General features: G+C 60.8%; 51 protein-coding genes and 1 tRNA gene (1 of these 52 running past the window's edge). 37 read left to right on the top strand and 15 right to left on the bottom strand.

Annotated features, from left to right (window positions below):
- The 5 genes in view from ACZZ0B_RS25420 to ACZZ0B_RS25400 are tightly spaced (at most 46 nt apart) and all read left to right on the top strand, a layout consistent with a single transcriptional unit that may run on beyond the window.
- Positions 1–1,956: the final stretch of an Ig-like domain-containing protein gene (locus tag ACZZ0B_RS25420; protein WP_463546499.1), read on the top strand. 4,470 nt of this gene lie to the left of the window's left edge; the window shows 1,956 of its 6,426 coding nt (coding positions 4,471–6,426); its start codon lies off the left edge, out of view; it ends in the stop codon at positions 1,954–1,956.
- A gap of 46 nt (positions 1,957–2,002) precedes the next feature.
- Positions 2,003–3,520, top strand: a complete 1,518-nt coding sequence (locus tag ACZZ0B_RS25415; RefSeq protein WP_158830274.1) for a TolC family protein — start codon at positions 2,003–2,005, stop codon at positions 3,518–3,520.
- Positions 3,504–4,109 (top strand): adenylyl-sulfate kinase, encoded by a 606-nt coding sequence (gene cysC / locus ACZZ0B_RS25410; RefSeq protein ID WP_463546498.1) that lies wholly within the window; start codon positions 3,504–3,506, stop codon positions 4,107–4,109. The genes ACZZ0B_RS25415 and cysC overlap by 17 nt, the downstream gene beginning before the upstream one ends.
- Entirely contained in the window at positions 4,106–4,891 is a 786-nt protein-coding gene (locus ACZZ0B_RS25405) for an aspartyl/asparaginyl beta-hydroxylase domain-containing protein (protein ID WP_463546973.1), read from the top strand. Before cysC ends, ACZZ0B_RS25405 begins: the two co-directional genes overlap by 4 nt.
- Positions 4,879–5,823, top strand: a complete 945-nt coding sequence (locus tag ACZZ0B_RS25400; protein ID WP_463546972.1) for a sulfotransferase family protein — start codon at positions 4,879–4,881, stop codon at positions 5,821–5,823. Before ACZZ0B_RS25405 ends, ACZZ0B_RS25400 begins: the two co-directional genes overlap by 13 nt.
- Before the next feature lie 80 nt (positions 5,824–5,903).
- On the opposite strand, the gene ACZZ0B_RS25395 is transcribed toward ACZZ0B_RS25400, so the two are convergent.
- A complete protein-coding gene (locus ACZZ0B_RS25395) occupies positions 5,904–6,662 on the bottom strand; it encodes a slipin family protein (protein WP_127648438.1) in 759 nt (252 codons plus the stop codon).
- Positions 6,663–6,664: 2 nt separating this feature from the next.
- Positions 6,665–7,195 carry an NfeD family protein gene (locus ACZZ0B_RS25390; protein WP_463546497.1) on the bottom strand — a complete coding sequence of 177 codons (531 nt, stop codon included), beginning with the start codon at positions 7,193–7,195 and terminating at the stop codon, positions 6,665–6,667.
- Positions 7,196–7,368: 173 nt separating this feature from the next.
- On the opposite strand from ACZZ0B_RS25390, the gene ACZZ0B_RS25385 reads away from it, so the two are divergent.
- The 15 genes from ACZZ0B_RS25385 to pgaD all read left to right on the top strand — a co-directional run bounded on the left by ACZZ0B_RS25385 (position 7,369) and on the right by pgaD (position 23,173).
- Positions 7,369–7,830 (top strand): aminoacyl-tRNA deacylase, encoded by a 462-nt coding sequence (locus ACZZ0B_RS25385; RefSeq protein ID WP_008080313.1) that lies wholly within the window; start codon positions 7,369–7,371, stop codon positions 7,828–7,830.
- Between the two features lie 156 nt (positions 7,831–7,986).
- Positions 7,987–8,232: a DUF2789 domain-containing protein gene (locus ACZZ0B_RS25380; protein WP_463546496.1), complete on the top strand. Its 246-nt coding sequence runs from the start codon at positions 7,987–7,989 to the stop codon at positions 8,230–8,232.
- Between the two features lie 92 nt (positions 8,233–8,324).
- Positions 8,325–8,570, top strand: coding sequence for a type II toxin-antitoxin system Phd/YefM family antitoxin (locus ACZZ0B_RS25375; protein ID WP_008080310.1), 246 nt, complete (start codon positions 8,325–8,327; stop codon positions 8,568–8,570).
- Positions 8,560–8,841 (top strand): type II toxin-antitoxin system RelE family toxin, encoded by a 282-nt coding sequence (locus ACZZ0B_RS25370; RefSeq protein ID WP_008080308.1) that lies wholly within the window; start codon positions 8,560–8,562, stop codon positions 8,839–8,841. The genes ACZZ0B_RS25375 and ACZZ0B_RS25370 overlap by 11 nt, the downstream gene beginning before the upstream one ends.
- A 141-nt stretch (positions 8,842–8,982) precedes the next feature.
- Complete coding sequence (locus ACZZ0B_RS25365) at positions 8,983–9,411, top strand: MarR family winged helix-turn-helix transcriptional regulator (protein WP_008080307.1); 429 nt, start codon at positions 8,983–8,985, stop codon at positions 9,409–9,411.
- On the top strand, positions 9,408–11,471 hold the full coding sequence (locus ACZZ0B_RS25360) for an FUSC family protein (protein WP_463546495.1): 2,064 nt from the start codon (positions 9,408–9,410) through the stop codon (positions 11,469–11,471). The genes ACZZ0B_RS25365 and ACZZ0B_RS25360 overlap by 4 nt, the downstream gene beginning before the upstream one ends.
- A complete protein-coding gene (locus ACZZ0B_RS25355; protein ID WP_007917703.1) occupies positions 11,468–11,677 on the top strand; it encodes a DUF1656 domain-containing protein in 210 nt (69 codons plus the stop codon). The genes ACZZ0B_RS25360 and ACZZ0B_RS25355 overlap by 4 nt, the downstream gene beginning before the upstream one ends.
- Positions 11,674–12,576, top strand: coding sequence for an efflux RND transporter periplasmic adaptor subunit (locus tag ACZZ0B_RS25350; RefSeq protein WP_440096756.1), 903 nt, complete (start codon positions 11,674–11,676; stop codon positions 12,574–12,576). The genes ACZZ0B_RS25355 and ACZZ0B_RS25350 overlap by 4 nt, the downstream gene beginning before the upstream one ends.
- On the top strand, positions 12,573–14,015 hold the full coding sequence (locus ACZZ0B_RS25345) for an efflux transporter outer membrane subunit (protein ID WP_463546494.1): 1,443 nt from the start codon (positions 12,573–12,575) through the stop codon (positions 14,013–14,015). The genes ACZZ0B_RS25350 and ACZZ0B_RS25345 overlap by 4 nt, the downstream gene beginning before the upstream one ends.
- Positions 14,016–14,108: 93 nt before the next feature.
- Complete coding sequence (locus ACZZ0B_RS25340; RefSeq protein ID WP_158830283.1) at positions 14,109–14,744, top strand: NADH:ubiquinone oxidoreductase subunit N; 636 nt, start codon at positions 14,109–14,111, stop codon at positions 14,742–14,744.
- Between the two features lie 293 nt (positions 14,745–15,037).
- Positions 15,038–16,543, top strand: a complete 1,506-nt coding sequence (locus ACZZ0B_RS25335; protein WP_463546493.1) for a YdgA family protein — start codon at positions 15,038–15,040, stop codon at positions 16,541–16,543.
- Between the two features lie 258 nt (positions 16,544–16,801).
- The gene (pgaA, locus tag ACZZ0B_RS25330; RefSeq protein ID WP_158830285.1) at positions 16,802–19,282 is read left to right on the top strand and encodes a poly-beta-1,6 N-acetyl-D-glucosamine export porin PgaA; all 2,481 of its coding nucleotides are present in this window, start codon (positions 16,802–16,804) and stop codon (positions 19,280–19,282) included.
- Positions 19,283–19,294: 12 nt separating this feature from the next.
- Positions 19,295–21,292 carry a poly-beta-1,6-N-acetyl-D-glucosamine N-deacetylase PgaB gene (gene pgaB, locus ACZZ0B_RS25325; protein WP_158830286.1) on the top strand — a complete coding sequence of 666 codons (1,998 nt, stop codon included), beginning with the start codon at positions 19,295–19,297 and terminating at the stop codon, positions 21,290–21,292.
- Between the two features lies 1 nt (position 21,293).
- Entirely contained in the window at positions 21,294–22,649 is a 1,356-nt protein-coding gene (pgaC, locus tag ACZZ0B_RS25320) for a poly-beta-1,6-N-acetyl-D-glucosamine synthase (RefSeq protein ID WP_008080296.1), read from the top strand.
- Entirely contained in the window at positions 22,646–23,173 is a 528-nt protein-coding gene (gene pgaD / locus ACZZ0B_RS25315; protein WP_463546492.1) for a poly-beta-1,6-N-acetyl-D-glucosamine biosynthesis protein PgaD, read from the top strand. Before pgaC ends, pgaD begins: the two co-directional genes overlap by 4 nt.
- Positions 23,174–23,262: 89 nt before the next feature.
- Here the strand turns inward: pgaD and ACZZ0B_RS25310 are convergent, their stop codons facing one another.
- On the bottom strand, positions 23,263–24,789 hold the full coding sequence (locus ACZZ0B_RS25310) for an FAD-dependent oxidoreductase (RefSeq protein ID WP_463546491.1): 1,527 nt from the start codon (positions 24,787–24,789) through the stop codon (positions 23,263–23,265).
- A 139-nt stretch (positions 24,790–24,928) separates the two neighbouring features.
- On the opposite strand from ACZZ0B_RS25310, the gene ACZZ0B_RS25305 reads away from it, so the two are divergent.
- A complete protein-coding gene (locus tag ACZZ0B_RS25305; protein ID WP_008080293.1) occupies positions 24,929–25,489 on the top strand; it encodes a YbhB/YbcL family Raf kinase inhibitor-like protein in 561 nt (186 codons plus the stop codon).
- A 454-nt stretch (positions 25,490–25,943) separates the two neighbouring features.
- Positions 25,944–27,338 (top strand): aminotransferase-like domain-containing protein, encoded by a 1,395-nt coding sequence (locus tag ACZZ0B_RS25300; RefSeq protein ID WP_045123082.1) that lies wholly within the window; start codon positions 25,944–25,946, stop codon positions 27,336–27,338.
- Between the two features lie 11 nt (positions 27,339–27,349).
- Here the strand turns inward: ACZZ0B_RS25300 and panB are convergent, their stop codons facing one another.
- The 9 genes from panB to ACZZ0B_RS25255 all read right to left on the bottom strand — a co-directional run bounded on the left by panB (position 27,350) and on the right by ACZZ0B_RS25255 (position 37,239).
- Entirely contained in the window at positions 27,350–28,168 is an 819-nt protein-coding gene (gene panB, locus ACZZ0B_RS25295; RefSeq protein WP_008080290.1) for a 3-methyl-2-oxobutanoate hydroxymethyltransferase, read from the bottom strand.
- Between the two features lie 43 nt (positions 28,169–28,211).
- Complete coding sequence (locus ACZZ0B_RS25290) at positions 28,212–29,465, bottom strand: ATP-grasp domain-containing protein (RefSeq protein ID WP_463546490.1); 1,254 nt, start codon at positions 29,463–29,465, stop codon at positions 28,212–28,214.
- Entirely contained in the window at positions 29,446–30,705 is a 1,260-nt protein-coding gene (locus ACZZ0B_RS25285; protein WP_463546489.1) for a methylaspartate mutase, read from the bottom strand. The genes ACZZ0B_RS25290 and ACZZ0B_RS25285 overlap by 20 nt, the downstream gene beginning before the upstream one ends.
- Positions 30,706–30,708: 3 nt before the next feature.
- Positions 30,709–32,205 carry a hypothetical protein gene (locus ACZZ0B_RS25280; RefSeq protein WP_463546488.1) on the bottom strand — a complete coding sequence of 499 codons (1,497 nt, stop codon included), beginning with the start codon at positions 32,203–32,205 and terminating at the stop codon, positions 30,709–30,711.
- Positions 32,202–33,440: an ATP-grasp domain-containing protein gene (locus ACZZ0B_RS25275; RefSeq protein WP_463546487.1), complete on the bottom strand. Its 1,239-nt coding sequence runs from the start codon at positions 33,438–33,440 to the stop codon at positions 32,202–32,204. Before ACZZ0B_RS25275 ends, ACZZ0B_RS25280 begins: the two co-directional genes overlap by 4 nt.
- Before the next feature lie 41 nt (positions 33,441–33,481).
- The gene (locus ACZZ0B_RS25270; protein ID WP_463546486.1) at positions 33,482–33,937 is read right to left on the bottom strand and encodes a cobalamin B12-binding domain-containing protein; all 456 of its coding nucleotides are present in this window, start codon (positions 33,935–33,937) and stop codon (positions 33,482–33,484) included.
- Positions 33,934–35,178 (bottom strand): MFS transporter, encoded by a 1,245-nt coding sequence (locus ACZZ0B_RS25265; protein WP_463546485.1) that lies wholly within the window; start codon positions 35,176–35,178, stop codon positions 33,934–33,936. The genes ACZZ0B_RS25270 and ACZZ0B_RS25265 overlap by 4 nt, the downstream gene beginning before the upstream one ends.
- Complete coding sequence (locus ACZZ0B_RS25260) at positions 35,171–36,244, bottom strand: LLM class flavin-dependent oxidoreductase (RefSeq protein WP_463546484.1); 1,074 nt, start codon at positions 36,242–36,244, stop codon at positions 35,171–35,173. Before ACZZ0B_RS25260 ends, ACZZ0B_RS25265 begins: the two co-directional genes overlap by 8 nt.
- Before the next feature lie 65 nt (positions 36,245–36,309).
- Positions 36,310–37,239: an asparagine synthetase A gene (locus ACZZ0B_RS25255; RefSeq protein WP_463546483.1), complete on the bottom strand. Its 930-nt coding sequence runs from the start codon at positions 37,237–37,239 to the stop codon at positions 36,310–36,312.
- A gap of 239 nt (positions 37,240–37,478) precedes the next feature.
- Between ACZZ0B_RS25255 and ACZZ0B_RS25250 the strand changes: the two genes are divergently transcribed.
- The 9 genes from ACZZ0B_RS25250 (at position 37,479) to ACZZ0B_RS25210 (ending at position 45,684) form a co-directional block, all read left to right on the top strand.
- Positions 37,479–38,792 (top strand): MFS transporter, encoded by a 1,314-nt coding sequence (locus ACZZ0B_RS25250; RefSeq protein WP_463546482.1) that lies wholly within the window; start codon positions 37,479–37,481, stop codon positions 38,790–38,792.
- Positions 38,793–38,842: 50 nt separating this feature from the next.
- Entirely contained in the window at positions 38,843–40,237 is a 1,395-nt protein-coding gene (locus ACZZ0B_RS25245) for an amidase (protein ID WP_440096741.1), read from the top strand.
- A gap of 98 nt (positions 40,238–40,335) precedes the next feature.
- On the top strand, positions 40,336–41,670 hold the full coding sequence (locus ACZZ0B_RS25240; protein ID WP_463546971.1) for an OprD family outer membrane porin: 1,335 nt from the start codon (positions 40,336–40,338) through the stop codon (positions 41,668–41,670).
- A gap of 98 nt (positions 41,671–41,768) precedes the next feature.
- The gene (locus tag ACZZ0B_RS25235) at positions 41,769–43,457 is read left to right on the top strand and encodes a vWA domain-containing protein (protein ID WP_463546481.1); all 1,689 of its coding nucleotides are present in this window, start codon (positions 41,769–41,771) and stop codon (positions 43,455–43,457) included.
- Positions 43,458–43,486: 29 nt separating this feature from the next.
- Complete coding sequence (locus tag ACZZ0B_RS25230; RefSeq protein ID WP_463546970.1) at positions 43,487–44,068, top strand: RNA polymerase sigma factor; 582 nt, start codon at positions 43,487–43,489, stop codon at positions 44,066–44,068.
- Complete coding sequence (locus ACZZ0B_RS25225) at positions 44,065–44,649, top strand: hypothetical protein (RefSeq protein ID WP_463546480.1); 585 nt, start codon at positions 44,065–44,067, stop codon at positions 44,647–44,649. Before ACZZ0B_RS25230 ends, ACZZ0B_RS25225 begins: the two co-directional genes overlap by 4 nt.
- A gap of 20 nt (positions 44,650–44,669) precedes the next feature.
- Entirely contained in the window at positions 44,670–44,936 is a 267-nt protein-coding gene (locus tag ACZZ0B_RS25220; protein ID WP_463546479.1) for a hypothetical protein, read from the top strand.
- A gap of 140 nt (positions 44,937–45,076) precedes the next feature.
- Complete coding sequence (locus ACZZ0B_RS25215; protein ID WP_008079996.1) at positions 45,077–45,376, top strand: type II toxin-antitoxin system Phd/YefM family antitoxin; 300 nt, start codon at positions 45,077–45,079, stop codon at positions 45,374–45,376.
- Positions 45,373–45,684 carry a type II toxin-antitoxin system RelE/ParE family toxin gene (locus ACZZ0B_RS25210; protein ID WP_463546478.1) on the top strand — a complete coding sequence of 104 codons (312 nt, stop codon included), beginning with the start codon at positions 45,373–45,375 and terminating at the stop codon, positions 45,682–45,684. Before ACZZ0B_RS25215 ends, ACZZ0B_RS25210 begins: the two co-directional genes overlap by 4 nt.
- Before the next feature lie 69 nt (positions 45,685–45,753).
- On the opposite strand, the gene ACZZ0B_RS25205 is transcribed toward ACZZ0B_RS25210, so the two are convergent.
- Positions 45,754–45,830 (bottom strand) — tRNA-Arg (locus tag ACZZ0B_RS25205).
- Between the two features lie 432 nt (positions 45,831–46,262).
- On the opposite strand from ACZZ0B_RS25205, the gene gabD reads away from it, so the two are divergent.
- From gabD to ACZZ0B_RS25190, 3 genes are all read left to right on the top strand, one after another.
- On the top strand, positions 46,263–47,705 hold the full coding sequence (gabD, locus tag ACZZ0B_RS25200) for an NADP-dependent succinate-semialdehyde dehydrogenase (protein ID WP_463546477.1): 1,443 nt from the start codon (positions 46,263–46,265) through the stop codon (positions 47,703–47,705).
- A gap of 187 nt (positions 47,706–47,892) precedes the next feature.
- Complete coding sequence (gene gabT / locus ACZZ0B_RS25195; RefSeq protein WP_008080000.1) at positions 47,893–49,170, top strand: 4-aminobutyrate--2-oxoglutarate transaminase; 1,278 nt, start codon at positions 47,893–47,895, stop codon at positions 49,168–49,170.
- A 137-nt stretch (positions 49,171–49,307) separates the two neighbouring features.
- Positions 49,308–50,519 (top strand): response regulator, encoded by a 1,212-nt coding sequence (locus ACZZ0B_RS25190; RefSeq protein WP_008080001.1) that lies wholly within the window; start codon positions 49,308–49,310, stop codon positions 50,517–50,519.
- A gap of 161 nt (positions 50,520–50,680) precedes the next feature.
- On the opposite strand, the gene ACZZ0B_RS25185 is transcribed toward ACZZ0B_RS25190, so the two are convergent.
- Positions 50,681–51,670, bottom strand: a complete 990-nt coding sequence (locus ACZZ0B_RS25185; RefSeq protein ID WP_008080002.1) for a GGDEF domain-containing protein — start codon at positions 51,668–51,670, stop codon at positions 50,681–50,683.
- A 234-nt stretch (positions 51,671–51,904) separates the two neighbouring features.
- Entirely contained in the window at positions 51,905–53,086 is a 1,182-nt protein-coding gene (desA, locus tag ACZZ0B_RS25180; protein ID WP_440096736.1) for a delta-9 fatty acid desaturase DesA, read from the bottom strand.
- Positions 53,087–53,232: 146 nt separating this feature from the next.
- On the opposite strand from desA, the gene dibA reads away from it, so the two are divergent.
- The 3 genes from dibA (at position 53,233) to ACZZ0B_RS25165 (ending at position 56,816) form a co-directional block, all read left to right on the top strand.
- Entirely contained in the window at positions 53,233–55,152 is a 1,920-nt protein-coding gene (dibA, locus tag ACZZ0B_RS25175) for a phosphodiesterase DibA (protein WP_463546476.1), read from the top strand.
- 323 nt (positions 55,153–55,475) lie between these two features.
- Complete coding sequence (gene oscA, locus ACZZ0B_RS25170) at positions 55,476–55,658, top strand: sulfur starvation response protein OscA (RefSeq protein WP_007917682.1); 183 nt, start codon at positions 55,476–55,478, stop codon at positions 55,656–55,658.
- A gap of 144 nt (positions 55,659–55,802) precedes the next feature.
- On the top strand, positions 55,803–56,816 hold the full coding sequence (locus tag ACZZ0B_RS25165; protein ID WP_158830308.1) for a sulfate ABC transporter substrate-binding protein: 1,014 nt from the start codon (positions 55,803–55,805) through the stop codon (positions 56,814–56,816).
- The last annotated feature ends 86 nt before the right edge of the window (positions 56,817–56,902 follow it).

Raw genomic sequence — 56,902 nt, 5'->3', positions numbered from 1 at the left:
ACGGCCACCTTCACGCCGACCATCGGCGTCAGTGACGCCACCAACCTGATCGTGCTGAACAACGCTGGCATCAGCGATCTGGCGGGCAATGCCGGCAGCGGCATCACCAACTCGGCCAACTATGCGGTGCAGACCGAAGTGCCGACCGCGACCATCGTCGTCGCGGATACGGCGCTCAAGGCCGGCGAAACCTCGACGGTGACCATCACCTTCAGCGAGGCCGTCAGCGGTTTCACCAATGCGGACCTGACCATCGCCAATGGCATCCTGAGTAACCTCACCTCCAGTGACGGCGGCATCACCTGGACGGCGACACTCACGCCGACCGCCAACATCTCCGACACTACCAACCTGATTACCCTCGACAACAGTGGCGTGACCAACGCCTCCGGCAACAGCGGCGTCGGCACCACCGCTTCGAACAATTTCGCCATCGACACGGCGCTGCCGACCGCGACCATCGTGGTCGCCGACAATCGCCTGGGCATCGGTGCAACCACCACGGTGACCATCACCTTCAGTGAAGCGGTCAGCGGTTTTGACCTGTCGGACATCAGCGTCGCCAACGGCACGCTGGCGAACCTGACCAGCAGCGATGGCGGCATCACCTGGACCGCCACGCTGACACCGACGGCCAACGTCAACGACACGACCAACCTGATCATCGTCGACACGGCCGGTGTGCAGGATCTGGCCGGCAACCTCGGCGCGAGCATTGCGATTTCCAACAACTACGCGCTCGACGCGACCCGGCCGACGGTGAATATCGTGGTCGCCAATCCCCACTTGGGCATCGGCCAGACCACCACGGTGACGTTCACCTTCAGCGAGGCGGTGAGCAACTTCGACCTGTCCGACCTGAGCGTGACCAATGGCGATTTGAGCAACCTGAGCAGCAGCGATGGCGGCAAGACCTGGACCGCGACCTTCACGCCAACGGCCAATGTCACCGACCCGAGCAATTTCATTGCGCTCGACACCAGCAATGTCACCGATCTGGCCGGCAACGTCGGCAGCACAGTGGCGGTGTCGAACAACTACGCGCTCGACAGCGAGCGGCCGAGTGCGACGGTCGTCATTGCCAACCCGAACATCGGCATCGGCCAGACCTCGCAGGTGACCATTACCTTCAACGAGGCGGTCAGCGGTTTCGATCTGTCAGACATCGCGGTGGCGAACGGCACCTTGTCCAACCTGAGCAGCAGCGACGGCGGCAAGAGCTGGACCGCCACCCTGACACCAAACGCCAACGTCAACAGTGCGAACAACGCGATCAGCGTCAACAGTGCCGGCGTCAGTGATGCGTCCGGCAACAGCGGCAGCGGCGTCAGCAGTTCCAACAACTACGCGATTAATACGGTGCCGGTGGTCGTGCCGCCCACCGTGCCCACTGTGCCGACCACGCCGACCAGTGTCGTGATCCCGGATCCGTTGATTCGCAGCAGCGACCCGGTGGTGCCGGCACCGCCATCAAACGTGCCGCTGCAGCCGTTCATCTTCACTCCGCCAACCGGCGAACTCGGTTCACCGCTGACCTTTGCGCCGCTGTTTGAACAACGGGTGATCGGCAACGGCATTCGTCCGCTTGGCGATATTTTCATCAATCACGGTGCTCTCAGCCGCAGTTACATCGCGCAAGTGTTCAGCAGCAGTGACAGCAGCGGCGATGGCTCCGGCCACGGGTTCCTCGGTTTTGGCGGTGGTGATGGCGGCGTATTCGCCAGCAGCACACTGGCGAGCCTGTTCAGTCAGGACCGTGCTGCCGAGCGGGATGCGCTGAACGCATTCGGCAGCCAGTCGCTCAAGGCCGGCGATATTTCCCAAGGCCTGCGCGGTGTGTTTGGCGCGCCGACACTGGGGCAACAACTACAACAACTCAAAGACACCGAGCAGCACCGGGTCGACAACCTGGCGGCAGCGCTGCAACAGGTCGGCATCAGCGAAATGTCAGCCTGAACTCACCATTACTCAACACTGTGCAGGACCTAGGGGCGATCCAGGGATGAAGAAAAGTCAGAAGTTGTTCGGCGCCAGCCTGCTGGCGCTGGCGATCAGCGGATGTGCAGTGACCAGTGACCCGATTGAACGCAGCGTCAGCGAGCAGCGCGCCAAAAGCGATCTGCAAGGCATGTACAAGGATCAGGAACCGCTGCGCGGCCCGTTGACCCTGCACCAGGCCATGGCCCGCGCGGTGAAATACAACCTCGAAGGTCGCTTGAAGATCATGGAGGAAGCGCTGGCCAAGCGGCAGCTCGACCTCGCCAGTTTCGACATGCTGCCGCGCATGGCGCTGGACGCCGGTTACGTCGGGCGCAACAACGTCAACGCCTCCAGCAGCCAGAGTGTGCGCACCGGCACCCAGTCTCTTGAACCATCGACCTCGCAGGACCGTGACCGCGACGTTGCCGATCTGACCATGGTCTGGAACGTCCTCGACTTCGGCGTCAGCTACATCAGCGCCAAGCAGCAGGGCGACCAGCGCCTGATCGTTCAGGAACGGCGCCGCAAGGTGATCAACACCATCGTCCAGGACGTACGTTCGGCCTATTGGCGAGCGATGGCCGCCGAGCGTCTGCTCAAACAAATCGACAGCCTGATGGCGCGCGTGCAGACCGCCCGCGACAACAGCCAGACCCTGAGTGATCAGCGTATTGGTGATCCGGTGCAATCGCTCGGTTATCAGCGTTCGCTGATCGAAGCGACCCGCCAACTGGAAGAGCAGCGTCGTGCCTTGTCGCTGGCGAAAACCGAACTGGCCACCCTGATCAACCTGCCGCTGGGCACCAACCTGACCTTGGCCACCGATGACGGTTATCAGATTCCCGAACTCAAGGTCGATCTGGCGAAACTGGAGCAGGAAGCCCTGACCAGTCGCCCGGAACTGCGCGAGCAGGACTACCAGACGCGCATCAGCGCTGCCGAAACCCGCAAGGCCATGCTGCGCCTGCTGCCGGGCCTGGAGTTTTCCGCCGGTGGCCATTACGACAGCAACTCGTTCCTCGTCGAGCAGGGCTGGGCCGATTACGGCGTGAAAATCACGTGGAACCTGTTCAACGTGATCTCCGCACCCGCTGCAATCAACGTCGCCAAGGCCGGTGAAGAAGTCGCCACCGCGCGGCGTCAGGCGATGTCGATCGCGGTGCTTGCGCAGCTCTATGTGGCCAACGCTAACTATCAAGAAGCGTTGCGCCAGTTCAAGACCAATCAGCAACTGTCGGACATCGACGGACAAATCGTCGGCCAGTTGCGCAACCGTCATCAGGCGGCAGGGATCGGTGAGCTGGAACTGATTCAGGGCGAACTGAACAACCTGCAAGCGGATCTGCGCCGCGATCTGTCGTACGCCGACCTGCGCAATGCTTATGGCCAGATCTTCGCCAGTGCCGGCCTCGATCCGCTGCCGGATCAGGTGCAGTCGACCGAAGTGCAGTCGATTGCCACCGCGCTGGCCAACCGTGAATCGGCTTGGGCGGCGGGGGATATCTCGACGCCAGTGGTGGCGCATGCTCCGGCGCAGTGATGTACTGGCGCCGAGCGCCAGTGTCAGCCGCACCCAACGCGAGGTTCGAAATGGGCATCGCGGTGCAGCGATTCTGTTGACCGGCCTGCCGGCGGCGGGCAAGTCGACATTGGCGCAGGCGCTGCACGCCGAGTTGTTCGGGCGAGGTTTGCAAAGCGTGGTACTGGATGGCGACGGTTTGCGCATCGGGCTCAATCGGGATCTGCGATTCACCGACGCTGACCGCCAGGAAAATATTCGTCGCGCCAGCGAGCTCGCCGCGTTGCTGGTGGAAAACGGGCAAATCGTGATTTTGGCGATGATTGCGCCACTGGTTGAGCTACGTGAGGTGTTCGCGCAACGGTTAGGTGAGGACTATCGCGACGTTTGGTGCAGCGCCTCTCTGGCTGTTTGCGAACAGCGCGACCCGAAAGGACATTACGCACGGGCGCGACGCGGTGACCTCGCTGGATTTACCGGAGTGTCGGCACCGTATGAGCCGCCAACGCAGGCGTCGCTGGTGCTCGACACCGGTGCGCAAACGGTCGAAGCCTGCCTTGATCGATTGCTGACCTGGCTCGGCGAGTGCGCGGTGTTGCCCAGGACATGAGCCGGCCGGCGTTCTCGCGTTTGCCGGTGACGGTGGATTTGCCGCTGTTGCTGCAAGCGCTGGCGGCGATTGCCGACGACGCCTGGCGCAGTCACTTCAACAGCGAGTATTTCTCGGGTGACTGGAGTGGCGTCGCGCTGATTTCGGCAGCCGATGCGTTGACCGAACTGTCGCCCGGTCGCGGTGAGCCGTTGCTACGCGAACCGTGGTTGCGTGATGAGCGCTGGCGCCACGGCTTGCGCAATCTGTCGCTGAATATCGTCAGCGCTCGACTGCTGCGCCTGGGCCCTGGCGCGCGCGTTCACGAACATCGCGATTACGATCTGAATGGCCCGGACGCCGATCGCCGTTTGCACATTCCGTTGCTCAGTCCGCCCAATGTCGACTTCTGGCTCGACGGCCAACGCGTGCCGATGGCTGCCGGGGAATGCTGGTTTCTCGATCTCGCCCGTCCGCACCGAGTGGATAACCGCGATACCGCTGCGCGTATTCATCTGGTCATCGATTGCAAACCCGATGCCTGGCTTGAGCAGATGATCGTCGAAGGATTGCCCGACACACCAGCGCCGGGTTTGGCCGATACCGACTTGCAGCGCTTTCAGAGGCTGGTGACTGAGGATGACTCGCTGTCACTGGCCTTGCGCACGCTGCATGACCCTGAGATGTTTATCGCCCGAACGCTGGAACTCGCGGTGGAACGCGGCCTGGTATTTTCTCGCGAAGAACTGCGTACCGCGATGCGCAATGGTCGTCGGCAATGGCACGAACAATGGAGCTGTTGAGTTTCGACGGTTGGCTGCCCATTCGTGTCTGGCCGGTCGACGGGCAGTGGCGGGTGGATTGGTGCTGGTTCGGTGACACGCCGTTGCATCAGCCGTTTTTCCGTGAGGCGGTGGACGATGCACTGCGACTGCCCTTCAATCAGGCGTTTCGACGGCAGACGCCGCTGTCGGCGCTGACCGAATGGCAAGCGCAAAGCCCCGGCCTCGCACCAAGCGCTTTTATTCTGCACGCCTCGCGCTGTGGCTCGACGTTGATCAGTCAGATGCTCGCGCAACTCGACGATCACATCGTGGTGTCCGAACCGCCACCGCTGGATGCGTTGCTGCGCGGTGATTTGCCTGATGCCGAACGCCGGGCCGCCATCGTCGGCTTGCTCTCGGCGTATGGTCAGCGCCGACGCGGTGTTGAACAGCGTTTAGTGGTCAAACTCGATGCCTGGAACATCGGTGAATGGCCGCTGTTGCAGACCTGTTTCCCGGACACGCCGTGGCTGTTTCTCTATCGTGATCCGCTGGAAATTGCTGTTTCCCATCTGCGCCGTCCGGGCATGCACATGGTGCCGGGCATGCTCGGTGATTGCGTATTGGAGGATGGGTTGCAGTTCGAGGGCCGTGAAGATTTTATCGCGCGGCGTTTGGGGCGGTTGTTGGAGGCGGGGTTGCTACATTGTCGGGATTCGGCCGGTTTGGCGGTGAATTACAGCGAGTTGCCCGATGCGATGGCTGGGCGCTTGGCGCGGTTCTTTCGATTGAATGATGTGCAGACTCAGCAGGTGTTTGCCGCTGCCGGGCAGCATGCGAAACAGCCTTCGCAAGTGTTTGTTGCCGATGGTGAAGACAAGCGCCGCAAGGCTTCGGCGCTGTTGCATGCGCGTGTGCAGACGTGCGCGCGAGCGCCCTACGAAGCTTTGGAAAAATTGCGTGGTGCCTGAAAAGATCGCAGCCTTCGGCAGCTCCTGCATTGGAATGTGATCCCCTGTAGGAGCTGCCGCAGGCTGCGATCTTTTACTCTTCAGGACTTGCCGGACAAATCCGCCATGCCCTTGAGCAACTCGATCGGCAACGGAAAGACAATCGTCGAACTCTTGTCGCCGGCAATCGAACTCAACGTCTGCATATAACGCAACTGCATCGCCCCAGGCTGACGACCGAGCATCTCGGCAGCCTGCATCAGTTTCTCCGAGGCCTGCAATTCGCCTTCGGCGTGGATGACTTTTGCCCGTCGTTCGCGTTCGGCTTCAGCCTGCTTGGCGATGGCGCGGACCATCGATTCGTTGAGGTCGACATGTTTGATCTCGACGTTGGCGACCTTGATGCCCCATGCATCAGTCTGCGCATCAAGCACCTGCTGGATGTCGATGTTCAACTGCTCGCGCTCGGCCAATAACTCATCGAGTTCGTGTTTGCCGAGCACCGCGCGCAAAGTGGTCTGCGCCAATTGGCTGGTGGCGGACAGGAAATCCTCGACCTGAATGATCGCCTTCTGTGGGTCGAGCACGCGGAAATACAGCACGGCATTGACCTTCACTGAAACGTTGTCACGGGTGATCACGTCCTGCGGCGGTACGTCGAGAACAATGGTGCGCAGATCAACCCGAACCATTTGCTGCACTACCGGAATCAGCAGGATCAGCCCCGGTCCTTTGACCTGCCAGAAGCGTCCGAGCTGGAACACCACGCCGCGCTCGTATTCACGCAGGATGCGGAACGTCGAACCGGCGAGGGCAATCACCAACAGCAGCAGCGCAACAAAACCGATTTGCAGACCCATGATCACCCTCCGAGCGGCGCCGCGTCAGCCGCGGCCACTTGCAGCAACAATCCCTTGCGAGCCACCACGCGCACCGTTTGTCCGGTGTGCAAAGGGGTGGCGCTGAGCACTTGCCAGCGTTCGCCTTGCAGTTGAATCCAGCCATTGCGCGCATCGCCCGGTTGCACGGTGGTGATCGCGGTGACGCTGCCGAGCAGGCCGGCATCACCGCTGACGGCTTGGCGCGGGCGGGTTTTCAGGGCGCGAATCACCAGTGCAATCAATAGCAGCGCGCTGATCAGGCCGAGGCCGATCATCATCGGCACTGGCAATTCGGCGTTGCTTAGAATCAGCGCGCCGATGACGAACATGATGATCCCGCCCAGGCCGATCACGCCGTAATTGGGCAGCGCGGCTTCAGCGATCAGAAACACGATGCCGAGGGTGATCAGCCATAGGCCGACCGGGCTCATCGCTGGCAACGAGCTCTCGGCGGCGAAAGCGGACGCGCTGCTCAGCAGGAGCAAGGCAAAGACACAACATCGGCTGTTCACGTGACTCTCCATGAGCGTCAGTGGCGGGTTCTTTCAGTCTAGTTGAGGGTTGGTCTGGATGAATTTTGATCAATGTGCGGATGTGTCCAGTGAGCGGATTTCCCGTCGCCAGCGGCCCGCCGAACTAGACTAAAAACACAGCAACCACCTTCCGCGCGACACCGAGGTGCATCATGCGAATGGCAAGAAAGGTGCAAAGCAGCCTGACCCGGGCGCATTGCGAATATGACGTCGTCGCTCACCGGCACTCATCGAGCAGCCTGGAAACCGCACGGGTCGCCGGGGTGCCCGCCGAGCGCGTGGCCAAATCGATCATCCTCGACGACCACCACGGGCACTACCTGATGGCCGTGCTGCCGGCCAGCCGTCATCTGGATCTGAGCAAGGTGCGCAACAGCGGCGAATGGCAACTGACCCGCGAAAGCAACCTGGCGCACATCTTCGACGATTGCGAACGCGGCGCGGTGCCGCCGCTGGGCGATTCCTACGGGCTGGACATGGTCATCGACCCGTTGCTGACGCGGCAGAAAGATATTTATCTGGAGGCGGGCAACCACAATTATCTGCTGCACATGAGCATGCCGGAGTTTCTGAAAATGGTGCCGCATGCTGAGGTGCGGGAGTTGAGTCATTAGGCTTTTGTGGCATTTTCATTGACGCCTTCGCGGGCAAGCCTTGCTCCTACAACGGTTTTGGGTGTTCAGTGATTGTGTGACCGCCACAACCTTTGTAGGAGCAAGGCTTGCCCGCGAATGATCTTCCATTCACCGCTATTTCCAAGGATCACTGCAATGGAAAACCCAAACCACAGCCTCCCATCTCTCTTCAAACAACTCGGCCTGGACAACGACCCGGTCAGCATCGACCAATTCATCGCCGCCCATTCCCCGCTCAAACCCGAGCTGCACTTGGCCGATGCGTTTTTCTGGACGGATAGCCAGTCGCAGTTTTTACGCGATGAGATTCTGGAGGATGCCGATTGGGCGGAGGTGGTGGATCAGTTGAATGTGTTGTTGCGCAAGGGAAGACAGGGCTAAGACCGGTGACCTCTGGTCATTCAACTCAGAACCATGGTTGTTGCAGTTCAAAAAATAGACCAAAATCACGACCTCAATTGAGGTCTTTTATTATGCAAAGTGTTCTCGCCGATATGGCTGTCAGTGTTTCCGAGTTAAAGAAAAACCCTTCTGCCGTGCTGAACGGCGCGCATGGTGGAGCAGTGGCGGTTCTCAACCACAATCGCGTTATGGGCTACATGGTTCCAGCGGATGTGTACGAAGCAATGATGGAGCGGCTTGATGATCTGGAGCTTGCTGAAGTCGTTCGCGCCCGCAGCCACGAGACGCCAATTTCGGTAAGCCTGGATGACCTATAAGCTCGAATTTCTGCCATCTGCTTACAAAGAATGGAACAAGTTGGGTCACACACTACGAGAGCAATTCAAAAAGAAGCTGGGCGAACGGCTGAATCTGCCTAGAGTGCCTGCCGATGCGCTGCATGGGATGCCGGATTGTTACAAAATAAAATTGAAGGCTTGCGGCTATCGCTTGGTTTATCAAGTGATCGACGAACGCGTAGTCGTTTCCGTTGTTGCGGTCGGCAAACGGGAGCGCAGTAGCGTTTATGAGAATGCTAAAAAGCGCTGAATGACTTTCGGAGAGATTTTCTCCGCCCGAATAGGCAATTTGTTTCAAAACTTGACTGAAATTCCCCTCCAATGCGATATTGATAGTTAGCAAACTAACAGTGTGCATTTTCCCGTGCCCGATTCCCTCGACGCTCTCCAGATGAACATCAGCAGTGCCATGGTGGTGGCCGCCAGGCATTGGCGGAAGATCTGCCAGACCACGCTGGTCAACTATGGAATCTCCGAAGCCTGCGCCGTGCCGCTCTTGATGATCGGCCGTTTGGGCGAGGGTGTGCGGCAGGTGCAGGTGGCGCAGGCGGCCGGGATGGAGAGTCCGTCGCTGGTGCGTCTGCTCGATCAGTTGTGTCATTCGGGTTACGTCTGCCGTACCGAAGATGCCCACGATCGCCGCGCCAAGTGCTTGAGCCTGACCGACACCGGGCGTGAACTGGTGCAAGCGGTGGAGATCGAACTGGTGCGTCTGCGTCATGAAGTGCTTGAGGGCATCGACCAGAGCGATCTGGAAGCTACGCTTCGGGTACTCAGAGCTTTTGAGGCGGCCAACCCGCCATTGGTGGTTAATTCTTGAACGGTTTTTTCTCCGGCATTCCGCCGGCCCGGGACTGGTTCTACGGGGTGCGGACTTTTGCAGCGTCGATGATTGCGCTGTACATCGCCTTGCTCATGCAAATGCCGCGTCCGTATTGGGCGATGGCCACGGTTTACATCGTCTCCAGCCCGTTCCTCGGCCCTACCAGCTCGAAGGCTTTATACCGTGCGATCGGCACCTTTCTCGGTGCGGCAGCGGCGGTATTTTTCGTGCCGATGTTCGTGCAGAGCCCGTATGTGCTGGTGGTGGTGATCGCGCTATGGACGGGGATTCTGTTGTTCATGTCCCTGCATTTGCGCACCGCCAACAGCTACGCATTGATGCTCGCCGGTTACACCTTGCCGCTGATTGCCTTGCCGGTGGTGGATAACCCGCTGGCGGTGTGGGACGTGGCCGAAGCACGCACGGAAGAGATTTTCCTCGGCATCGCTGTCGCCGCCGTGGTCGGCGCAATGTTCTGGCCGCGACGCTTGGCGCCGGTGTTCAACGACGCCGTGAGCAAGTGGTTCGCCGACGCAACCACCTACAGCCTGAAATTCCTCAGCCGCGACGTGCAGCCAGAAGAAGTCACCGCGCTGCGCATGGCCATGGTCGCCAACTTCAACAGCCTCGAATTGATGATCGGCCAGTTGCCCCACGAAGGCTCGCGACCACAAACCGTACGCAACACCAAAGAATTGCGCGGGCGCATGATTCATCTATTACCGGTGATCGATGCGCTGGAAGATTCGCTCTACGCCCTCGAACGGCGCACGCCTGAGTTGGTGGAAAAATTCGAACCGCTGCTCGTCGCGACCCGCGAATGGCTCTGCCATGAAGACGCCGATCTCGATCGCTGGCAAGCGCTGAAAGATCAGCTCGAAGCCCAGCAGCCGAGCGCTGAAGCGCTGGAAGATCGCCGGCAACTGCTGTTCTCCAACTCGATCTACCGGCTCGGTGAATTCATCGATTTGTGGCAGGACTGCCGCAGCCTGCAGGACGCGATTGTCTGCGAGCGTCAGGACAACTGGCGCGCGGTTTACCGTCACTGGCGACTGGGTCGGCTGACACCGTTTATCGACCGTGGGCTAATGCTTTACTCGGTCGCTTCGACGATTCTGGCGATCATCACCGCCTCGGTGCTGTGGATTCTGCTCGGCTGGCCGGACGGCGGCAGCGCGGTGATTCTGGCGGCGGTGGCGTGCAGCTTCTTCGCCTCGATGGACGACCCGGCGCCGCAGATATACCGGTTCTTTTTCTGGACTGGCATGTCGGTGCTGTTCGCCAGCCTTTATCTGTTTTTGATTCTGCCCAACCTGCACGACTTCCCGATGCTGGTGCTGGCGTTTTCCATCCCGTTTATCTGCGTCGGCACGCTGACGGTGCAGCCGCGTTTCTACCTCGGCATGCTGCTGACGCTGGTCAACACCTCGTCGTTCATCAGTATTCAGGGCGCTTACGATGCGGACTTTTTCGCCTTCGTGAACTCCAACCTCGCGGGGCCGATCGGTCTGTTGTTCGCGTTTATCTGGACGCTGGTGGCGCGCCCGTTTGGTGCCGAACTGGCGGCGAAACGCCTGACCCGTTTCAGCTGGAAAGACATCGTGCACATGACCGAGCCGGCCAACCTCGCCGAGCACCGCAAATTGGGCGTGCAATTGCTCGATCGGCTGATGCAGCACCTGCCGCGTCTGGCACTTACTGGCCAGGACACCGGCATCGCCATGCGCGAAGTGCGCGTCGGTCTGAACCTGCTCGATTTGCTCGCCTACACGCCACGGGTGACTGGCGCGCCGAACGCTTTGTTGCAGCAAGTGGTCAGTGAAGTCGGTGAGTATTTCCGCGCTTGCCTCAAGGCCGGCGAACGCTTGCCGGCGCCTGCTCCTTTGCTGATGACCCTGGATCGCACCCGCCGTGCGCTCAATGGCCACGGCGACGATGAAACCCGGCTAAACCTGCTGCACGCCTTGAGCGGTTTGCGTCTGGCGTTACTGCCCGGCGTTGAATTCGTTTCCAGCGCCGAGCCCGAAGAACCGCTGCCCGATGGAGCGCCCCTATGATCGGTGATCTGGACATCAGCGGCATTTTCCTGCCGACCTTGCTGGTGTTGATGGGCATCACTTATGTGCTGTTTTTGTTGGTGCATGCCGTGCTTACGCGCGTGCACTTTTACCGTCTGGTCTGGCACCGGGCATTGTTCAACGTGGCGCTCTACGCGGTACTTCTGTACGGCGTGGACTCACTCAGTCGATACCTGATGACATGAAAAAACCGTTTTTGACCATCGGTCGCGTGGTACTGACCCTGCTGATCGTGACTTTTGCCGTTGTCCTCGTCTGGCGCATGGTGATGTATTACATGTTCGCGCCGTGGACCCGTGACGGCCACATTCGCGCCGACATCATCCAGATCGCCCCGGACGTGTCCGGGCTGATCCAGCAGGTTGGCGTGAAGGACAACCAGTTGATCAAGCGCGGTCAGGTGCTGTTCAGCATCGATCAGGATCGCTTCAAGCTGGCGTTGCGTCAGGCCAAAGCGACTGTCGCTGACCGCGAAGAAACCTTGGCTCAAGCCCAGCGCGAAGCCAAGCGTAACCGTGGCCTCGGTAATCTGGTACCGGCCGAGCAACTGGAAGAAAGCCAATCGAAGGTCGCCCGTGCGCAATCAGCACTGGCCGAAGCCATGGTCACCGTGGACAGCGCCCAGCTCAACCTCGATCGCTCGGTGATTCGCAGCCCGGTCGACGGCTACGTCAACGACCGCGCGCCGCGTCCGCAGGAGTTCGTCACCGCCGGGCGTCCGGTGTTGTCGGTGGTCGACAGCAATTCGTTCCACATCGACGGCTATTTCGAAGAGACCAAACTCGACGGCATTCATGTCGGTCAGTCGGTGGACATTCGCGTGATCGGCGACCGCGCCAAACTGCGCGGGCATGTCGAAAGCATCGTTGCCGGTATCGAAGACCGCGACCGCACCAGCGGTAGCAACCTGCTGCCAAACGTCAACCCCGCGTTCAGTTGGGTGCGGCTGGCGCAGCGGATTCCGGTGCGGATTGCCTTTGATGACGTGCCGGAAGATTTCCGCATGATCGCCGGGCGCACTGCCACGGTATCCATCATCGAAGACTCGAAAGTCGACGATAAAAAGCAGGAGCCCGCGCAATGAGCAGGGCCCTGATGATCGCCGGGTTGGGCGTGATGTTGTCGGCTTGCCAGATGGTCGGGCCGGACTATCACGTGCCTGAGAATTCGGCGGTTCAGCGCAAGGATTTTCAGGGCGAACTGGCCGTCGACGGTAAGCCTGTGGTCTCGGCACCGGTGCCGGCGGACTGGTGGCGGCTCTATAAAGACCCGCGCCTCGATCAACTGGTGCAGCAGGCGATGGCCTCCAACACCGATCTTCGCGTTGCTGCTGCCAACTTGCAGCGCGCTCGCGCCCAAGTCGACGAAGCCGAGGCCGCTGGTGGCTGGAGTGCTGGCGTGAAAATGGGCGCCGAGCGTTTGCAGGAATCCGGACAGGCGTTTTTGCTGCCGGAAAAAGTCCCGGTGGCCAATATCGGCGACATCGGCATCAGCGCTTCTTACCAATTCGATCTGTGGGGCACCTTGCAGCGCGGCATCGAAGGCGCCAAGGCCAACGCCGATGCCACTCAAGCCGCCGCTGACACCGCACGCATCACCTTGGTCGCGGACGTGGTTCGCGCTTATACGCAAGTCTGCGCGGCCAACGAAGAACGCGAAATTGCTCAGCATTCCCTCGACCTGCAATCGCAAGGCACCACGCTGATTCAGCGTCTGCGCGACGCCGGCCGTGGCGACGAAACCCAGGTCACCCGTTCGCAAACCCAATTCAAATCCCTGCGCGCCGACATGCCGCGCTATGAAGCGGCGCGTCAGGCCGGGTTGTTCCGTCTGTCGATGCTGCTGGCGAAACCGGTCGATCAATTGCCGGCTGGCACTGCGACGTGCGCCGAGCTGCCGAAGATCGCCCAACTGGTGCCGGTCGGTGATGGCGCGGCGCTGCTCAAGCGTCGTCCGGACATTCGTCAGGCTGAACGACGTCTTGCTGCCGCGACTGCCGGAATCGGCGTCGCCACCGGCGAGCTGTATCCGGACATCAGCATCGGCGCGACCATCGGCACCGTCGGCATCATCGACGACCTCGGTGATCCCTCGACCAACCGCTGGGGCTTCGGCCCGTCGCTAAGCTGGAAAGTACCGACCAACGGCGCCCGAGCGCGCATTCGCGAAGCTGAAGCGACCACCCAAGGCGCTCTGGCGCATTTCGATGGCGTGGTGCTCAACGCCATTCGCGAAACCCAGACTGGCCTCGCCCAGTACAGCGCGCTGCTGCAACGTCGCGACGCGCTGGCCGATGCCGAGCAGTCGGCGAAACTCGCGGCAGACCAGACGCACCGCTTCTTCCAGGCCGGCCGCGAGTCGTTCCTGGCTGATCTGCAAGCGACCCGCACCTACACCGATGTCACCGCGCAACTGGCCGCTGCCAACACCCAGGTTGCGATGAGCCAAGTCGATTTGTTCCTCGCCCTCGGCGGCGGTTGGGAAAGCGGACGAACGCACGCTCCAAGCCCCGGCAAACCCTGAGGCCGTTGCTATGCTTTGAAGTGTTGGAAGGGCGCCCCGTGCAAAGCACCCTTCCAGCGCACATTGCTAGCGCTGGTCTAGGGGAAACCAATAATGAAAAACCCTTACGCTCTCGGCTTCTGGTGCGCCCTCGCAGCGCTGGTGCTGCTTTCGGCCACCTATTTCTACGGCATCATGCTGGCCCACCAGATCGACAAGGCCATGATCTTTCTCGACAGCACTGTCGCGCTGATCGCGGTCATGGCGATCGTCGTGGTGGCCTGGGCTTCGATTCAGGTTCAGCGCGTCAAGAAACGGCAGCTTGAACAGGGCAAGACCCTCGTGCTGATCTGGGACACCAAAGTCGCCCTGCGTCGGGTCGAAACCGTGTTCGACCGGTATTTCTGGGGCAGCTACTGGCAGCCGGGACGAACGTTCGCCGAAGTCATGGGCGAACTCACCGGTACACCGCTGGAGAAAAGCCTCGAAGCGCTGAAAAAGCAGTGCCTGGAACTCGACAAGCAGATTGATGACGAGGGCTGGCATTGGCTGAACAATGCCCGTGAATTGTCGGATGTCGCCACAGCCATGGCCCGTGAGCGTTATCAGCTGGATTTCTGCGACCCGCGCGCTGATGGGCCGGGTGGGGCGGTGATTGATCGGGATTTCGAAGTGCTGGTCTACACCTGGACCGCGCGACTGAAAAGCTTTGATCATCAGCTGGATGAAATCGAGGTTCAGTATTCCTGATTCTCGGCTGAATCGACCGGCCTCATCGCGAGCAGGCTCACTCCTACATTTGGAATGCGTTCCCCTGTAGGAGTGAGCCTGCTCGCGATAGCGCCCTAAAAAACAGCGAAACTCTTCCAGCCTGGCGACTGTCCATTCTCCCCATAGACACTCTTTCACCTTTAAACATTGGGCCGTCTTGCGCGCCCGGTGCTAATCTCCATCGCTGAATTCAGCGCAGTCGAGCCGCGACCCGGTGACGGGTTCAGGGAAGACGACCACACTCACAGCCACGGAAATCGATCAGGTCATTCATGAATAAATCAGCAGGCGTGCTTCTCGGAATTGTTGTTGCCATCGGCGCGATCAGCGCAGGCGGGGCCTGGTACACCGGGACCAAGATCGAAGGCGTGTTGAACAACGCCGTCAGCAACGCCAACAAAGAGCTGCAGACCGCCATGGCCGGGTCCAACGGCACCGCGTCGCTGGAACTGGTGTCCCTCGATCGCCACACTTTCACCAGCACCGCGCACTATCGCCTCAAGGGCGAAGGCGAGATGTTTGGCGACAAGCCGGTCGAATTGCTCTTCGTCGACCACATCGAACACGGCCCGCTGCCGTTCTCGCGTCTGGTGTCGCTGAAATGGCTGCCGGTCATGGCCACCAGCAACTACGAGCTGGAAAAGAACGCCGCCACCGAGAAGTGGTTCGCCGCAACCAAAGGCGCCTCGCCGCTCAAAGGCGTGACCAACATTGGCTACGATGAATCCACCACCAGCACCCTTGATCTGCTGCCGTTCGAAACCGCGCTGGATGAGCAATCGAGCCTGAAATTCTCCGGCCTGACCATGAACATCTCCGCCAGCGCCCAGGCGCAGAAGGTCAAGGCGGACGGTTACATGGACAACCTGAAACTGGTCACTGTGGCCGAAGATCAGGCGCCGGTGCAGGTTGAACTCAACGGTCTGACCCTGGCCAGCAATCTCGCCAAGAGCAGCTACGGCTATTACACCGGGGAAAACACCCTGGTGCTGACCAACAGCAAAACCACCTTCGGCACCAAACAATCGGTGCTCGGCGTGAAGAACTTCGAAATGAAGAACCTCACCGAAGAAAACGGCAGCAATGCCTCCGGCCGCGCGGACTACAAAGTTGGCGAAGTGTCGCTCAACGACAAGAAAATCGGTTCGGCGAACATGGCCATGAGCCTGAAAAACCTCGACATCCCGTCGACGATGTCGCTGATGCAGATCTACCAGACCAAACTGCAGCCGTACGAAAAAGCCGCCGCCGAGGCTGCAGCTCAAGGCTTGCCGGCTCCGGAGCTGAACCTGACTGAAGCTGAAAACGCCCAGGTCAAAGCCGATCTGCAAAAACTGCTGGCCGCCGGCCCACAGTTTGCGCTGGAAAACCTCTCGTTCAACACTGCCAACGGCGAGAGCAAAGCCAATCTGGTCATCGACCTGACCAAACCGCAATCGATGGATTTGCCGCCGGATCAGTTGGGCAAACAGCTGATCGCATTGCTTGATCTGAATATTCAGGTGTCCAAGCCGATGCTGGTCGATTTGCTCAGCGTGCAGGCGCAACTGGATGGCCAGACTGACGCCAAAGCCATCGTCGATCAGTCCAAGGAAGCGGCGGACATGTTCGCCGGTATGGCAGTCGGTTCGCAGTTGGCCGTGGTCGACGGTAGCAACGTCGTGACCAAACTGCATTACGCCGCCAATCAGGTCGAATTCAACGGCCAGAAGATGACCGTCGAGCAGTTCGTCGGATTCCTGATGAGCAAGTTCGCCGGCGTCACGCAAGTGCAGTAATCCTGCGCTCTTAATAGCAACGCCCGGCCTCTGTGTTGAACAGACGCCGGGCGTTTTGCTGTCTGGCGTTCGGGTTTTGGCTGTTGCGGCGCAACCGTCGTGACGATTCTGAACAATTATTGTGTTCTGAATTCTGGTCTACGCTTGCGTGCAAGACTGCCTGACTAAGCTTGGCCGTTGGATGTGCACTGGCGGCCACCGTTACGAATGGGCAAGGAGGGCATTGCGACCCGGCTGGCCATGTAAGGATGCTGACGAATGCCGCGTATTGATGTTCCTGTATTGCATCGTGGTTTACGCCCTTTGTTCCGTGTTGCGCTGTGCAGCCAGTTGCTCTGGCCGGCACTGGCGTTTGCCGACACACCCTACGATCAGATGGTGCGCGACGCCCGTGCCGGGCAAACCACGCCTGCGCTGACGGTGCTGCGTCAGGTGCCGCCGGGCCAGTCGACCACCGGGCAGATCAGCGATCACCTGCAAATCGCCAGTTGGGCCGGGCTCGACGCTGAAGTGGTGCAGGTCTATGAAACCCAGGGTCGCGATCGCGTCTTGCCGGTGCAGGCGCTGACTGCAACGGCGCGCGCCTATCGCAACCTCAAGCGCTGGGATCAGGCGACCCAGGTCTATAACAAGGCCCTGGCGCTGGAACCGGACAACGCCGACCTGCAACTGGGCCTGGCCCTGACGCAGGCGGATGCCGGCAAGCCCGACGAAGCGGTGACCCGCGCCAAGGCGCTGGTCGCAGCCAAACCCGATGATCCTTCCCGTCGCCTCGCGCTGGGCTATGCACTGACCCGCGCGGGCAAGCAATACGACGCGCTGTTCGAATACGATCAGGCCTTCAAACGCGCCGGCAGCAAACCGGAAGTCGCCCGCGAATACGTGGTCGCTTTGCAAAAAGCGCGACTCCCGGAGCCAGCACTGCGCCTGGCCAACCAACGCCCGGGTCTGATTGATCCGGTCACGCTGCGCCGCCTCGAAGGCGATCTGGCCGCCGAACGCGTGCGCCTCGCCGAACTCGCTACCCGCAGTGAAAAAGAACGCTACGTCATCGCCGACCGCGCCCTGGCCGACTACGACAAACTGCTCGCCACCTGGACACCGGACGCGACCGCGCATGACGACGTCACCCGCTGGCGCATCGACCGCATGGGCGCACTCAAGGCCCGCGCGCGCACCGCCGACGTCATCACGGAGTACCAGAAGCTGCAAGCCGAAGGCGTGAAGATTCCGACCTATGCCTTGCGTTGGGTGGCGGCGTCCTATCTGGATCAGCGCGAACCGGAAATCGCCACCGACCTCTATCGCCAGGTGCTGGCTGCACCGGACGCCGATGTCGGCGACCGCCTCGAAGACACCACCGCGCTGTATTACGCGTTGCTGGAAAGCGACCGCGCCGACGAGGCACGTAAAGTGGCGGAAGACGCCGCCAAGTCGCAGCGCCCGCGTATCGAGCTCAAGGGCTTGCCGATCGGCAACCCCAACGATGAATGGATGGACGCCCAGCAACTCGCCGCGCAGGCCGGTACCTACGGTTCCGATTTGCCGCACGGTGAAGAGCGCTTGCAGACCTTGGTCGATCAGGCCCCGGGCAATATCGGCTTGCGCCTGGCCCAGGCCGATTTGTACCTGGCCCGCAACTGGCCGCGCCGTGCAGAAATGCAGCTCAAGGAAACCGAGAGCATCGTGCCGCGCGACATGGGTCTGGAAATTGGCCAGGCGCACACGGCCATGGAGTTGCAGGAATGGCGGCAAATGGATGCGCTGACTGACGACGTCGTCGCGCGTTACCCGGACAACCGCCAAGTGCAGCGTCTGGCGCGTGAGCGCGAAGTCCATGACATGTCCGAGCTGCGCGTCGAAGCTTACGGCGGCAAGGCCAACGGTGGCGGCAGCAGCGGTGCCGGGGCGGTCAGCGGCAGCCGCGATTTCGGCATTCAAAGCACGCTATACAGCCCGCCAATCGATGAAGACTGGCGCGTGTTTGCCGGCGTCGGATACGCCACCGGCGACTTTGCCGAAGGCACCGGCAACCATCGCTTCCAGCGTGTCGGCCTGGAGCGGCGCACCCGCGACATGACCCTCGAAGCCGAAGTCTCCAATCACGATTACGGCTACGGCGACAAACAGGGCGCGCGTCTGGCGATCGCCCGCGACATCAACGACCACTGGCAGTACGGCGGCAGCCTTGAATACCTCTCGGCTGAAACACCGCTGCGCGCGCTCAACAGCGACATCAAGGCCAATGGTGGCAGCGGTTTCATTCGCTGGCGCGCCAACGAAAGCCGCGAGTGGCGTCTGGCGGTGAGCCCGTCGCATTTCAGTGACGGCAACAACCGCGTCGAAGCTTTGCTCACTGGCCGCGAAGGCGTTTACAGCGCGCCGAACGTGCAGGTCGACGCCGGTCTGGAGGTCGGCACCAGCCACAACTCCAAGTCTGATGACGTGCCGTACTTCAACCCCAAATCCGACTTCAGCGTGATGCCGCTGGTCAACGTCAATCACGTGCTCTACCACCGCTACGAAACTTCCTGGAGTCAGCAATTCCAGGCCGGCGCGGGGACGTACAGCCAGCGTGATCACGGCACCGGCGGCATGGCCCTGCTCGGTTACGGGCAACGCTATGCCTGGAACGACGTGTTCGAGGTGGGCGGTTTGTTCAGTGTGATCAACCGGCCCTACGACGGTGATCGGGAGACCGATCTGCGTCTGCTCGTCGACCTCACTTTCCGCTTCTAGAAGAGTTTGAAGATGCCTTTGATTTCGCGTTTCATCCTTCTGCTGGGAGTGCTGCTGATCAGCGCCTGCGCCCAGCAAGCTCCGGCCTTCGCGCCGCCGTCCGAGCGTCCGCTGGCGGCCAGTGAAAAACCGTGGCCGAAAAATCACGTGCTCGGCATTGCCTACCACGATATCGAAGACCGCGACCCCGATCAGGCCGTGGTGGCGGTGCGCACCGAACGCATGATTGAGCAACTCGCTTGGCTGCGCGAAAACGGCTACAAGCCGGTCACGGTCGACCAGATCATGGCCGCGCGCAAGGGCGGCCCGGAGCTGCCGGCGAAAGCGATTCTGCTCAGCTTCGACGACGGCTATTCGAGTTTTTACACCCGCGTGCTGCCAGTGCTGCGCGCCTACAACTGGCATGCGCTGCTGGCGCCGGTCGGCAGCTGGATCGACACACCGCTCAATCAACCGGTGGATTTTGCCGGTGCGCCGCGTGCGCGTTCCGACTTCCTGACCTGGGATCAGGTGCGTGAAATCTCGCAATCGGGTCTGGTGGAAATTGCCGCGCACACCGACGCCAATCACAAAGGGATTCTGGCCAACCCGCAAGGCAACATGCAGCCTGCCGCCGCGACACGGCGCTACGATCCCGTCACTAAACGCTATGAATCCGAGGCCGATTTCCAGGCGCGTATTCGCACTGACGTGAACAACATCTCGGAGAAAATCCGCAAGGTCACCGGCAAGAAACCGCGTGTCTGGGTCTGGCCTTACGGCACGGCGGACGGTACTTCGCTGACCGTGGTCGGCGAACAGGGCTACGAAATGGCCCTGACGCTGGACGACGGCCTCGATGCCCTCGACAACCTGATGAGCAGCCCACGCTTCCTCGTCGCTTCCGATCCTGACGGCGAACATTTCGCCAACAGTGTCGTCGGGGTGCAGTCGGATTTCACCATGCGCGTGGTGCATGTCGATCTGGACAATGTCTACGACCCGGACCCGGCGCAACAGGACATCAACCTCGGCAAGCTGGTGCAGCGCATGGCTGACATGGGCGCCAACACGGTGTTCCTGCAGGCCTTCGCCGATCCGCAGGGCGACGGCCTGGTGCATTCGCTGTACTTCCCCAACCGCCACTTGCCGGTGCGCGCCGATATTTTCGACCGGGTCGCCTGGCAACTGCGCACCCGTGCCCACGTGAAAGTCTTCGCGTGGATGCCGGTGCTGAGTTTCGGTCTCGATTCGAAGCTGCCGCGCGTCACCCGTTGGGACCCGAAAACCGGCACCACGTCGGTCGACCCGGACCAGTACAAGCGCCTGTCGCCGTTCGATCCGGAAGTACGGCGGATCATTGGCGAAATCTACGAAGACGTCGCGCGCCTGACCTCGGTCGACGGCATTCTTTACCACGATGATGCGGTGCTCTCGGATTTCGAGGACGCCAGCCCTGAAGCCTTGAAAACCTACGCCGCCCAGGGCTTGCCAAGCTCAATCGCCGCCCTGCGCGACGATCCTGCCGCGATGCAGCGCTGGACGCGCTTCAAGAGCAAATACCTCATCGATTTCACCAACGAACTGACTGCCAAAGTCCGCGCGATTCGTGGTCCGCAGGTGCTCACCGCACGCAACATTTTCGCCGAGCCGATCCTCAATCCGCAGAGTGAAGCGTGGTTTGCGCAGAACCTCGACGACTTCCTCGCGACCTACGACTGGACGGCGCCGATGGCCATGCCGCTGATGGAGAAACAGACCCAGGCAGAGTCCGGCCCGTGGCTCGAAGCCTTGGTGGCCACGGTCAAGAAACGCCCCGGTGCACTGGACCGCACGGTGTTCGAATTGCAGGCACGTGACTGGACGAAAAAGGATCAAGCCGACATCGACGGTGCGCATCTGGCCGACTGGATGGGCCGTCTCAAGCGTCAGGGCGCGACCAGTTTCGGTTACTACCCGGACAACTTCCTCGACAACCTGCCGGACCTGAAAACCGTAAGGCCTGCGCTCTCCAACAAATGGAATCCATAACATGCTGGATAGACTGTTAGCCCTGCTTGTTCTGGCGATTGTCCTCGGCGTTCCGCTGGGGCTGATCTTCCTGGTGACCGGGCAGTTCCTGATGGACTTCGTGTTCTTCTACCCGTTGTTCATGTCCGGGTTGTGGATTGCCGGTGGCCTGTATTTCTGGCTGCACTGGGAGCGGCACTGGCCGTGGAAGGACGATACCTTGCCGCCGCCGCTGGAAGGCGAGCCGCTGATTTCGATCCTGATCCCTTGCTACAACGAGGGTGATAACGCCGCCGATACGATTCACGCGGCGCTGGCCCAGCATTACCCGAATATCGAAGTCATCGCGATCAACGACGGCTCCAAGGACAACACCGCACAAGTGCTCGACGCACTGGCCAAAGAAGACCCTCGGTTGCGCGTGCTGCATCTGGCGGAAAACCAGGGCAAGGCGGTGGCCCTGCGCATGGGTGCGATTGCCGCGCGCAGCGAATATCTGGTGTGCATCGACGGCGACGCGTTGCTGGCGCCGAACACGGCGGCGTATCTGGTCGCACCGATGCTGGATAACGCGCGCCTTGGCGCGGTGACCGGCAACCCACGGATTCGTACACGTTCGACGCTGGTCGGGCGGGTACAGGTCGGCGAGTTCTCCTCGATCATCGGCCTGATCAAGCGCACGCAGCGGGTGTTCGGGCGGATCTTCACCGTGTCCGGGGTGATCGTCGCGTTCCGCCGTACCGCGCTGAACCGGGTGGGCTACTGGAGCCCGGACATGATCACCGAAGACATCGACATAAGCTGGAAGCTGCAACTCGATCACTGGAGCATCTTTTACGAGCCGCGCGCGCTGTGCTGGATCCTCATGCCGGAAACCCTTGGCGGCTTGTGGAAGCAACGTCTGCGTTGGGCTCAGGGCGGCGCCGAAGTGCTGTTCAAAAACATTCGCGGCATCTGGCAGTACCGCCATCGTTACCTGTGGCCGCTGCTGTTCGAATACTGCCTGTCGACCGGTTGGGCGTTCACCTTCCTGTTGTCGGTGATTTTCTGGGGCGTCGGCAAGTTCGTCGTCATGCCGGAAGCGATTGCGGTGGATCACCTGATGCCGCCGGCCTTCACCGGTTTGCTGCTGGCCTTCGTCTGCCTGGTGCAGTTCGCGGTCAGCATCATCATCGACCGGCGCTATGAGCCGGGGCTGGGCAAGACCATGTTCTGGGTGGTCTGGTATCCGTTGGTGTTCTGGCTCATCAGCCTGCTGACCACGCTGGTCAGCTTCCCGAAAGTGCTGTTCGGCCAACATCAGAAACGTGCGCGTTGGGTCAGCCCGGATCGGGGTATCAAGCCGATTGGCGACGACGAAGAGGAGGTCATCAAATGAAAATCATCCGGACTCGCCAGCGGCCCTTCCTGGTTGTGGTCGACGTGATCCTTACGGTCATAGCCTGGGTTGGTCTGTTGTTTCTGCTGATCCGCGGGTTATGGCCGCTGATCGAAACGCACGCGGGCGGGCCGCGCATCGACAACTCGGCGTTCGATGCGCTGGGTACCTTGCAGATTTACCTGTGGGTGGCGTTGGTCAACGCGGTGATTCTTATCAGTTGGGCGCGTTACCAGCAGCGCAAAAGTCGCAGCTTCGCCCAGCGCCGGTTGCCGTCGCCAGTGATCGACGATGAAGGGCTGAGCAAGAGCTTCAAGCTGTGCGATGACCGCTTTCAGAAATTGCGCAGCCCCGGGGTGATGACCATTCACAACGATCAGGAAGGCGACATCAGCCATGTGGTGACGCATTTCTGGCCGGTGCAGCAGCAGGAATTGCCACCGCCGTTGGCACCGCTGGAGCATCCGCGCGTGATCTTTCTGCATGCCGAAGACGACGACAACCGCGAGCCTCTGACCCGCTAACCGTACGAACAATCCAACCCCTGTAGGAGCTGCCGCAGGCTGCGATCTTTTGATCTTTAACGTCAAAAGATCGCAGCCTGCGGCAGCTCCTACAGGTGGATGATCAGTGTTCGGGCTTCTTCCATCGGCAATGGTTGTTTCATGCGTTCGGCGAGCAAAGCCATGGCGCGTTCTTTTTCGCAGGCGACTGCAGCGACTAGCACACCCTTTCTGCCGAACAGCCCAATAAACGGCGGGTGCTCCGGCTCGCCGAGAAATTCGACCTCATCCCAGTGTTCGGCATGACCGAGGTAGTCGTAGTTCTTGCCGAAATGCCAGGTCCAGAAAAACGGCACGTCCAGATAATGTTCCTCGCCGCCGAGCATGTTCGCCGCGGCGATGCGCGCGTGCTGCTGGGCCAGGCGCCAGTGTTCGATGCGTTGCGGCAGGCCGTTCAACGGGAAGGTGGCGATGTCGCCGATAGCCCACAGTCCTTCGCTTACACGCATGCCGTCATCGACGCGCAATGATTGGTCTTCCTCCCTCGGCAGCGACGCAAATGCCTGCGTGGCCGGTTGTACGCCGACCCCCGCCAACACCAGATCCGCCGACAACCGCAGGCCATTGTCCAGCAGCACGGCCTCTACTTTGCCGTCGCCGATGATCTCTGTCGCTTGGTGATCGGTGATGAATTTCACACCTTTTTCTTCGTGCAGTGCGCGGATTGCTTTACCCACCGCCTCGCCGAATTGTGCGGCGAAAGGAATATCGTGGCGCGCCAGTACCGTGACGTCGAGACCGTGTTGGCGCAGAGCCGAGGCGCACTCGAGGGCAATGAAGCTGTCGCCGATAATGACCGCGCGCTGATCGGGGCTGGCCGCTTTCATGATCTGCTCGGCCTGGGCTTTTGAGCGCAGTAAAAACACTTGCGGCAGGTCGGTGCCGGGCAGCTTCAAGGGATTGGGCTCGCCACCCGTGGCCAGCACGGCGGCGTCATAACTCAACGTTTGGCCATTATCGAGATGCACGGTTTTTGCTGTGGCGTCGAGTGAGACGACTTCACCGTGCTGGCGCTCGATACGTTGCTCTCTATAGAAAGTTTCATCTCGCAGCGCTGGGGTTTCCTGCGGCGACATTTCTCCGGCGAGGACAAATTTGCTCAGCACCGTGCGGTCGTAACCGGCAGCGGGCTCGCGGTCGATCATCAGGATGCGCCCACCAAACCCTTTTTCTCGCAGGGCTGCCGCGCACGCGGTGCCCGCCGCCCCGGCGCCGACAATCACGAACGTCCGTGGGTCGTCCGCCGGCGGTGTGTGCGGATCCGGCAGCGGTTGGTCGTCGACCCAGACCTCCTCGCCACGCAGCTCCAGCGGGTAACGCTTGAGGCTGTCGAGGGCCGGCGGTTCGCACAGCGCGCCGTCCTCCGCACGAAAAGCCGCTTTATGCCATGGACAGATCAGCCGTCCGTGGCACAACGCGCCCTCCGCCAGCGGCGCGCCGGCATGCGGGCATTCGCCCTGAAACGCCCGCAATTGGCCGCCGGTGCGCAGCAGGACGATCTTGCAATCGGCGATTTCGACTTGCAGACCACGGTCTTCAGGAACATCGGCGACACGGGCGACTCGGTGCAGGGACATGTTCGGCTTCCTCGCAGGCATTTCTCTTACGAGTTTGCGCCACGGTGTGAGGTTCAGCCATTTGCCACTGCCACGGCACGAACGGTACGGCTATAGTTTGCAGGCCGACGATGGCCCAACTGCACAAGGTGCTCCCGGAATGACCCGATTGACCTCTCTCAACCCATGGCTGGCGGCGCTCGCTGTCACCCTTTGCGTGCAGTTTCCGGCGCAGGCCCAGGAGCGTTTCACCCTGAGCATCCCTGGCGTGTCCGATAACCGCTTGTTCACCTCAGCGGCTGCCAGTGATGCCGCCGGTTGCGGCGGCAAGAACCAGTCGCCGGCGCTGAGCTGGAACGCCGGCCCCGCAGGGACCCAGAGCTACGCGATCGTCATGCATGATCCGGACGGGCAGAAAGGCCTGGGCGTCGATCACTGGATTCACTACGGCATCAAGGCCAACACCCGGCAGATTGCGGCAGGTGTCGGCGCCAAGTCGGCGTTGGAAGGCGTCGGCGGTACCAACAGCAAAGGCAACACGCATTACATGGGGCCTTGCCCGCCGGTAGGCGACAGTGCGCACCACTACATCATTCAGATCTACGCCCTGGACCTGGCCCCGGACGCCTTGCCCGCCGGCCTGACCCGCGCCGAGCTGATGGAAAAAATCAAAGGCCATGTCCTGCGCAACAGCAGTGCCGTGCGGCGTTATCACCGCTGATGAAACGCTGAAAAAGTGCGCGCTCCGTTCGGGGCGCGCGCTAACGGTTGGCGTCGGCCGCTGAAAGCGAGCACTATCCCAGCGCCCCCCCTTCGCGCTGCAGGCCCATTCGCAGGCTCGTGCTGACGGTCTGTTCCTCGCCTCGCGCCGATGCGGGTGTACGCTACCCTTTGCAAACGGGTTAACCCTGAACGCTGGAAATGGTCACCGGGACTGTCGAAGATGCCATGTGTCTGGCACTCGACGCGGGTCCGGGGAGAATGCCGTGCCGATCATCTTCGGGCACATGTGTGACTATCGAAAACGCCCACTGCTGAAAACGCTTTTAGACCGACTGGCATCTGTACGATGTCCGAGCGTTGGCATGGATGGCCGAGTGCAAGTGTTTGCCCCGTGGTCTTGACCTCGGGGGCGAGCGCAGTACCTAACGCACCAGGATTTAAAGCGATTGAGCATGAACCCAAGTAAAGATTCGACATTTGCCTACCAGGCTGTTTACCGCTATCTCGTCGAACTGATCGAAGCCGCGAGTCCCGAGGGAGAGCAGAAACTGCCGTCACTGCGTCAACTGGCGCAGCGTTTGAACGTGTCGGTGTCCACCACCAAATACGCCTATTCACTCCTGGAAGACCAGGGGCGGATCTACGCCCGACCGAAGCTCGGTTACTACACCCGGGCAATGCCTTCGGCACTGGTCAGCGAGGGTTCGCCGAACCTGCTCGACAGCGTTTTCGCCAGTGCCCGGCAACCCGGCATGCTGGCGCTGAGCAGTGATGCCCCGGCCATGTTGTTGTCGCTGGAAAATCCATTGCTGATGACCGAGCGCGAGCTGACGCGTCAATATCCACGCAGCCATGCGCCGCTTTATCAACCGTTTGGCGAAACCGAGCTGCGCAGTGTTCTGGCTGATCGCTACACCCGCTCGACGCGCTGCTACTGGCGTGCCGAACACGTGTATATCGGCTCCGATTTGCGCAGCGTGCTGGAATTGTCCCTCGAAGCCCTGCAATTGACGGGCACCGTGGCGCTGGTGGAGTCGCCGTGTTCCTGGGCGATTTTGCGCCAGTTGCATGCGGCGAAGATCCGCGTGATCGAAGTGCCGTTGGGCGACGATGGCCGCTTCGACTTGCCGCAGCTGCAACTGTTGTTGCAGCGCGAGCCCATCAGCCTGGCCGTGTTGTCGTCGACGGTGAGTATTCCCCACGGCAGCCTGATGCCTGGCGAAGATAAAAAACTGATCTGCCGCTGGTTGGCCGAGCGGCGTATCTGGCTGTTTGAAAATGACAGCTACGGCGAGTTCTGTTTCGAGCCGGGCGCCACCCGTTATCGTGATTTTGCCGACCCCGAGCGCCTCGTGGTGTTTTCGACGTTCGACAAGATCATCGGCTCGGAAGCCCCTTACGGCTATGTGTTGAGCCGGTTTCAGGGGCCCGAGCTGCATCGTCTTTTTCTCGAGCGAGCCTTTCGCCTGTCGCCGATTCGGCAGAAGGCGATTGCCCGCTTGTTCACCACGCGACGCATCGATCAGCACACGCAGATGTTGCGCAGCCTGTTGATCGGGCGCATGCAGCGCATGCAAGGCATGCTGCACGAGCACACCGAAGGCCAGTTGCGCATCGTCGCGCCGCTGGGCGGTGCCGCGTTCTGGGTCGAGGCGACGCGGCCGGTGAACATGCGCCGGGTGTTCGAGCGTCTGTTGGCCAAACGCATCGTTATCGCTCCCGGCGAAATATTCAGCCAGCAAGGGGCCTGGCAGCATCACCTGCGCCTGAGCTACACCATCGACTGGAGCAAGGACATTACCCAGGCGTTGAAGATGCTCACTCAGGCCATTCAGGATGAAAGCTGAGGCCCTGACGTTCAATTGATGCCGTAGCAGTGCTTGGGCTCGGGGAAGGTACCGTCGCGAACTTCCGCAGCAAACGCTTCGCACGCCTGCGTGATCAGCGCGCCGACATCGGCGTACTGTTTGACGAAGCGTGGCACATGATCGCCACCGAGCCCGAGCATGTCCTCTGTCACCAGCACTTGGCCGTCGCACGCCGGTGAAGCGCCAATGCCAATGGTCGGCATTGGCGAGAAGTCGGTGACCCGGCGTGCGACCCCTTCGGCCACCCCTTCAAGCAGCAGGCTGAAAGCACCGGCTTCAAGGTGCGCGCGTGCATCGGCTTCAATCGCCAGCGCGGCCGTCTCGTTCATGCCTTGGGCCTTGAAGCCGCCCATGGCGTTGACGTACTGCGGCATCAGGCCGATATGCGCCATTACCGGGATGCCCCGTTTGACCAGGAACTCCACCGTGTCGGCGAGCACCGCGCCACCCTCCAGCTTGATGGCGTCGCAGCCAGTGCGCGCCATCACCTGCGCACAATTGCGATAGGCCTGCTGGGGCGATTCCTGATAGCTGCCAAACGGCATGTCGGCGATCACACAGGCCAGCCGTGTGCTGCTGACGACGGCGCGGGTGTGCGCGATGATTTCCTCCAGGCTCATGTCGAGGGTCGACGTGCGGCCATAACCGACCATGGCGGTGGAATCCCCCACCAGGATGAAGTCGACGATGGGGTCCATCAATTTGGCGATATGGCTTGTGTACGCGGTCAGGGAGACAATTTTCTGTTGCCCCTTCATCGCGACCAGTTGAGGAACGCTCAGTCGTTTGGTTCGGGTATGCAGGCTCATGGCTCTCTTCCTTGTTAAACCCCGTTGTCAGGGGTGTCTGTGGTTACAACCAGTCCCTTTCCCATCCACGCCACGCGGCGTAATCGGCGTCGATGCGTTCGAGCAGCGGGTGCAGCAAAAACACCGCGCCCGGGGAGCTGTTCAGGTCAATGGTGGGGGCCATCCTTGCCCCCTCGGCGAAACGAAACCTGACGTTATGAAAACTCGGCAGGCTTTCCAGGCGCTGGCGCGCCTGGCTCTGCGCGAACAGGCCCGGGCGATGGGCAATCAGGTTCAGGCACTTGGCGTGTTGCAGCAGCCGATAACGCTTGGGCCATTGCGCCAGGCGCAACGGGTCCAGATAGCTCAGGCACGTCAGCGCCACTTGATCGTTGCCAGTGGCGGCTTGCAGCGCGGGTGGGCAAGCCAGGCCGGAGAGCCGCGCGCCGCTTTCCAGCAGGCGCGGGCCGTCGGCGGTCAGAATCAGTTCGGTGTGCGCAGGGCCGTGCACGATGCCCAAGGCATCGAGCACGCCTTGCACGTACTCGATCAGTGCTGGCAGCTGCGCAGCTTCGGCCGGCACCAGGTCTTCGCGGTCGTAGATTTTGCGGCCATCGGCGGCGAAGGTTTTCGAGCATTTCCAGACGTCGGTGATCCAGTGCTCGCCCTGATGGCTGACGCTGTTGATCACGTATTCATCGCCGCTCAGGTATTCCTGCAACAGCAGGGCCTCGTTGTTGAGCATCATCAGGTTGGTCGCACCGAGGATCGACTCGACGGCCGCCTGCAATTGCCGCGCATCGTCGCAGATGAACACGTTGTCGGAACCGGCGCTGTCCAGCGGCTTGGCGACCACGCGGGTGCCGCCGCGTGCCTTGAACCAGGCCAGTGCCTCAGCCATCGATCGGGTGCGCAGTTGCGCCGCCACGGGCAGGCCGGCCTGCGCCACGTGCTCGGCCATCAGCGATTTGTCACGACGCGCGGCGGAGGTGGCCGGATCGTTGCCGGGCAGGCCCAGCCGCGCGGCCAGCAAATCGGCCAGTTCGACGCCGAATTCACTGCCGGTCAGCACTGCCGCCGGTTGTTGCACGGCGAGTGTCGCGACCAGTGCATCGAGGCCTGCGTCGGCGACGCTGTAGTCCTCGGCAAACAGCTCTTTCGGGCAGCTCGCCGCAAAGGCATCGGGCATGTGCGCGCGCGAGCGTACATGCAGCAAGCGGCGTTGCCCGGCGAGCGCGCGCGCCAACAGCGCGCCGGTGGAATAGGCGTCGACCAGAATCAACGGCGCCAGGCTTAAATCAATGCAAGGGTTGGTCATAACGATTCACCGTGTAATGCAACATCTGAAACAGTTCGCTGGAGCTGACGCCGGGGCCGTTCAGCGACCAGCCGCTGCTGCGGGGCAACGGCAGGCTGCCGGTATTGCCCCAGCGCAGCGCGCCCTTGTCGTCGATGCGGGTGGTGGCGCGGCCGGGGTTGTCCGGGTGCAGGCAGTAAGGGATGTCGAGCAAGCCGCGCGCGAACGCCTGGATCAATGCCAGGCCGATGTCGGCGTGCAGATTGCGCACGGTGTCTACCAGTTGCCGCGCTTCGAAGAGGGTTTCCTGGTAGTAACCGGCGCTGCTCGCGTCGATCGTCGGCAGGTCGCCGGCGGCCACGTCGGCGGCCATGCGCAGGGCGTCGAGGTTGTCGTCGACGGACGGAATCTGCCGCGACTCGGCGACAGTCTTGACGATCAGCCGTTCGCAACCAGCGGCCCGGGTCAGGCGCGCGCTGTCGCAAATCAAGCGCCGCGCGCCATGGTTGGTCGTCGGAAACACGCCCATGTAGGAATACACCACGACATGCCAGTGATCGCCGTCCAGATACTCGGCGGCCAATTCGCGCAGGGCCTGCAAGGCGCCGAAATCCTGCTCCATCGAGGTGCCCTGGGCATAACTGAGCGAAACCCCGCGAACCCCGTGCTGGCGGAAAAACAGCGCTTCGAGCAGTGTCATGGCAATCAGTAAAGAGGGCGGGCACAACTGCCCCAACAGGCAGCCACCAAAACTCTCGATATGCGCATGCTCGGTCGCGCCCGCCAGCAACTGACAACTTTCGGCCCAGGCGCTGACCGCCTCGGCCAGCGGCAAGCGGCTGTACGGCATGCAATACGACACCGGGCCGCCTTCGGTAGCGTCGAGGCCCAAAGCGGCCAGGCGCTGGAACACATTCTGCGGTTTGGCGGTGCCGTGGCGGATCTGGATCGGAAAGTCTGCGCCATACAGCCCGGCGAGCATGCTGCGCACCGCTTCGATCGGGTGGCTGATGATCGGGAAACCGTTCATTGGCGCCGAGCTGTTGAGGCACTGCAGCGCGCTCTGGTAATCGCCGACCCGCGTGTAGCTGTCGAGGGTGATGGTGCCGATGGCCGCGCAGGGCAGGGCGGCGACACTGGCCAGCCCGGCGCGCATCTGGCTCAGTGCGCCAAAGCCCATGCGCGGCTGCACCACCAGCTCGTCGCGGGCGCGGGCACGCTCGATGAATTGTTGAAAATGGCCGCCGCTGAACGCTGTCATGCGTCAGCGTCCCGAGACCAGTTCGACCACGGTTTCGCCGGTGGCCGGGTCGTAGCGACTGATTCGGCCCTTGTGCGGATCGCCGGCACGAACCCGGGCAATCAGCGTCGCGTCGCTGTCGAAATCGATCCGTTGATGCGCGTACAGGCTGCGCAAGGCCGGCAACGGCAGGCCGCTGACCTCGGTCAGCCACTGGCTGAGGGCCGGCTCGTTGTGTTCGCCGGCGAGGATCCGGTGCAGGGCATCGAGGTTGCCCAGGTGCTGCGCGTGGCACAGCCCGAGAAAGCTTGAAAGCTCACGGCCACGGTCAACGAACGGGGCAAACTGCATGCACACCAGTTGCGCCTCATCGAGGCCGAACGCCTGCACGGCGAAGCGTGCGGCGAGATCGCGGCGAGCCTGCATGCCCTGTTCGTCGGCATACGCGGCCATGGCCAGATCGATCAGGCGCTGTGGCATCTCTTTCTTGCGCATCAATGCCTGCGCCAGTTCGAGGTATTCGGCAATGCCCTGGTTGTAAGGGCGGCCCTGTACGTACTCGGCCTTGAGGCCGCGAAAGTGCGCCATCAACATCGGGTTGGCACAGTCCGATTCGGTGAAACTGAACGCCAGTTCTTCGAAGCGGAAATCGAGAAACTCGGTGATCAGTTCCCAGTGATCCTCGACCTTGTAGCTGACCAGATCGTAGATGCTGACGAACTCCGGATCAGCATGCTCATCACCGCAAGCGACGCGTCGTTCCTCGCGCTGCTGATCGAAACCTTCACCGAACAGCTCGACAAAATAGCTTTGCGCCACGCCGTCCAGCGCTTGCAGCAGGCCGCGAAAACCCTGGCGGCGGCATTCATCGACATTCAGGCCCAGACGCTGCGCCAGGCGCATGATCCAGGTGAAATAGTGCTTCTGTTCCTTGCGCGAGTCGCCGGTGACGACGGCATCGACGCCGCCCTGCCACCATGCCGCCCGCCCATAGAAATCGGCCACGGCCAGGTTGCAGCTGTTGCAGAAGGTCGGTCGCCCGTCACCGGCGGTGCGATGGCCATTCATCAACACGTCGAAACGGTTCATCGCCTGCACATCGTCCGGGAATGGCAAGTGGCGCTCGAACGGCCGGATCTGCTGGTGATCGACCACCAGCATTTCCACGCGTGGATCGTCGAACAGGTGCAAGGCGCGGTAGACCCGGTCGATGTTCGCCATCACCGCATCCGGCACACCGGCGTGGCGCATGTTGGCGATGCGCAGCTGGAACGTACGGCCATGCAGCACCGACAGGTGCAACTGCGTGGCACGCAGCATGGCCACGGTGTAGGAGCTGTCCTTGCCGCCGCCGTAGGCGACCATCAGTTTGTAGTCGGTCAGCCCGTCGAGACCACCCGCCGCATCGATCAGGCGTTCGCCAATGGTTGCGACGGCGCGGCGTTCATCGGCGCGCAGGTAATGATTGAGCTGACCCAGCAACGGCTCGTCGTTCCAGGCTTGGGAGGTATTGGCGTTCATAGCGGTTCTGCCTGGAATTGGAACGTCTGGGTGGTGTGGTGGATGTCGCGTTCAGTTGCGTCTTCACTGCCACCGACAAAAATGAAGCGGCCGCTGTGCAGCGCGTCGTAGCTGCCGCCGGCTTCGAGGATCTGCCCGGGTTCGGGGAGCAACTCGCGCCACAGGTTGGGCAGGGTGTCGCGCAGCGATTGCGCCTGCACGACGCGGCAGGGCAACTGTGCCGGTTTGGGGATGACCAGCCAGCCGCCACTCGGATCTTCGTCGTTCGCCGGCAATGGCACTTGCTCGCCAGCCAGGCGGCGCAGCCAGTGCTCGTACAGATTGACCCCGAAGACCTTGTTGATCAGGTGCGGGACTTCGCTGCCGCCGACCCGCGCACCGATTTCGAGGAACACCAGCGAGTCGTCCGGCTCGACGAAAATCTCCAGGTGAAACGCGGTGCAGCGCAAATTCAGCGCGCGCAGGATCTGTTGGCTGAACGCCTCGATCCGCGTGCGCAGTGGCGACGCCTGGACAATCACCGAACCCAATGGCTGCGCCTTGGCAAAATCCAGGCAACTGTTGATGTAGCGCGAGACCACTTGAAACGGCACGCTGCCGTCGACATCGGCGAAGCCGTCGATGTGGTAGGTCTGGCCGTGCATGAACGCTTCGATCTCGTAACGCGAGAGGTCGAGGGTGTCGAGCAGGTTGCGCAGCGCCGCTTCGTTTTCGACCTTTTCCACGCCCATGCTGGCGGCACCGTCGACCGGTTTTACGATCAGCGGAAAACCGATCTCGCGAGCAAAGTGCAGGGCCTGTTCCGCCGATTGGCAGCGCGCAAATGCCGGCACCGGCAGGCCCAGGGCCTGAAGAATTTCCTTCATGCGGGCCTTGTCGCGGTACACCGCCACTTCGTCCGGCCCGTCACCGGGAATGTTCAGGGTCTGGCGCACCCGCGCGGCGATTTCCAGGGTGAACTCCGACAGTGCGATCAACTGATCGACCGGGCCCACCCGCTCGATGACTTGCTGAACCGCACCCAGCAGCTGCTCGTATTGATTGACGTCGCTGACCTGCACCTGATGGGCAATGTGCTGCGCCGGGGCAAGCACGCCTTCGGCACCGGGGGCATCGACCACGTAGCTGATGCGGTGTTGTTGATGATCGAAGAAGTCTTCGTAGCGAGTCAGTTCGTTGTCCCAGCGGCGCTCATCACGAAAGCGCGGCCAGCGGTTGACGATAACGATGTGCATTGGGGATATCCTTGATTGAGCGAAGTCAGCCGTGGTGGGGATCAGCCCCAGGACGGCACGCTAACGGCGGGTGCAGGTTCGGCGTCAGCTGGCGCATGCAGCGTGGCCAGGTAACCGCTGAAGGATTCGATCGCGTCGGGGCCGACAAACACCTGGTGGTAGCCGGCCTCGATCAACGGTCGGCGAACCGCCAGGGTTTCATCCTCGGAGGTGGTCAACTTGCCGCCGATCACGCAGGGCAGGTGCGGGTGCTTCTGGCGCACCTGGCGAATCAGCTCCAGGCCTTGCGAGTAGCCGTGGCCATTGACGCTGCTGACCACCAGCAGTTGGGTCCGGCGCTGTTCGAGCGCATTGAGTACGGCGTCGATCGGGGTGCAGCTGCCAAGGTTTTTCACGTTCAAACCATGCTCGGCGAGCCACAGTTGCAAATACACCAGGTTCCACATGTGCGAGTCGGACTCGACCGTGGCAAGCACGCAGTGCGGCAGGGCTTTCATTGAGACGCCTCCATGGCGAGCGACGGACCACCCAGGGCCAGTTGAAAGCGCCGGGTGGTCAGGATGAACAGCAAAGTGCCGGGGATGGTCAGCACCAGTGCCAGCACCAGAATCAGCACCTGCGCGCCGTAGACGTGGCCGACACTGGCGGTCAACAAGCCGCCCAGCGGGTAGGACAGCAGGTTGACCAGGTAAAACGGTCCCATGACTTTGCCCAGGTGGGCGCGGTCGATCGCTTTGATGCGCTGCGTACGGTTGAACACGTTGAACAACGCACAACCGGCCATTGCCAGCAGAAAGCTCAGGGCATACAGCAACACGCCGTTGGCCACGCCCATGCAGAGCAGGCCCAGACACAGCAAGGCAAAACCCAGCGCACCGAGTCGATAAATCGACATGCGCGCCAGCAGGCGCGGCACCAGAATGAAGTTCAGCAGCCCGAGCGCGCCGGCCCCGGCGTTCATCAGGCCAAAGACACCGTCGGCGGCACTGAACACCCCACTGATGACAAACGCATTGGCGCTCAGCACCGCGGCGAAGGCCAGGTTGATGGTGAAATTCAGCCCGGCCAGGGTCAGCACCGGTGGATTGCCGAGCAGCAGGCGCCAGCCGAGGGCCAGATCCTTGAACACGCTGCTCGGGCCGCTGGCCGCCGTGCGCGCCGTGGGCAGCCCGCGCCAGAACAGCGCCGCGGCAAACAGTGCCACCGCCGCCAGGCCGAGCAGCCAGCGCTTGTCGGTGTACATCGCCAGGCCAGCGGCGAGTGCCGGACCGAGCGCCATCGCGAGCAATTCCATGTTCTGCACCAGCGACTGACAGTGCGCGAGACGCTCGGGACCGGCGATCAGCGGCACACTTTTTTCAACCGCCATGCGCACCGGCGCCATCAACACTGAAAGCACGATGCCGTTGCCGATCAACGCCCAGATCATCCACTGCGGCTGATACCAGCAGATCCACAGCGTGACGCCCAGGCTCAGCGCGCGCGCCGTGTTGGCCGTGCGAAACAGCAGTCGGCCGCCAAAACGGTCGGCCAATAACCCGGCAAACGGATAGGCAATCAGTGCCGGCAGCCATTCAAGGGCAAACGCGACGCCGGAATAGCGCACGTTGCCGGTCAGTTGATAAATCATCAGCGGCACAGCAAACAGCACGGTCTGTTCCGCCAGCAAGGCGCACAGCAGACCGGCGCCAAACCAGCGGATGGCGCTGTGGCGGGCATCGGCGCGGGCCTCAGGCATGATCGCGATCCCAGATCGTTTCCAGTTCGCGCAGGTAAGGCAGCACGTACTTGCAGAAACGGCGCATTTCGTCGCGGGTTGGCCAGCCGGAGAAAATGAACTCGCTGACGCCGACCTTTTTGTATTCGAACAAGTACTCGGCGACTTCCTGATAACTGCCGACCACGCACAGCGCCGGGCCGCCGCGATACGCCACCGCCCCCGACCAGAGCATTGGCGACAACCAGTCGTGCTGTGCCTTCTCCGCCAGGCGGAACGAGGTTTTCACCGCTTCGGAATCGCAGCGTCCGACAAATTCACGGACCCATTCACGATGCTGTTCGTCGGGGTTTTCCATCATGCTTTCGACAGCCGCCAGCGCTTCTTCGCGAGTTTCGCGAGCCAGTACGTGCATGCGGATGCCGACCGAGCAGCCCGATTCCAGAACAGTGCGGCTGGCCTCGGCAATGCCTTCAGGCGTATCGCCATAACGCAGCCAGCAATCGCTGTGTTTAATGGCAATCTGTTGGGCGATGTCGGAAGCGCCGCTGAGGTAAATACGCGGGCGCTCAGCGTCTTTGAACGGCAGGCCCAACTGGGCTTTTTCGATGCGGTAGTGCGCGCCGTGATAGGTCAGCGGCGATTCGCCGTTCCAGAACCGATGCAGGATGTCGAGGAATTCGCCGGTGCGTTCATAGCGTCCGTCGTGGGCCACGAAGTCGCCGTAATAAGCTTGCTCGTCCGGCGAAATACCGGCCACCAGGTTGAGCGAAATGCGCTTGTCGGACATCCACGAAACCGTGTTGACGAGCTGTGTGAACAACGTCGGCGGCACCAGGCCGGGACGGTAGGCGAGGATGAATTTGACCCGCTCGGTTTCACGCACCAGCGCGCCAATCATCGGCAGCGGATCGGGCATGTGATAACTGATGCCCATCAACAGCGAGTCGATGCCCAACTCATCGGCTTCCTGGGCAAAGTCGACGATGCCGGCAAAATCGAGAGCGCCGGTGTTGTATTTTTCCGAGGCCTTTTGCTGACCGCTGTCCAGCGGTGAGCACCAGTGAATGCGCAGTGGTGCAGACATTGTGTTTCTCCATGGCACAGCCTGCCGCCGCCGGAGCGGGAGCAGGCGTGGGCAATCAGTGCGGGTCAGAACAGGAAGCTGGTACCGACGGTGCGGTCGAACAGCGCGACGTCGCGGATGCGGCGTTTGCCGCAGATGAACTTGAGCAGACGCTCGATGCCCAGGCCGCCACCGGCGCTTGGGTGCAGCAAGCCGCGACGGGCGACTTCCAGGTAGTTGGCGAACGGCTCAAGGTCCATCGACAGTTCGTTCATGCGGTAGACGATCTGTTCGTATTCGAATTCGCGCTCGGCGCCCGACAGAGCTTCGCCGTAGCCATCGGGATAGATCAGGTCATAGTTGTTGTAGGTCCCGCGCTTGTCCGGGGTTTCGCGATCGTAGAATTCGCGGCGGTAGTTGGTGACGAAGAACGGCGTGTGCGCTTGCGCGGACATGATCTTCTCGAAGTCGTCACCATGCTCGGCGCGCAACGCGTCGGAGCTGTAGATCGGGAAGGCGGTGGCGAAGTGCGGCAGTTGCCGGCCGAGTTGCGCCAGTTCGGCGGCGCAGTGTTGGCTGACTTCGCTGAACACGTGCTTGATCAGGCCTTCGATCAGGGCCATGACCTGGTGCATGTCGCCGTCGCGGATCTCGAAATCGAACTGCGAGAACTCCAGCAAGTGGTTCTCGGAATCCTTGATCTCGGCTTTTTCCAGGCGAATGTTCGGCGCCACGATAAAGATCTTTTCGTGACCCTTGGCGGTCAATGCCAACTGCTTGTGGAAGATCATGCTCGCCGTCAGTTTCAGGCGTCGTTCTTCGTACTGGATCTCGGCCGGATACACCGCGTGGTTCAGCGGATCGGTGATCGGCGACATCAGGATCGGCATCAACTGTTTGAAGTCGCGCTCCAGCAAATATTGCTGCAAAGCTTGTAGGACGCGGCCCCGGATGATGGCAATGGATTCTATGTCTGGATTAGCAAAATCGACGAAGTTACGGGTAATTTCTTCCATGATTGGCCAGATATTCAGGGAGTTAGGGAGGCCCTGATTATTGTTTAATCGAACGAAAACTCAATGTACAGATTTCGACTAAAAAGCAGCACAGAGCTCGGGTTTGGTTGTCCGACGACGCTTTTGCATGGACGATATCGCGCTGCTGAAATTGATCGGGTGGCGCACCAGTGGGCAGGTTCCTACAGACCTTGTCAGCCGGCGCCGCTCTCTCCAGTTCGTCTATTCAGAGTTCGCCCATGACTGCCCTAAATGGCTCGCGGCCCCACCAGTTTTCCAGGTCTGACTACAAGACCCTGAGCCTCGCTGCGCTCGGTGGCGCGCTGGAAATCTACGACTTCATCATCTTCGTGTTTTTTGCCCTGACCTTAAGCCAGTTGTTCTTTCCGCCAGAGATGCCGGAATGGCTGAGACTGCTGCAAAGCTTCGGCATTTTCGTCACCGGTTATCTGGCGCGGCCGCTGGGCGGGATCCTGATGGCGCACTTCGCCGATCAGTTGGGCCGCAAGCGCGTGTTCAGCCTGAGCATCCTGATGATGGCGTTGCCGTGCCTGCTGATCGGCATCATGCCGACCTACGAGCACATCGGTTATTTCGCCCCGCTGTTGTTGCTGCTCTTGCGCGTGCTGCAAGGCGCTGCGGTGGGGGGTGAAGTGCCGAGTGCCTGGGTGTTCGTCGCCGAGCATGCGCCTGCCGGGCATCGCGGTTACGCCTTGGGTTTTCTCCAGGCCGGTCTGACCTTCGGCTATTTGCTGGGGGCGCTGACCGCGACCCTGCTGGCGCAACTGTTTACCCCGGCGGAAATCCTCGATTACGCCTGGCGACTGCCGTTTCTGCTCGGCGGATTGTTCGGAGTGATCGGCGTGTGGTTGCGTCGCTGGTTGAGCGAAACGCCAGTGTTCATGGCCTTGCAGGCACGCCGTGAAGCCGATGCCGAACTGCCGTTGCGCACCGTGCTGCGTGAACACCGCGGGATGTTGCTGCCGGCGTTCATTTTGACCTGTGTACTGACCTCGGCCGTGGTGGTGTTGGTGGTGATCACCCCGACCGTCATGCAAAAGAGTTTTGGCATGACCCCCAGCCATACCTTTGGCCTGAGCAGCCTGGGCATCGTCTTTCTCAACATCGGCTGCGTGATTGCCGGCCTGATTGTTGACCGCATCGGCGCCTGGCGCACGGTCAAGCTGTACAGCGTGCTGCTGCCGATGGGCATTGCCGTGCTTTATGGCTGCCTGATCAGCGGCGGCAACTGGTTGGGGCTGGCGTACGCGTTGGCGGGCTTGAGCTGTGGTGTGGTCGGCGCAATACCGTCAGTGATGGTCAGCCTGTTTCCGGCGCACATCCGCGTGTCGGGCATTTCCTTTACCTACAACATTGCCTATGCCCTGTGGGCGAGTACCACGCCGTTGCTGCTGATCGCGTTGATGCCATGGAGCCCTTGGGTGTGCGTGGCGTACTGCGTGGTGATGGGCGCGGTGGGTGTCGGCTGTGCGACCTGGTTTGGCGGGCGTGAGCCTGCCCAGACCGCGTCGGCAATGGTCGCGGAGCGTTGAGGCAAACGATGCAGAGTGCGCACCTTGGACTTGGCACGGATGGCTACTGGATGATGGAATTACACGAATTACCGGCGACCCAACTGCTGGCCCTGTTCGCCAGTCGCGAGTTGTCTCCGCTGGAGTATTACGATCACCTGCTGGCCCACATCGAACGGTGGGAGCCGAGCATCGGTGCGCTGTATGCGTTCAATCCGCAGCGTGTGCGCGAGCAGGCGCGGGCGTCGAGCGAGCGCTGGAGCAAAGGCGCGCCGCGCGGCTGGCTCGATGGTGTGCCGGTGACCCTCAAGGAACTGATCGCCACCCAAGGCGACTGCATTCCTCAAGGGTCGCGCGCCAGCAGCCTGATGGCGGCAACCGCAGACGCGCCACCGGCCGCCCGCATGCGCGAGAGCGGGGCAATCATCCTCGGCAAAACCACGGTGCCGGACTTCGGCATGCTGTCGTCGGGACTGTCGAGCTTTCATGGCATCACACGCAACCCCTGGGACATCCGCTGCAACCCGGGCGGTTCGAGTTCCGGTGCGGCAGCAGCGGCGGCAGCCGGTTATGGCCCGCTGCATGTCGGTACCGACATCGGCGGATCGGTACGGCTGCCGGCGGGCTGGTGTGGCCTGGTAGGGTTCAAGCCAACGCTGGGGCGAATTCCGATAGACCCGTATTACACCGGCCGCTGTGCCGGGCCGATGACCCGCACGGTGGACGATTGCGCCTTGATGATGGGCTATCTGGCGCAGCCGGACGCTCGCGATGCGACCAGTCTCGCCGCGCAGGCGCTGGACTGGAACCTGCAGGCACCGTCGATGCAGGGCTTGAAAATCGGCTTGATGCTCGACCCCGGTTGCGGCTTCCAGCCCGACAACGAAGTGTGTGAGGCGGTACGGCAGGCTGCACGGCTGTTCGAGGCCAATGGTGCGCACGTGGAGTTGATCGGGCCGGTGATGGATCGCCGTTTGCTCGACGGCCTCGATGATTTCTGGCGGGCCCGGCAGTTGTCGCAACTGCAAGCCCTGAGCACGGAGCAACGCGCCAAAGTCTTGCCATACATCGAGGATTGGGCGGCGCCGGCGGCGAAGATGAGCGCGGTGCAAGCGGTCGAAGGTTTCAACCAGACGTTCGAGATTCGCCGACGCTGCGCGGCGGTGTTCGAGGATCTCGATCTGGTCTTGTCACCGACCAATCAGGTCAGCAGTTTCCCGGCCGAATGGCCTTCACCGGGCAACGATCCGCGCCAGCCTTTCGAACACATCGTGTTCACGGTGCCGTGGAACATGGGCGAGCAACCGGCCCTGTCGATCAACTGTGGTTTCACGTCTGAGGGCATGCCGATCGGCTTGCAGATGATTGCCCCGCGCTTCTCCGATCAGTGGTTGCTGAAGTGCGCCAAGGCCTATGAAAACTGGCGCGGTCCGATCAAACACTGGCCGTCCGCGCCACCCCGCTGAATCCCGATGGTTGTGGTACACCGCACAAGCCTCTGGCGCTTGCGGCGGTGCACCTTCTTTTTGCAGGCGTTCCGATGAAATCACATGCACTTCGCGCGATGGTCGCGATGCTGGCGGTTGTTCCGCCCGGCTGGGCCGCCGAAGCGGTCACTGCGCAGGATCAGGCCACGGGGCTGCTGGACGGCAGCCACCTGAGCCTCAACTTGCGCCACTACTATTCCAATCAGCACACCCAGCGCAGCACGCACCTGGTGATCAAGAAAAACGGCGTCGCCGAGCCGACCCGCGAGCGCATCACCTGGGTGCAGACCGGCATGCTCAATTACAGCTCCGGCTACACCCAGGGTTGGCTGGGCGTAGGGATTGATGCGGCATTGTTCAGCGCGGTCACGCTGGAGCGCGGCCATGGTGCAGTGGCCAACGGTGGCGATCGTGTGCTGGTCGACAGTGATGGCGACGCCGTGCCGACCTGGAGCCGCCTGGGCGTGGGGGATCTGAAGCTGCGCGTTTCGAGCACCGAACTCAAGGCCGGCCGGATGCTCACGGAAAACCCGATCCTGCGCTACAAGGACAACCGCGCCTTGCCGTCGACCTTTCAAGGCGTTGCGGTCAACAGCAACGAACTCGACTGGCTGGCGCTGCAAGCCGGCAGCTTCGAACGCGCCATCCCGCGCACCGGCAGCGGTAGCGAACGGCTGACCACGACGTTCGGTAATCGCGCCTACAGTGGTTCGCGCATCAGCTACGCCGGCGGTACGGCGACAGCCCCGGCCGGGCTGACATTCAGCGCCTATGGCTCGCGCTTCGAAGACATGTGGCAACAATATTATCTGGGCGCGACGCACCTGGTCGGCAATCGCGCAGACCTGGCGCTGAAAACCAGTTTCAACTATTACCGCACCCGCGATCAGGGCGAACAGCGTCTGGGTTTCATCGACAACGACGCTTACAGCCTGGCGGTGACGGCCGCCCACGGTGCCCATGGCCTGACCGCAGCGTGGCAACAAGTGTTTGGCGACGAATACTTTGACTATGTGTGGGAGTCCACGGGCAACTACATGGCCAACTCGCTGTACTCGGACTACAACGGTCCCAACGAAAAATCCTGGCAGTTGCGCTACGACCTCGACCTGGCCAGCTATGGCGTGCCGGGCCTGACCGCCAGCCTCTGGCACGCCAAGGGCTGGGGCATCGACGGCACGCATTACAGCGGCGACCGCGACGGCCACAACACCGGCTACAACGTGCGCGGGCTGGATGGCGCCAAACACAATGAAAACGGTTTGATGGTCGCTTACGTCGTGCAGTCTGGCAGCCTGAAAAACACCGTGTTGCGCAGTATTGTCTACAACCATAGGGCCAGTGGCGGGCAGATTGACGGCAGCTACGACGAGTTTCGGCTGGTGGCGAACGTGCCGTTCAATCTGTTCTGAATAATCCGCGAAAAATTTTTTCAGCAGGGTTAACCCGAACCGCAAGGGCTGGCCGTCTCAGTGGATGAATGCTCAATTTCATCCCGAGGTCAGCCCCCATGTCCCTTCCTCTGCCTTTCCTGCGCCCCCTTGCGGTCGGTGTTTTGCTGGCCCTCGGTGGCTGTGGCGTTTCCTCGCATCCGGAGTCGGCCGCCGTGCCAGCACCGGCGCAACCTGAAGAAGCTCAGGTTCAACACGAAGCGGTCATGGCCGCAGGCTCGATGGCCAAGCGCTCGGCGCGTCCGGCACCGGTCGCCAGTTTCGCGGCGATGCCCGCCGCCGACAGTTATCCACAGGGCTATCGCGACGAGTCGCGCGAGCAGTATCAAACCCTCGCCGACAACCCGATCCACAGCGTTGCCGAAACGCCGGTTTCAACCTTCAGTGCCGACGTCGACACCGGTGCCTACGCCAACGTGCGCCGTTTGCTTAATCAAGGGCGGCTGCCGCCGGAAGGCGCGGTGCGCCTGGAGGAGATGGTCAATTACTTTCCCTACGACTATGCATTGCCCAGCGATGGCTCGCCTTTCGGCGTGACCACTGAGCTGGCCGCGTCACCGTGGAACCCGCACACGCGCCTGCTGCGCATCGGCATCAAAGCCTCTGATCGGGCCGTGGCGCAATTGGCCCCGGCCAACCTGGTGTTTCTGGTCGACGTCTCCGGTTCGATGGATCGCCGCGAAGGGCTGCCGATGGTCAAAAGCACGCTGAAGTTGCTGGTTGATCAATTGCGCGATCAGGATCGCGTGTCGCTGGTGGTGTATGCCGGTGAGTCGAGGGTGGTACTGGAGCCAACTTCCGGGCGCGAGAAAGCCAAAATTCGTACAGCCATCGAGCAATTGACCGCCGGCGGCTCGACCGCTGGTGCCTCCGGCATCGACTTGGCTTATCAAATGGCCCAGCAAGCCTTTATCCCCAAGGGCATCAACCGCATCCTGCTGGCCACCGACGGTGATTTCAACGTCGGGGTCAGCGACTTCGACAGCCTCAAGCAAATGGCTGTGGATAAACGCAAAACCGGGATCTCCCTGACCACCCTGGGTTTTGGTGTGGATAACTACAATGAACACTTGATGGAACAACTGGCCGATGCCGGCGATGGCAACTACGCCTACATCGACAACCTGCGTGAGGCACGCAAAGTGTTGGTCGATCAACTCGGCTCGACCCTCGCCGTGGTGGCGAAAAACGTCAAGTTGCAGGTGGAGTTCAACCCGGCGCAGGTCAGTGAATATCGCCTGCTCGGCTACGAAAATCGTGCCTTGACGCGTGAGGATTTCAGCAATGACAAAGTCGATGCCGGCGAGATCGGCGCAGGGCACACGGTGACCGCGCTGTACGAAATTGTCCCGGCGGGCGAAAAAGGGTGGCTGGAGCCGCTGCGCTACGGTAAATCAGCCGCGGTTGTTTCCGGCAAAAACGGAGAATTGGCGATGCTGCGTGTGCGTTATCAACAGCCTGAAGGTGGGAAAAGTCTGCTGATCGAGCGGCCGATTTCCGATCAAGTCGTAACCGCCAGTGAAGATCTGCGTTTTGCTGCTGCGGTCGCGGCGTTTTCCCAGCAACTCAAGGATGGCCGCTACACCGGCGACTTCAGCCTGAAGGACACCGAAACACTGGCCCGTGGTGCGCGGGGCGATGATCGCTTTGGCTTGCGTAACGAGTTCGTGCAACTGGTGGAACTGGCGCAGAGCTTGCGCGCCTCGACCGTCGCGAATGCGTTGCCCACTGAGCGACGGATTGAATAGTGAGTCGTCTAAAGGGTTTTATCAGCCAGCTGTTTGCCTCGGCAGACAGCTCAACCGCCAGCAGCGATGAAGCGCTGCTGGCGCGTTATCGCGAGGGCGACGGCGCGGCGTTCGAGATTTTGTACGCCCGTCATCGTCAGGGTTTGTACCGGTTTCTGCTCGGCTTGAGCGGCAAAGCCGAACTCGCTGACGAAGTCTTTCAGGAGACTTGGTTGAGCCTGATTCGCAGCAGCAGTCAGCCACAAGGGAGGGCGACTTTTCGTACGTGGTTGTTCCAGATTGCCCGCAATCGTCTGATCGATCACTGGCGCAAGCATGGCGCCCAACAACCGCTGCACGACAGTTACGACGAGCAGGCCCACGCGGTCAGCGACGACACCAACGATCCTGCACAATTGCTCAGCCTCAGCCGCGACAGCCAGCGCCTGGACAGCGCCCTGCAAATCCTGCCGGCCGACCAGCGCGAAGTGTTTCTGCTGCGCGCCCACGGCGACCTCGACCTGGCACAAATCGCCAGCCTCACCGACACACCGCTGGAAACCGTCAAAAGCCGCTTGCGCTACGCCCAGCAAAAACTGCGTCGGCTGCTGGCCGAGGAGGTACTGACATGACTGACGCCCGCCAGACACCCGAAGATCCGCTGATCAAACATGTGCGCGAACAGCACAACGCTGAACCGCCAGCGCATATCGATGCGTACATTCTCAATGCCGCACGCGGCGAAACTCCAACGCCAAAGCCAGGCCTGTGGCAACGCTGGCTCGACGCCTGCCGCCAGCCGCGCTGGCAAGTCGCGTTCGCCAGCCTGGTCGGCGTCGCGCTGATGTTGTCGCTGGTGCAACGCACGCCTGAACCGCAGCCGCAATTCGACTACGCTCCCGCAGCTCCGGCGCCACTGGCGCGCAAACACGCGCCCGAAGCCTTGAGCGCTCCCGCTGGCGCCATGTCCGCTCCTGCGCCCATGGCGGAAATGGCCGCGCCGATGCAAAGCCAGGCGATCAGCGCCGATGAAGCCAAACTGAGCAAGCGCGCCGCCGCACCGGCCAATGGCCTCGACGCACAATTGCGCGAAGTCCTGCGCCTGCGCGAATCCGGCCAGTCGCAAGCGGCCGACAGCCTGTTCAACAACCTGCACAAACGCTACCCGAACGCCGACCTCGACGCGCGACTCGAACAGTTGCAGAAAAAATGACCCCCTGAACCCTCAGCCATTTGGCATTGCCCCGCAAAAACGCGCACTATCGGGCCATTGCCAATACGCTGGAGGACAACGTGGCATCGAAAATTGACCGCATCGCCCAACTCCTCAACTGCCCGGAAAAGGGCGAAGAGATGCGCCGCGCGATTACTGAAGCACGTAAGGAATTTCTGCTGAACCAGCCGGAAGAAGATGTCGTTAAGGAAGACGAGGTTTTTGAGGAGGTTGAGGGGGAAGAAGATGACGATGAATATGATGAGTTTGACTGGACGACGGAGTAACCCCCGCTCTGGCAGACTCTGGCTTTAATTTGTAAACACACTCGCTGTCCTGATTTCTTTACGCAGATTCATAAGCATTGACCCCCCTTCTCTAAAAAGGGCACTATAAAGTACTTTTTTATGTACCTTTTGGAGCCGCCATGGAGCAGTTGCTTGCTAGTCGTTCGGTAAGTATTACCGAACTGAAACGGAGCCCGAGTACGGTGATTGAGCAGGCGGGCTCAGAACCTATTGCCGTTCTCAATCATAATCGTCCCGCTGCCTATCTGTTGGCGCATGCGACTTATCAGGAGTTGCTGGATCGCCTTAGAGCTGCCGAGTTACGCGAGGCAATTGCGGCCAGCCGCAATGATCCCCGTCCGGCCATAGCCGCTGACACTGTATTCGATGAGCTTGATGCGCTTATAGATGATGTTGAAGCTGAGCAAAATCGTTTATGAGGCAGTTGTTTTTTTCCGCGCTTTCACGGGAGGATTTGCAGCAGATTGCCCGCTTTATCGCTCGTGATAATCCCCGGCGTGCACGTTCTTTCGTTGGCGAGTTACGCGTACGGTGTGATTACATGATCACTCAGCCTAATCAAGGCATTTCGCGAGAGGATTGCGCCAAGGGTCTGAAAATGATCACTCACGCTCGTTATTTGATTTTTTACTCGATCATGGAGGGAGACGTTCAGGTAGAGCGGGTTTTGCACAGTGCACGAGATCTTGCCCGATTGTTTGAAGCTGTAGGTCGTGAGCCTCAGTAAACTTGAAATGCAATCGCCCACAAAAAAGCCCCGGACCATCACAGTCCGGGGCTTTCTCGTTTAAATCAATGGTGCACCAGGCGGGATTCGAACCCACGACCCCTGCCTTCGGAGGGCAGTACTCTATCCAGCTGAGCTACTGGTGCAGCGGGCGACATCATACCTAGGTCGGCTCGGGGCGTCCATGCTGGGGTTTGTCAGTGCGCGTGTCCGCTGAAATCACTGTATTCCTTAAAGCTGTAACGTCCTGCAAAACCCTCGCTTGGCGCTTTCACGGGACTGATCTATGGTTCTGTTGCCGCGAGGGCTTTTTGCTCGTTGATCTGAAAATTTCCACAAACGCGGCGTTTTTGTTCTTTTTTTCGAACGACCTATTGTCCTTTACCCCCTTTGATCCTACGATCCGTTTGAGATTTCAAACGCTCTTAGGCTGGGTGTTGCAGCGCTGGTGGTTCGAAACGTCCACGCTTGATGCGCCACACCCGGTCACTGATTTCCCTGACGGCAGCCTTGCGAGGCGCCTTTCTACAATCATAATTTGCTCCGCGCAGGCCGCGGTGCTGTTAAGGAAAGCCGACATGCAGCTTAAAGACACCCAGTTGTTCCGCCAGCAAGCCTTTATTGATGGCGCTTGGGTTGATGCGGACAACGGTCAGACGATCAAGGTCAATAACCCGGCCACCGGCGAAATCCTCGGTACCGTGCCAAAGATGGGCGCCGCCGAAACCCGCCGTGCCATCGAAGCCGCTGAGAAAGCGCTTCCAGCCTGGCGTGCACTGACCGCCAAAGAGCGTGCCGGCAAGCTGCGTCGCTGGTTCGAACTGATGATCGAGAACCAGGACGACCTCGCGCGCCTGATGACCCTCGAGCAGGGCAAGCCGCTGGCCGAAGCCAAGGGCGAAATCGTTTACGCCGCTTCGTTCATCGAGTGGTTCGCCGAAGAAGCCAAGCGCATCTACGGTGACGTGATTCCAGGCCACCAGCCAGACAAGCGCTTGATCGTGATCAAGCAGCCAATCGGCGTGACCGCGGCGATCACTCCGTGGAACTTCCCGGCGGCGATGATCACCCGTAAAGCCGGCCCGGCTCTGGCCGCTGGTTGCACCATGGTGCTCAAGCCTGCTTCGCAAACGCCGTTTTCCGCTTTCGCCCTGGCCGAACTGGCTCAGCGTGCGGGCATTCCTGCGGGCGTGTTCAGCGTGGTGTCCGGCAGCGCCGGCGACATCGGCAGCGAGCTGACCAGCAACCCGATCGTGCGCAAACTGTCCTTCACCGGTTCGACCGAAATCGGTCGTCAACTGATGGCTGAATGCGCCAAGGACATCAAGAAAGTCTCGCTGGAACTGGGCGGCAACGCGCCGTTCATCGTGTTCGACGACGCGGACCTGGATAAGGCCGTCGAAGGCGCGATCATTTCCAAATACCGCAACAACGGCCAGACCTGCGTCTGCGCCAACCGTCTGTACATTCAGGATTCGGTCTACGACGCGTTCGCCGAGAAGTTGAAAGTGGCCGTGGCCAAACTGAAGATCGGCAACGGTCTGGAAGACGGCACCACCACTGGCCCGCTGATCGACGAAAAAGCCGTGGCCAAGGTCAAAGAACACATTGCTGACGCCGTATCCAAAGGCGCCACCGTGCTGGCTGGCGGCAAGGCGATGGAAGGCAACTTCTTCGAGCCGACCATCCTCACCAACGTGCCGAAAAATGCTGCCGTGGCCAAGGAAGAAACCTTCGGCCCGCTGGCACCGCTGTTCCGCTTCAAAGACGAAGCCGAAGTGATCGCGATGTCCAACGACACCGAGTTCGGTCTGGCTTCGTACTTCTATGCGCGCGACCTCGGTCGTGTGTTCCGTGTCGCGGAAGCGCTGGAATACGGCATGGTTGGCGTCAACACCGGGCTGATCTCCAACGAAGTCGCGCCGTTCGGCGGCATCAAGGCCTCGGGCCTGGGCCGTGAAGGCTCCAAGTACGGCATCGAAGATTACCTGGAAATCAAATACCTCTGCCTAGGCATCTAAAGCCGAGAAAGGGATCGTTGCAAACGCAAAGGGCACGAGAGCGCTGCCCCTTTGCGTCGTTTCAAAACCGGAATTTTCTCTGCGGCCGGGAACGCTGTGGCAGTCGATCATCGCATGCTGCCACCGTCGCTTCCTCCCGCTTAATCCTTGAACCACGCCGCCCGATGAGCGGCGAATGAGGACTGTAATGAGCAAGACTAACGCTGAACTGATGGCCCGCCGGACCGCAGCTGTTCCACGTGGTGTTGGCCAGATTCACCCGATCTTCGCTGAATCGGCAAAGAACGCTACCGTGACGGACGTTGAAGGTCGTGAGTTCATCGACTTCGCCGGCGGTATCGCTGTATTGAACACCGGCCACGTGCACCCGAAAATCATCGCCGCCGTGACCGAACAGCTGAACAAGCTGACCCACACTTGCTTCCAGGTGCTGGCTTACGAGCCGTACGTAGAAGTGTGCGAAAAGATCAACGCGAAGATCCCGGGTGATTTCGCCAAGAAAACCCTGCTGGTCACCACCGGTTCCGAAGCGGTAGAAAACGCCGTGAAAATCGCCCGTGCCGCCACTGGCCGCGCTGGCGTGATCGCTTTCACTGGCGCCTACCACGGTCGCACCATGATGACCCTGGGCCTGACCGGTAAAGTCGTGCCTTACTCGGCCGGCATGGGTCTGATGCCTGGCGGCATCTTCCGCGCGCTGTACCCGAACGAACTGCATGGCGTGAGCATCGACGACTCGATCGCTTCCATCGAACGCATCTTCAAGAACGACGCCGAGCCGAAAGACATCGCCGCGATCATCATCGAGCCTGTACAGGGTGAGGGTGGTTTCTACGTCGCGCCGAAGGAATTCATGAAGCGCCTGCGCGCGCTGTGCGACCAGCACGGCATCCTGTTGATCGCTGACGAAGTACAGACCGGCGCTGGCCGTACCGGTACCTTCTTCGCCATGGAACAGATGGGCGTTGCTGCCGACTTGACCACCTTCGCCAAATCCATCGCGGGCGGCTTCCCGCTGGCTGGTGTTTGCGGCAAGGCCGAATACATGGACGCCATTGCTCCAGGCGGCCTCGGTGGCACCTACGCCGGTAGCCCGATCGCTTGCGCCGCTGCGCTGGCAGTGATGGAAGTGTTCGAAGAAGAAAACCTGCTGGATCGCTGCAAGGCAGTCGGCGAGCGTCTGGTCACTGGTCTGAAGGCTATTCAGGCCAAGTACCCGGTGATCGGTGAAGTCCGCGCGCTGGGCGCGATGATCGCCGTCGAGCTGTTCGAAAACGGCGACAGTCACAAGCCAAACGCTGCCGCTGTGGCATCGGTTGTGGCCAAAGCGCGCGACAAGGGTCTGATCCTGCTGTCCTGCGGCACCTACGGCAACGTTCTGCGCGTACTGGTACCGCTGACCTCGCCGGACGAGCAACTGGACAAAGGTCTGGCGATCATCGAAGAGTGCTTCTCCGAGCTCTGATCTCCCCGTGTGACCTGATCGACAAAAAACCCGCTTCGGCGGGTTTTTTTACGCCCCTTGAAACACATCGAGCGCTTTAGCACTGTATCGAATGGCCAGCATTGGCTAAGGTTCAGGCATTGCAAGGGAGAGCGCGCATGACTGCCGTTGAATTACCCGCCGTACCGCGAGTGTTGATTGCCGAGGCTGACCCGTGGTCGCGCGACCTGCTCAAACAAGTATTGCTGAACGTGCGTTGTGATGCGCGGCTGGATCTGTGTGCCGATGGGCAGCAAGCCATGTCGATGCTCAGCGAAATTCCGTATGACCTGGCTATCGTCGATTGGGAGCTGCCCGGCGTCGATGGTTTGAACGTGCTGCGCAGCGTGCGCCAGCGCAAACGCAATCCGCCGCTGCCGTTCATTCTGATGAGCAGTCGCAATGACAGCGCCAGTGTGCGCGAAGCCATTCCGTTGGCGCCGACGGCGTATCTGACCAAACCGCTGAACATGGAAAGTCTGACCGCCCGTTTGCAGGGTTTGCTGCTCAATGCCGGGGAAGAGGTGTTCTGCGAAGTGCCGGCGCTGGCGCCGGGCATGACCTTGTCGGTGTTTCTTGAGCGTCGCCGTGAGCAAGCCGATGGCGCGCCGTTGATGACCGACGTTCAAGTGGCCGTGAAGCGAAGCCTGAATCCCAATGGCCTCGACCTGAAGCTGCTGGAAGATGAGATAAAAACCGATCCGCAAATCACCGCAGTGTTGATCGCGGCGGCCAACAGCGCCGCGCAGCACCATGGCGCGCCGGTGCAGACATTGGCTCAGGCGCTGCATCGACTGGGCACCGGGCAGAGCATGAACCTGATCCTCGGCTTGGCGCTCAAGCGCAGTGCCAAACTCAGTGATCCGTGTCTGGCCGACTATGCCGAGCGTTATTGGGGCTTGTCGCTGCACACCGCTGAATACGCGCGCACCTTGGCGCGCTTGCTCGACCTGGATCAGGAACGCTGCTATTGCGCGGGCATGCTCCATCGGCTCGGTGATCTGGCGCTGTTGCGCTGCTTGCAGGAGTGGCAGCAGGCCGGTGGTGAGCTGGATGAGCTGGAGGAAGTCGGTGAGGCGCTGGCTGAGTTTGGTGCGGCTTATGGTTCGGCCTTGCGTACACGTTGGCGTTTGCCGCTGGAATTGCGGGAGTTGATTGCCTCGGTCTACCAGCTCGGCGGCGGGGTCTATTCACGCGAAGCACTGGTGATGAACATGGCGGCGCAGATGGCGCGCCTGACCGAGCATGAAGGCGTTGAGGAGCTGGCGAAGAGCCGCACGGCGCGGCTGCTGAAGATCGGCTTGCCGGAGCTGATGCGGATGCGTAAGTAACCCGCCCACACCTTTCTTAAGAGTCGAGCCTTTGTGGCGAGGGGATTTATCCCCGTTGGGCTGCGCAGCGGCCCCTCTTTTGATTTAAAAAAGCAGGGGACTGCTGCGCAGTCCAGCGGGGATAAATCCCCTCGCCACAGGTCGCATTTCAAATCGAATATTCAGGCAGAGATGATGCGGTTCTTGCCCTGGCGCTTGGCCTCGTACATTGCCGCATCCGCACGGGCGAACAGGCTGTCGAGGTTCTCGTCATCTTCGGTGAGGCTGGTCAGGCCCTGGCTCACGGTGATAGCGAAGGTCTGGCCGTCGTGGTTGAAACTCAACCGCTGAATCTCCTGCTGCAACCGTTCAGCCACCTGCATCGCCATGTCCGGCGCACAACCCGGAAACACCGCAGCAAATTCTTCCCCGCCAATGCGTCCGAACAGGTCGCCGCGGCGCAACGATCCACGCCCGCACTCGGCAATCCGTTGCAGCACGTTGTCGCCTTCAGGGTGGCCATAGGTGTCGTTGATCATTTTAAAATCATCGATATCCAGCAGCAGGAACGCCATCGGTGAACCTTGCAGACGCGCCTCGTCGAACTCGCGGTTGGCGCATTCGAAGAAGTGACGGCGGTTGCTGCTTTGGGTCAGCACATCAGTGGTCGCCAGACGATGCAGTTCGGTTTCCATCTGCTTCTTGTCGGTGATGTCCTCGGCAATGCCGACGATGATCACCGGCTGTCCGGGCTCGTCCTGACGATTGATAAAGCATTTGTCGCTGAGCCAGCGCACTTGGCCGTCGGCGGCGATGATCCGGTATTCGCGATCTTCCACCGCGCCCTTGTGCAGGACTTCGGCAAGGCTGCGTTCGGCGTATTCGAGGTCGTCGGGGTAGATGCTGTCGCGCCACTGGTTGTAGTCGGCGAGCAACAGGCCGGCGGAACGGCCGAAAATCCGTTCATAGGCGGGGCTGACGTACAGCACCTGACGGGTTTCCCAGTTGAAAGCCCAAAGCACGGCGTTGACGCTGACCAGCAGCGAGCTGAACAGCTGCTCGCGTTCGCTCAGGCGGGCGACTTCGCCTTGCGCGTGCATCAACGCCATAAGGGTTTGCGCGGCCTCGGGCCACTGCGGGAAGGATGAGTCTTTTTGGTTGTTATTGACCATCGGCACAAGTCTCAAAGGGCGTGCCGCAATCGACAACGGCCACAGTACAGCCCGCCGGGATGGCGAAGTGTCTTTGAGATAGGGGATTTTGGGCGAAGTTCCCGGTGTTTAGCGGATACTGCCAAGCGGCCATCGCTGCACGCCTGTAGGAGCTGTCGCGTGAAACGAGGCTGCGATCTTTTGATTTCAACAAACAGAAACAAAGGATCGCAGCCTGCGGCAGCTGCTACACCGTCAGGCGGTGGGGCGTAGAGAATAGGTTTTCAGTTGGCCGGCAAAGTCGCGCAGGGACTGGATGCCGCTGGCTTCTGCTTCGTGAACCCACTCTTTGATGGCCGCGAGCATATCGTGGCCGTTTGCGCTGGTCTTGACCCAGATCTGCTGCAGGGCCAGACGTTTTTCGTAAATTACCTTCAGCGCCTGGCTGTGCTCGAGCATGTTCTGGATACGCAAGTGGTGACGATCTTCAAGCAGGCTGGTTTCCCGCGACAGCAGACGCTTGGCGCGGTGGAACTGGTGACGTACCGAATGATCGACCTTGGCCAGCTCTTGCTTGACCAGCGGGCCGATCACCAATTTGCGGTACTGGGCCATGATCTGGAAGCGGTTGTTGAGGATCGCCATGGCGGTGTCCATGTCCAGACTGCCTTTGCCTTCCACGCGATGGGCAATAGGTGCGACACGCTGAACCTTGGCCAGACGCAGGAAACTGAAGACTTTGATCCACGCCCAGCCGAGGTCGAACTCCCACTTCTTCACCGACAGCTTGGCCGAGTTAGGGTAGGTGTGATGGTTGTTGTGCAGTTCTTCGCCACCGATCAGGATGCCCCAAGGCACCAGATTGGTCGCCGCGTCGCGGCATTCGAAGTTGCGATAGCCGACCGCATGGCCCAGACCGTTGATTACGCCGGCGGCCCACACCGGGATCCACATCATCTGGATCGCCCAGATGGTGATGCCGATGGTGCCGAACAGCAGCAGGTCGATGACGCCCATGATCGCCACACCCAACAGCGGATACGGCGTGTAGACGTTGCGCTCGATCCAGTCGTCCGGGCAGTTCTTGCCATAAATGCGCAGGGTTTCCGGGTTCTGCGCTTCGGCGCGGTACAACTCGGCGCCGGTACGCAGTACCGTGGACAAACCCTTGATGACCGGGCTGTGCGGGTCGTCTTCGGTTTCGCATTTGGCGTGGTGTTTACGGTGGATGGCGGTCCACTCGCGGGTGTTCTGCGCCGTGGTCAGCCACAGCCAGAAGCGGAAAAAGTGTTTCAGGCCAGCATTCAGCTCCAGGGAGCGATGGGCCGAGTAACGGTGCAGATAAACCGTGACGCCGACAATTGTCACGTGGGTCATCAGCAGGGTGACTGCGACCAGAGACCAGGCCGACAAGCCAAGAAAACCTTCGTACCACATAGGCTATAGGGCCCTCGATAAAGATAAAAACAGCCGTTGCATTATCACTAAGCACACAGATAAAACCAGTCGCCCTTTCAGATAAGAGTCGCTGGATGTTTCTTGACCTATAATTCCAACCTTTTTGTAGGGACATGGACAGCCGAATGTCTGCCACTTATCGCGATGCCTTGCGTGCAGCGCTGCTCTATCTCGTGCTTGCCGCTGTCTGGCTGCAAGGTTCTGATCATTTATTAAACAATTTCTTCGATAGCTCCGTCGATCTTGCCCGCTGGCAACTGATCAACGGTTACCTGTTTGCGGCGGTCAGCGCCGGGCTGATTTTCCTCGCGCGGGCGCGTTTGTGTGCGTTTCTGGGAATCGGTGCGCGTTTGCGTGAGCGCCACGCAGACCGTGAACGCTTGCGTCAGGCGGCAGCGGTGTTCGACTGCACGCGAGAAGGGGTGCTGGTGACCAATCATCAGGGGTTGATCGTGCACGTCAATCGCGCCTTCATGGAGATCACCGGTTATCAGCGCGAAGAAGTCCTCGGGCAGCAGCCGAGCCTGTTCAAGTCCGGCCATCATCCGCCGGGTTTCTATCAGGCAATGTTTGCCACGCTGGAGTCGCAGGGCGAGTGGAGCGGCGAGATCTGGAACCGGCGTAAAAGCGGCGAAATTTATCCACAGTGGCAAACCATCCGGGTCATTCACGATGATCAGGCGCGGATCAGCCACTATGTGGCGGTGTTCTCCGACATCAGCGCGATCAAGGACTCGGAGTCCGAGCTCAAGCGCCTCGCCCACCATGACCCGCTGACCGACCTGCCCAATCGCCTGCTGTTCAGCGACCGCGCCGAGCAGGCGCTGGCGTCGGCGCAGACCCACAAGCGCGGCTGTGCCTTGCTGATGCTCGATCTCGATCACTTCAAAATGATCAATGACAGCCTCGGGCATAACGTCGGCGACCGCTTGCTCAAGGCGGTGGCGGCGCGCTTGCAGGAACTGTTCGGGCCGGGGATCACCCTGGCGCGCCTCGGAGGTGACGAGTTCGCCGTGCTCGCGGAAAGTTGTCCACAGCCGGTGCAGGCGGCGGCACTGGCCCAGCGCATTCTCGATGCGCTGAAGGAGCCGTTCTGCATCGACGGTCACGAACTGTTCATCAACGCCAGCATCGGCATCAGCCTGTTCCCCAGCGATGCACTGAGCGCCGAGCAGTTGCTGCGCAATGCCGATGCCGCGCTGTTCAAGGCCAAAAGCAGCGGACGCAACGGTTACGCCCTGTACACCGAAGAACTCACTGTCCACGCCCAGCAACGCGTCGAAATCGCGTTTGAACTGCGCCGCGCGCTGGAACAACAGGAACTGCGTGTCTACTACCAGCCGGTGCATGACCTGAAAACCAGTCGCCTGATCGGCGTCGAAGCGTTGGTGCGCTGGCAGCATCCGCAGCGCGGTCTGGTATCACCGGCAGAATTCATCCCGATTGCCGAGCGCACCGGGCTGATCGCCGAAATCGACGCTTGGGTCATGCAGCAGGCGTGTCGGCAGATGTGTGAGTGGCAGCAGGCCGGCGTGGTGTTGTCGTTTGTTGCGGTGAATGTTTCGTCGCGATTGTTCGCCCGTCGTGAGCTGTATCAACAAGTGGCGCAGGTGCTGCGCGATACCGGGCTGGATCCGGCCTACCTGGAGCTGGAAGTCACCGAGAGCGCGGTGATGGATGATCCGGAAGTGGCGCTGGAGCAGATGCACCGTTTGCGTGAACTGGGAATTCGCCTGGCCATTGATGATTTCGGCACCGGCTATTCGTCGCTGCTGAGGCTCAAGCGTTTGCCGGTGCAGAAATTGAAGATCGATCAGGGATTTGTTGCAGGTTTGCCGTGGGATGAGGACGACGCGGCGATTGTTCGGGTGATCATCGCGCTGGCGCGGAGCATGGGCATGCAGGTGCATGCGGAAGGGATCGAGCAGGCGGAACAGGCAGTGTTTTTGCTGGAGCAGGCATGTGATCTGGGGCAGGGGTACTGGTTTGGCCGGCCGGTGCCGGCGTTGGAGATTGATTGGATGAAAGCACCTGTTATTGGCTGACAGCTGACACAAAACCTGAGGTGCACACAAAATCTGTGGTGAATACAAAACCTGTGGCGAGGGGATTTATCCCCGTTGGACTGCGCAGCAGTCCCAAATTTTCAGGGTCGCTTCGCAACCCAACGGGGATAAATCCCCTCGCCACAGGGTTATCTGTCGCTCTGAGATCGGCGCAAACCCTTGCCCCGCCACATAATGTTTTTCAGTTATATAAACATTCTTAAATAGTCTTTTTAAGAATATCCGCGCCTCTCTTATATTGCTCCCACGCCGAACGCAGTGCCGCCCACTGCCAGGCATATCCCATTCAAAGGAGCAGCACCATGAGCGCATCCCTTCGCAGCGTTGACGGTCAGGACGAAAGCACCATCTTGCGTGAAATCCAGAGCGCACTGCGCGATCTGCGATTTGGCGCGGTGGAGATCACTGTGCACAACGCGCAAGTCGTGCAGATCGAACGCAAAGAGAAATTTCGTTTGCAGCAACCGGGTAAGCAACCGGGCTGAGTGAAGATCAAAAGATCGCAGCCTGCGGCAGCTCCTACGGGGGATTTATGTAGGAGCTGCCGAAGGCTGCGATCTTTAGCCGGCACACCCGATTCCAGATAGTCATAAGAAAAAGCCACCACCAGAATTCCAGGAGCTTTCACCATGTCGTCGATTCGCCGTTACGCTTTGGCCGCCCTGGCCAGCGCTGTGTTTGCCGGTTCCGCGGTTGCCAAGGATTACGAACTGCTCAACGTGTCGTATGACCCGACGCGCGAGCTGTATCAGGACTACAACGCTGAATTCATCAAGTTCTGGCAGAAAGATCACGCCGGCGACACCGTGAAAATCCAGCAATCCCACGGTGGTTCGGGCAAGCAGGGCCGTGCGGTGATCGACGGTCTGCGCGCCGACGTAGTAACCCTGGCGCTGGCTGGCGACATCGATGAAATCGCCAAACTTGGCAAGACCCTGCCCGCCGACTGGCAGAAGCGTCTGCCGGAAGCGAGCACGCCGTACACCTCGACCATCGTCTTCCTGGTGCGCAAGGGCAACCCGAAAGGCATCAAGGACTGGGGCGATCTGGTCAAGAACGACGTCTCGGTGATCACCCCGAACCCGAAAACCTCCGGCGGCGCCCGCTGGAACTTCCTCGCCGCGTGGGCCTACGGCCTGAAAGCCAACGGCGGTGACGAAGGCAAAGCCAAAGAATACGTCCAGACCCTGTTCAAGCACGTGCCGATTCTCGACACCGGTGCACGCGGTTCGACCATTACCTTCGTCAACAACGGTCAGGGTGACGTGTTGCTGGCCTGGGAAAACGAAGCGTTCCTGGCGCTGAAAGAAGATGGCGGTGCGGACAAGTTCGACATCGTCGTGCCTTCGCTGTCGATCCTCGCCGAGCCGCCAGTGGCCGTGGTCGACAAGAACGCCGAGAAGAAAGGCAACGAGCAGATCGCCGAAGCCTACCTCAAGCACCTGTACAGCCCGGCCGGGCAGGAAATCGCCGCGAAAAACTTCTACCGTCCGCGTGACAAAGAAGTCGCTGCCAAATACGCCCAGCAGTTCCCGAAACTGGATCTGGTGACCATCGACAAGGACTTCGGCGGCTGGAAAACCGCGCAACCGAAATTCTTCAACGACGGTGGTGTGTTCGACCAGATTTATCAGGCGCAGTAATCTGACTACAAAACTGTGGGAGCGGGCTTTTGTGGCGAGGGGATTTATCCCCGTTGGGCAGCGAAGCTGCCCCAAAACCATCACAT

It is taken from the genome of Pseudomonas sp. AC247, from assembly GCF_979258015.1.
The sequence above is the reverse complement of the archived record's forward strand: the minus strand, read 5'-3'. Positions and strand labels throughout refer to the sequence as shown.

What these genes read in the sequence shown, in the direction of transcription:
- ACZZ0B_RS25255 (WP_463546483.1), bottom strand. Translation starts at nt 37,239, where the DNA reads ATGGAAGAAATTACCCGTAACTTCGTCGATTTTGCTAATCCAGACATA.
- ACZZ0B_RS25340 (WP_158830283.1), top strand. Translation starts at nt 14,109, where the DNA reads ATGAAAAACCCTTACGCTCTCGGCTTCTGGTGCGCCCTCGCAGCGCTG.
- ACZZ0B_RS25280 (WP_463546488.1), bottom strand. Translation starts at nt 32,205, where the DNA reads ATGAACGCCAATACCTCCCAAGCCTGGAACGACGAGCCGTTGCTGGGT.
- ACZZ0B_RS25375 (WP_008080310.1), top strand. Translation starts at nt 8,325, where the DNA reads ATGCAAAGTGTTCTCGCCGATATGGCTGTCAGTGTTTCCGAGTTAAAG.
- gabD (WP_463546477.1), top strand. Translation starts at nt 46,263, where the DNA reads ATGCAGCTTAAAGACACCCAGTTGTTCCGCCAGCAAGCCTTTATTGAT.
- ACZZ0B_RS25265 (WP_463546485.1), bottom strand. Translation starts at nt 35,178, where the DNA reads ATGCCTGAGGCCCGCGCCGATGCCCGCCACAGCGCCATCCGCTGGTTT.
- ACZZ0B_RS25260 (WP_463546484.1), bottom strand. Translation starts at nt 36,244, where the DNA reads ATGTCTGCACCACTGCGCATTCACTGGTGCTCACCGCTGGACAGCGGT.
- ACZZ0B_RS25210 (WP_463546478.1), top strand. Translation starts at nt 45,373, where the DNA reads ATGAGGCAGTTGTTTTTTTCCGCGCTTTCACGGGAGGATTTGCAGCAG.
- ACZZ0B_RS25290 (WP_463546490.1), bottom strand. Translation starts at nt 29,465, where the DNA reads ATGACCAACCCTTGCATTGATTTAAGCCTGGCGCCGTTGATTCTGGTC.
- ACZZ0B_RS25305 (WP_008080293.1), top strand. Translation starts at nt 24,929, where the DNA reads ATGACCCGATTGACCTCTCTCAACCCATGGCTGGCGGCGCTCGCTGTC.
- ACZZ0B_RS25285 (WP_463546489.1), bottom strand. Translation starts at nt 30,705, where the DNA reads ATGACAGCGTTCAGCGGCGGCCATTTTCAACAATTCATCGAGCGTGCC.
- ACZZ0B_RS25370 (WP_008080308.1), top strand. Translation starts at nt 8,560, where the DNA reads ATGACCTATAAGCTCGAATTTCTGCCATCTGCTTACAAAGAATGGAAC.
- pgaD (WP_463546492.1), top strand. Translation starts at nt 22,646, where the DNA reads ATGAAAATCATCCGGACTCGCCAGCGGCCCTTCCTGGTTGTGGTCGAC.
- ACZZ0B_RS25235 (WP_463546481.1), top strand. Translation starts at nt 41,769, where the DNA reads ATGTCCCTTCCTCTGCCTTTCCTGCGCCCCCTTGCGGTCGGTGTTTTG.
- dibA (WP_463546476.1), top strand. Translation starts at nt 53,233, where the DNA reads ATGTCTGCCACTTATCGCGATGCCTTGCGTGCAGCGCTGCTCTATCTC.
- ACZZ0B_RS25225 (WP_463546480.1), top strand. Translation starts at nt 44,065, where the DNA reads ATGACTGACGCCCGCCAGACACCCGAAGATCCGCTGATCAAACATGTG.
- pgaC (WP_008080296.1), top strand. Translation starts at nt 21,294, where the DNA reads ATGCTGGATAGACTGTTAGCCCTGCTTGTTCTGGCGATTGTCCTCGGC.
- ACZZ0B_RS25365 (WP_008080307.1), top strand. Translation starts at nt 8,983, where the DNA reads ATGAACATCAGCAGTGCCATGGTGGTGGCCGCCAGGCATTGGCGGAAG.
- ACZZ0B_RS25190 (WP_008080001.1), top strand. Translation starts at nt 49,308, where the DNA reads ATGACTGCCGTTGAATTACCCGCCGTACCGCGAGTGTTGATTGCCGAG.
- ACZZ0B_RS25385 (WP_008080313.1), top strand. Translation starts at nt 7,369, where the DNA reads ATGCGAATGGCAAGAAAGGTGCAAAGCAGCCTGACCCGGGCGCATTGC.
- ACZZ0B_RS25275 (WP_463546487.1), bottom strand. Translation starts at nt 33,440, where the DNA reads ATGCACATCGTTATCGTCAACCGCTGGCCGCGCTTTCGTGATGAGCGC.
- ACZZ0B_RS25310 (WP_463546491.1), bottom strand. Translation starts at nt 24,789, where the DNA reads ATGTCCCTGCACCGAGTCGCCCGTGTCGCCGATGTTCCTGAAGACCGT.
- desA (WP_440096736.1), bottom strand. Translation starts at nt 53,086, where the DNA reads ATGTGGTACGAAGGTTTTCTTGGCTTGTCGGCCTGGTCTCTGGTCGCA.
- ACZZ0B_RS25400 (WP_463546972.1), top strand. Translation starts at nt 4,879, where the DNA reads ATGGAGCTGTTGAGTTTCGACGGTTGGCTGCCCATTCGTGTCTGGCCG.
- pgaA (WP_158830285.1), top strand. Translation starts at nt 16,802, where the DNA reads ATGCCGCGTATTGATGTTCCTGTATTGCATCGTGGTTTACGCCCTTTG.
- oscA (WP_007917682.1), top strand. Translation starts at nt 55,476, where the DNA reads ATGAGCGCATCCCTTCGCAGCGTTGACGGTCAGGACGAAAGCACCATC.
- ACZZ0B_RS25395 (WP_127648438.1), bottom strand. Translation starts at nt 6,662, where the DNA reads ATGGGTCTGCAAATCGGTTTTGTTGCGCTGCTGCTGTTGGTGATTGCC.
- panB (WP_008080290.1), bottom strand. Translation starts at nt 28,168, where the DNA reads ATGAGCCTGCATACCCGAACCAAACGACTGAGCGTTCCTCAACTGGTC.
- ACZZ0B_RS25405 (WP_463546973.1), top strand. Translation starts at nt 4,106, where the DNA reads ATGAGCCGGCCGGCGTTCTCGCGTTTGCCGGTGACGGTGGATTTGCCG.
- ACZZ0B_RS25215 (WP_008079996.1), top strand. Translation starts at nt 45,077, where the DNA reads ATGGAGCAGTTGCTTGCTAGTCGTTCGGTAAGTATTACCGAACTGAAA.
- ACZZ0B_RS25185 (WP_008080002.1), bottom strand. Translation starts at nt 51,670, where the DNA reads ATGGTCAATAACAACCAAAAAGACTCATCCTTCCCGCAGTGGCCCGAG.
- ACZZ0B_RS25250 (WP_463546482.1), top strand. Translation starts at nt 37,479, where the DNA reads ATGACTGCCCTAAATGGCTCGCGGCCCCACCAGTTTTCCAGGTCTGAC.
- ACZZ0B_RS25335 (WP_463546493.1), top strand. Translation starts at nt 15,038, where the DNA reads ATGAATAAATCAGCAGGCGTGCTTCTCGGAATTGTTGTTGCCATCGGC.
- gabT (WP_008080000.1), top strand. Translation starts at nt 47,893, where the DNA reads ATGAGCAAGACTAACGCTGAACTGATGGCCCGCCGGACCGCAGCTGTT.
- ACZZ0B_RS25350 (WP_440096756.1), top strand. Translation starts at nt 11,674, where the DNA reads ATGAAAAAACCGTTTTTGACCATCGGTCGCGTGGTACTGACCCTGCTG.
- ACZZ0B_RS25380 (WP_463546496.1), top strand. Translation starts at nt 7,987, where the DNA reads ATGGAAAACCCAAACCACAGCCTCCCATCTCTCTTCAAACAACTCGGC.
- cysC (WP_463546498.1), top strand. Translation starts at nt 3,504, where the DNA reads ATGCTCCGGCGCAGTGATGTACTGGCGCCGAGCGCCAGTGTCAGCCGC.
- ACZZ0B_RS25270 (WP_463546486.1), bottom strand. Translation starts at nt 33,937, where the DNA reads ATGAAAGCCCTGCCGCACTGCGTGCTTGCCACGGTCGAGTCCGACTCG.
- ACZZ0B_RS25240 (WP_463546971.1), top strand. Translation starts at nt 40,336, where the DNA reads ATGGTCGCGATGCTGGCGGTTGTTCCGCCCGGCTGGGCCGCCGAAGCG.
- ACZZ0B_RS25300 (WP_045123082.1), top strand. Translation starts at nt 25,944, where the DNA reads ATGAACCCAAGTAAAGATTCGACATTTGCCTACCAGGCTGTTTACCGC.
- ACZZ0B_RS25355 (WP_007917703.1), top strand. Translation starts at nt 11,468, where the DNA reads ATGATCGGTGATCTGGACATCAGCGGCATTTTCCTGCCGACCTTGCTG.
- ACZZ0B_RS25245 (WP_440096741.1), top strand. Translation starts at nt 38,843, where the DNA reads ATGATGGAATTACACGAATTACCGGCGACCCAACTGCTGGCCCTGTTC.
- ACZZ0B_RS25415 (WP_158830274.1), top strand. Translation starts at nt 2,003, where the DNA reads ATGAAGAAAAGTCAGAAGTTGTTCGGCGCCAGCCTGCTGGCGCTGGCG.
- ACZZ0B_RS25345 (WP_463546494.1), top strand. Translation starts at nt 12,573, where the DNA reads ATGAGCAGGGCCCTGATGATCGCCGGGTTGGGCGTGATGTTGTCGGCT.
- ACZZ0B_RS25165 (WP_158830308.1), top strand. Translation starts at nt 55,803, where the DNA reads ATGTCGTCGATTCGCCGTTACGCTTTGGCCGCCCTGGCCAGCGCTGTG.
- pgaB (WP_158830286.1), top strand. Translation starts at nt 19,295, where the DNA reads ATGCCTTTGATTTCGCGTTTCATCCTTCTGCTGGGAGTGCTGCTGATC.